Source organism: Muricoccus vinaceus, assembly GCF_042433125.1.
GTDB classification, from domain to species: Bacteria; Pseudomonadota; Alphaproteobacteria; order Acetobacterales; family Acetobacteraceae; genus Roseomonas; species Roseomonas vinacea.
Genome location: NZ_JBHLVZ010000085.1, coordinates 1 through 53,658, shown reverse-complemented (window position 1 = coordinate 53,658; position 53,658 = coordinate 1). Strand labels below are relative to the sequence as shown.

Here is a 53,658-nt window from a genome sequence, read left to right as displayed (position 1 = left end):
TGTCGACGATCAGGTACTCGAAGTCAGGATCGTCCGACATCCTCTCGAAGATGCGGTGCCACATGCCCTTCTCGTGAAGCGGCGGAACACGCTGTTCCACTCGCCGCAGACCTCCGGCAGGTCGCGCCAGGGCGCGCCCGTGCGCACGATCCACAGCACGCCTTCCACGAAGAGGCGGTTGTCACGCCCGGTCGAGCCCTTCTGGTCAGGCCGACCGATGATCAGCGGCACCATCCGCTCCCACGCTGCATCGCTCAGCACCAGCCCGTCCAACACGCCCCAGGCCGCCTCCACAAAGGCAGCCTTGAATCATGCGACGGTCAGGTCCGGAACCCCCAAGAGTCCACAGAACCTAGAACACCAGCCTTCGTCCATCCCAGGTCAGTATCACCGAAACTTCCAGTCCTCGTCATCGGGCCGCTCCGTGACGGCCTCCACCACGACCATAGTCAGCAGTTGATCCGACGTGGTGCCGAGTTCGACGGCCCTCTGCTCCAGGGCTTCCGCCACATTAGGTGGCAGCTCGATCCGCATTTCGGTCATCGTTTCGCATGCCTCCACCCGCGGCGCTCAGGCCGCATATTCCGACAACAAAAACGTTCATCATGAACGTTGCCAGCTGCCCGAAGATGCGCTCGCCCTTGCCGCTCAATATAGCCTTCCGCTGGGCCGCCCCGTCGTTCGACAGCGCCTCCGCCAACGCCTGCCACTTGCTCGAACGCGACCGCTTTTCGCGCTTCGGCGGATGATCGCTCGCTGCACACAGCACTGCCGGGCCCTGGCGGCCAGTTTCCGTGCCCTCCGGGGAAGCCCGCAGGATAGCAGTTCAGGACAATGGCCTGACGACGGTAGCTCTGTCGTGGGACCAGATGGACGTTTGACCGGAGCCTCAGCGCGCAGGCGGGGCGGAGGGTGCGGCCCGGGCGCTCCGGAGTTGGGAAACAAAGCGCCGCATCTCGTCGAACAGCGGGTGCCGCGTGGCCCAGAGCACGACGCACCAGGCCATGATCCCCGTGCCCACTCCTGCCAGCACCAGGGGAAAAGGAATATGGGCGGACCAGCCATGGGCTGTCATGACCGCAGCGGCGGGCAGAACGGCCGCCGTGGTTAGTAAGGCGCTTTGTCCATAGATCGGAAGGTAGTCGGCCCAGCGCGTGTCGGTCATCCGCTCCAGGTGCGGCCGGTACATCAGCACCATGATGATGGCTTCCACGACCTTCATGGCGGCCGCCGCCGGGAGGCTGATCCAACAACCCATTGCAAAAAGCGCGAGCGAGACCGGTGCGCGGATCAGTTCCAGTCGGGTCCGCAGCCCCGTCTGGTTGCAGATCACGAACACGTCATGCGACACCATGATCAGCACGAAAAGGGCGGCCGAGACCGCGAGGATGCTCAGCGGCAGGATGGCCTCGGCCCATGGATCGCCGAGAAGCTGGATGACGATCGGCCCGGACAGCACGGCCATGCCGATGAAGGCGGGCCAGAGGAAGCCGGTGAGCATCCGCGTGAGGCGAAGATAGCTGTGCCGGAGCGACCGCCCCTGCCGCCGCTGCTCCGCGAAATCCACGAAGAGGACCCGGAGCACGACGATATGGAGGTTATCCCAAAGCACGCCGGTCAGGCTCGTGGCACGAGAAAAGACGCCCAGCGCCGCAAGGCCCAGGAAACGCGCCAGCAGGAGGTCCGCCAACCGCCCCTGCAGCCCGCTGATGGCCGAGAGGGTCAGCATCTGCGTGCCGAAGCGCGTGACCTCCCGCCACTGCTGCAGGCCGAGGCGGAGCGTGATCCATTGCCGGCCCAGAATGTTGTTCATCACCAGCGCCACGATCGCGCTGATGAGCTGTCCGTAGCCCAGGCTCATGTAGCTGAACCCCGCATAGGCCATGGCGAGGGTCGATATGTTGGCGGTGCTGTAACGAAGGATGTTCACGATCGCGACGGTCCTGAAATCCCCGCGCCGCTCGATCCCGGCCGCCGGCAGGAAGTCGAAGATGCCAATCAGGGGCAGGATCGCCATGAAAAGCAGCAGATGCCGGACGCCCGGCTCCTCCAGCACTGCCCCGCCCAGGACGCTGAAGCCCGCGATGGCCAAGGCGACGACCAGGGAGAGAAGGGCGTTGATGGTGAACACCGTCGCCCGGAGCGGCGCGGGGAGCTCCTTTGCCCGGATCACGTAGGCTCCGAGCCCGAAGGAGCGGAAGATCGAAAGCACCCCGACAATGGAAAGCGCGACCGCGAAGATCCCCATCTCGTACGGGCTGAGCACCCGGGCCACGAGGATCGAAACCACGAACTGGAGGACGAAGAGGCTTCCCTGGGCGGCCGCCATCCAGGCGAGACTGCGGCGAACCGAAACCAAGCGCGTTCTCCTGCTGGGCCTGCCGGTGAAAAGGCTTCGGTCAGGGCCAGGCGGCGTTATCGCCAACCGGTGGTGCGATGCAATGGCTTCGGTGCCGGCCGCTCCACGCGGCCGGTCCTCTGCCAGGAAAACACCCAATGCCTTTCGGGGGTCCCGGTTTCTTCCGCTACCGTAGCTTTTTGTAGAGCGTCATCCCCCGGCGCTCAATCCGCCCTGATGCCGGCCGCGGCAATCACCGGGCGCCAGCGGACCAGTTCGTCCCGCACGAGCGCGGTGTAGCCCTCCCGGCCCAGCTTGCCCGGGGTGACGCCGATGCGGGCGAAGCGCTCCTTCACGAAGTCCGTGGCCAGGGCTGCCCCGATCTCCGCCTCCCAGCGTCCGGCCACCTCCTCCGGGATGGCGGCGGCGGCGGAGAAGCCGAACCAGCTGGTGGTTGTAACCCCCGGAAAGCCCGCTTCGGCGAAGGTGGGCACCTCCGGGATCGTGGCGTCCCGCTCGGGACCCGTGACGGCCAGGGCACGGAGACGGCCAGACTGGAGGTGCGGCAGCGCGATCGGCAGGCTTTCCATCAGGCAGGGGATCTGGCCCCCCATGGTGTCCGTCAGCGCCGCGGCCGAGCCGCGATAGGGCACGTGCTCCAGCGCGATGCCCGCGTCCCGCGCCAGGAGCTGCCCGGCCAGGTGGTTCAGCGTGCCGTTGCCGCCCGAACCATAGGTCAGGGGCCGGGACTTCGCCAGGGCCACGAATTCCGCCACATCGCGGGCGGGCAGGTCGTTGTTGACCGCCAGCACGCAGGAGAAGGTGCCCACCAGGCGCAGGTGGGTGAAGTCCGTGAGCGCGTCATAGGGCACGCTGCGGTAAAGGACCGGCCCCGTGCCGTGCGAGGCGCCGCTCGACATCATGACCACATGGGCGTCGCCGCGCGCCTTGGCCACGATGTCCGCCCCCACCATGCCGCCGGCCCCCACCCGGTTCTCCAGCACGACGGGCTGGCCCAGGCGGTTGCCAATCTGCTCCGCCAGCACGCGGGAAAGGGTGTCGGCGGCACCTCCGGGCGGGAAGTTGATGATCCAGCGGATGGGGCGCTGCGGCCAGGGCGCCTGGCCGAGGGCCGGGCGGAGCACAAAGGCGGGCGCGGCGAGAAGGCCGGCTCCGGCCGAGAGGAGCAGGCGGCGGGCGGGATCGGGCATGGGGAGCATCCGTGGAGGGCGGCGGTTGCCAGCGGCGGGGTCGGCGGATATCGCGCTGATCCTGGCACGCCGCGTGCCAAGCACCGGCCCGCTTCTGGAGCGGACGGCTCCGATGGGGGATGCGCCATGGACTTCGACCTTCTGTTTCGCCAGGTCCGCCTCGTGGACACAGGCCCGGAGGGGGCTCCGGTCGACGTGGCCGTCTCAGGCGGCAAGATCGCGGCGATCGCCCCTTCCCTTTCCTGCGAGGCGGTGGAGGTGGTGGAGGGCACCGGCCGGCTGCTCGCCCCCGGCTTCGTCGAGACGCATATCCACCTGGACAAGAGCTGCATCATCGACCGCTGCGCCTGCGAGACCCGGCGCAACCCGCATCTCGCGATGGAGCGGGTCTCGGATGTCAAGCATGGCTTCACCGTGGAGGACGTGGCGGCCCGCGCCCGCCGCACGCTGGAGAAGTGCATCCTGCACGGCTGCACCATGATGCGCACGCATGTGGAGGTCGATCCCAAGGTCGGGCTGCGCGGCTTCGAGGGCGTCAGGGCGCTGATCGCCGAGTATGCCTGGGCGATCGACATCGAGATTTGCGTGATGCCGCAGGAGGGCCTGCTCAACAATCCCGGCACGGACGAGCTGATGGTCGCGGCGCTGCGCAACGGCGCGCGGGTGGTGGGCGCCGCCCCCAACTACGACACCGACCGCGCCGGGCAGATCCGCCGCGTGTTCGAGATGGCGCGCGAGTTCGACGTGGACATCGACATGCACCTGGACAGCGGCGCCTCGGCGGCCGAGCTGGACACGCTGCTGGTTTGCGACCTCGCGGAGCAGTTCGGATGGGGCGGGCGGGTGGCGGTGGGCCATGTCACCAAGCTCTCCGTGATGCCGCCCGAGGGCGTGGACCAGGTCGCGCGCCGCATGGCCGATGCCGGAGTGGCGCTGACCGTGCTGCCCTCGACGGATCTCTATCTCGGCGGGCGCGACCAGACGGAGAACGTGCGCCGCAACGTGGTGGACGCGAACCGCCTGGCCAAGGCCGGCGTCACCTGCTCGCTTTCCTCCAACAACATCCTGAACCCCTTCACCCCCATGGGCGACGGGCAGCTGATCCGGCAGGCCAATCTTTACGCCAACATCGTCCAGCGCGGCATGCGCGACGACCTGCGCGAAACCTGGGACATGATCACGGCGGGCTCGGCGAAGCTGATGCGGCGGGCGGGCTATGGCGTCGCCCCGGGCAATCCGGCCGACCTCGTGCTGGTGGACGCCCCCTCCCCGGCCGATGCGCTGCGCGAGATCAGCCCGGTGCTGGCGGCCTTCAAGGGCGGACGGCGGACCGTGAGCCGGGCCGTGCCGGTGCTGCACCGCCCGGGCTGAGGCGCAGCCCCTTCACGAATTGCTGGACAGGTTACAGGCCCTTCACCACACTTCGAGGGAAGGGCCGGAAGAACCGGCCGGTGGAGGCGTCATGGCGAAGCTGAACGTCAACGGGCAGGTGATCGACGTCGAGGTGGACGGCGAGACACCCCTGCTCTGGGCCATCCGCGAGCAGATCGGCCTGACCGGCACGAAATATGGCTGCGGCATCGCCCAGTGCGGCGCCTGCACCGTGCATGTCGACGGCGTCGCCACGCGGTCCTGCTCCACCCCCGTCTCCAGCTACGGGCCGGAGCAGAAGATCGTCACCATCGAAGGGCTGGCCCAGCCCGGGGCGCCGCACCCCGTTCAGGCGGCCTGGGTGGCTCTGGACGTGCCGCAATGCGGCTTCTGCCAGTCCGGCATGATCATGGCCGCCGCCGCGCTGCTGGCCGCCAACCCCAAGCCGTCGGACGCGGACATCCGCTCGGAGATCACGAACATCTGCCGCTGCGGCACCTACAACCGCGTCCAGGCGGCGATCCGCCGCGCGGCGGACGGCAGCGTGAACAACGGCTGAGAGGGAGCGAACCGATGTCCGTCACCGCACGCGCCTCCCGCCGCGGCGTCCTCGGGGGCGCCGCCGCCCTCGGCGCCTTCACCTTCGGCTTCCACATTCCCGGCGCGGGCCGCGCCGCCGCCCAGACCGCAGCGGCCCCGGCCAAGCCCGAGGTCAACGCCTGGGTGGTGATCAGGCCGGACGAGACCGTCGTGGTCCGCATCGCCCGGTCCGAGATGGGCCAGGGCACCCTGACCGGGCTCGCGCAGCTCGTGGCGGAGGAACTGGAATGCGACTGGGCGCGGGTGACCACCGAATACCCGACCCCCGGCGAGAACCTGGCCCGCAACCGCGCCTGGGGGAACATGTCCACCGGCGGCAGCCGCGGCATCCGGGAATCCCATGAATACGTCCGGAAGGGCGGTGCGAGCGCCCGGATGATGCTGGTGCAGGCCGCGGCCAACGGCTGGAACGTGCCCCCGGGCGAGTGCCGGGTGTCCAAGGGTGTGATCACCCATGCCCCGACCGGCCGTACCACCACCTATGGCGCCGTGGCCGAGGCCGCCGCCCGCCTGCCGCCGCCGGCGGACGTGCCGCTGAAGGACCCTGCCAGCTGGACCATCGCGGGCAAGCCCCTTCCCCGGCTGGACACGGTGGACAAGACCAACGGCAAGCAGGTCTACGGCATGGACCTGCGCCTGCCGGGGATGCTGAACGCGGCTATCCTGGATTGCCCGGTGTTCGGCGGCACGCTGCGCAGCTTCGATGCCGCGGCCGTGTCCGCCATGCCCGGCGTGAAGCGCGTGGTGCCGGTCGGCGACACGGCCGTCGCCGTGGTGGCGGATACCTGGTGGCAGGCCAAGACCGCGCTGGAGAAGCTGCCGGTGGTCTGGGACGAAGGCCCAAACGCCGGCCTGTCCAGCGCCGCCATCGCCGAAACGCTGAAGGCCGGGCTGGACGCGCCGGAGGGCGCGGTGGGGAACCGCGCGGGCGATGCGCGGGCGGCCATCGCGGGGGCGGCGCGGAAGGTGGAGGCGGTCTACTCCTACCCCTTCCAGCACCACGCGACGATGGAACCCATGAACGCCACGGCGCTCTGGACCCCGGAGCGCTGCGAGGTCTGGACGCCCACGCAGAACGGCGAGGCCGCCCTCGCCGCCACCGCCGAGGCCTCGGGCCTGCCGGCATCCCGCTGCGACGTCCACAAGATCCATCTCGGCGGCGGCTTCGGCCGGCGCGGCGCCGTGCATGACTGGGTGCGCCAGGCGGTCGCCATCGCCAAGGCCATGCCCGGCACGCCCGTGAAGCTGCTCTGGTCGCGCGAGGAGGACATGGCGCATGGGCGCTACCACCCGGTCACGCAGTGCAAGCTGGTGGGCGGGCTGGACGCGGAGGGCAACCTGACGGGGTTGCACATGCGCATCTCCGGCCAGTCCATCGTGGCCGGGATCTTCCCGCAGAACATCCGGGACGGCGTGGACCAGGCGGTGTTCCAGGGGTTGTACCCCGGGGGCGCGGAAGGGCCGATCGGCTACGGCATCCCGCACCTCCTGATCGACCACGCCATGCGCAACCCGCCCGTGCCCCCCGGCTTCTGGCGGGGCGTGAACCTGAACCAGAACGCCGTCTACCTGGAATGCTTCATGGACGAGCTGGCCCACGCGGCCGGCAAGGACCCGCTGCAGTTCCGCCGCGCCCTGATGCGGAACCATCCCAAGCACCTGGCCGTGCTGAACGCGGTGGCCGAGCGCGCGGGCTGGGGCACGCCGGCGGCGCCCGGGGTGCACCGGGGCCTCGCGCAGATCATGGGCTTCGGCAGCTATGTCGCGGCCTGCGCGGAGGTTTCGGTCCGCGACGGGCAGCTCACGGTTCACCGCATCGTGGCCGCCACCGATCCCGGCCATGCCGTGAACCCGCAGCAGATCGCGGCGCAGGTGGAAGGCTCCTTCGTCTATGGCCTGACGGCGGCGCTGCACGGGGAATGCACGGTGGCCAACGGGCGCATGCAGGAGCTGAACTTCGACACCTATCCCATGATGCGCATGGACGAGATGCCGAAGGTGGAGACCATCATCCTGCCCTCCGGCGGCTTCTGGGGCGGGGTCGGGGAACCGACCATCGCGGTGGCGGCGCCGGCCGTGCTGAACGCGGTCTTCGCGGCGACCGGCAAGCGCGTGCGCCAGCTGCCGCTCCGCCACGCGGATCTCCGGAGCGCGTGACGGCACGGCGCGGCCTGTCCAGGGCCGCGATGGGGCTGGTCATTCTCCCCTTCGCGGTTCCGGCGGCCGAGGCGCCGCCGGGCGCGAGCTCCTGCGCCGGCTGCCACGGCAGAACCTCCGCCCTGATCCCGCCCCTGCGGGGACAGTCACCGGAAGCCATCGCGGAGGCCATGCGGGAATACCGTGGCGGCACGCGCCCGGCGACGCTGATGGACCGGATCGCGAAGGGCTTCACGGAAGAGGAGACGCGGGCCATCGCCGCCTGGGTCTCCGTGGCGCCGTGAGGCGGCGCGGGCTGCTCTCCGCGGCGCTCGCGGCACCTTCCGCGCTGGCGCAGCCCTTGGCCGGCGCGGCCCGCGCGCGGGTGGTGGTGGTCGGCGGCGGTTTCGGCGGCGCCACCTGCGCGCGTGCCCTCCACCGCGCCGGGTTCGGGGTCATGCTGGTGGAGGCCTCCCCCACCTACACGGCCTGCCCCTTCAGCAACGCCGTCATCGCGGGGCTGCGGGAGATGGAGGGGCAACGCTTCGGCTACCAGGCCATCCGGCGCGAGGGCGTGGCGGTGCTCCATGCGCGGGCGACAGGCGTGGATGGAACCGCGAGGCGCCTGTTCACCGAGGACGGCACCGCCCTTCCCTATGACCGCCTGGTGCTCGCACCCGGCATCGCGCCGCGCCTGGACGCTATCCCCGGCTATGACGCGGCCGCGGCGGAGGGTCTTCCCCATGCCTGGCAGGCCGGCGCGCAGACCCTTCTGCTCCGCCGCCAGCTCGAGGCGATGGAGGACGGCGGCACCGTCATTCTTACCGTGCCACCCAACCCCTATCGCTGCCCACCCGGCCCCTATGAGCGGGCAAGCTTGGTGGCCTACTACCTCAAGACCCGCAAGCCCCGCTCCAAGCTGATCGTGCTGGATGCGAAGGACAGCTTCTCCAAGCAGCGGCTGTTCGAGGCCGCCTGGGCCGCGCTCTACCCGGGGCTGCTGGAATACGTGCCGCTTTCCGCCGGTGGCGGCGTGACCTCGGTGGATGCGGGCGAAAGGACGGTGTCCACCGATTTCGGCGACCACCGGGGCGAGGTCATCAACGTCATTCCGCCGCAGCGCGCCGCGCCGGTCGCGGCCGTGGCGGGAGCGGCAGACCGTTCGGGCTGGTGCCCGATCGATCCCGTGACCTTCGAGTCACGTCTCGTGCCGGGCATCCATGTGATCGGCGACGCCGCCATCGGCGGGGCCGTGCCGAAATCGGCCTTCGCGGCCAATGCCCAGGGGCGCGTCTGCGCCGCCGCCGTGGCGGCCCTGCTGCGGGGCGAGGAGCCGGCCGAGCCTCGGCTGGTCAACACCTGCTACAGCCTGGTCGCGCCGGACTACGGCATCTCCGTGGCGGGCGTGTACCGGCCGCGCAACGGGCTGCTCGCGGACATCGAGGGCGCGGGCGGCACCAGTGCGCTGGACGCGCCCGCCGAGACCCGTGCGCTGGAGGCGGCCTATGCCGCGGATTGGTTCCGCACGGTGACGGAGGACGTCTTTGCCTGACGCGCGGCTCGCGCTGGCGTTGGCGATCCTCGCCGGCCCCGCCGTGGCGGCGGGCGAGGTGGCGCCCTATGCGGTGGAGGGGGACGCGATCCCGCGGCCCCTCACCGCAACGCCGGGCGACCCCGTGCGGGGCCGCGCCATCGTGGCCGACCGCCAGCGCGGCCTCTGCCTGCTGTGCCATGCCGGCCCTTTCCCGGACCAGCCGTTCCAGGGAAACCTCGCCCCCGACCTGGCGGGGGCGGGAAACCGCTGGACGGCGGCGCAGCTTCGGATGCGGCTCGTGGACGGCAAGCGGTTGAACCCGGACAGCATCATGCCCTCCTATCACCGCACGGAAGGGTTGAGCCGCGTCGCGCCCGCGCTGCGCGGCAGGCCGCTGCTGCGGGCGCAGGAGATCGAGGACGTGGTGGCCTTCCTGGCCACCTTGCGGGAAGAAGGGGCAGGGCCATGAGCGAGCGGGGCGCACCGGGGCGCTGGATGGCCGGGCGGCGCGGGCTGGGTGGGCTTCTGGCCGTGACCCTGGTTCGCCCCGTGGCCGCCGAGCGGCTCCCCCTGTCCGAAGCCCTCCGCAGCCATGCCGGCGGCGCCGCGATCCGGGAGGGCCGCGTCACGCTGGAGATCCCGCCCCTGGTGGAGAACGGCAACACCGTGCCGCTCCTGGTTTCGGTGGAAAGCCCGATGACGGAAGCTGACTTCGTGCGGAGCATCGCGGTGTTCAACGAGCGCAACCCGCAGCCCAACGTGATCACCGCCCAGATCGGTCCCCGCGCCGGCCGCGCGCGGCTGTCCACGCGCATCCGGCTCGCCACGTCCCAGCGGATCGTGGCGGTGGCGGAGATGTCGGATGGCAGCCTGTGGTCCGGCAGCGCGGAGGTGATCGTGACGCTTGCCGCCTGCGTGGAGGGCTGAGCCGTGGCGCGGGTGCTGCTCAACGTGCCACGCAGCGCGGCGCGCGGCGAGGTCATCGAGATCCGCGCGCTGATCCAGCACGAGATGGAGACCGGCTACCGCCCCGGGGCCAACGGAGAGGTGCTGCCGCGCGACATCATCCGCCGCTTCGTATGCCGCTACGGCAACGAGGTGGTGTTCCAGGCCGAGCTGTTCCCGGCCATCTCGGCCAACCCCTTCATCAGCTTCACCACGGTGGCGACGGAGAGCGCGACTCTCACCTTTCACTGGAGCGGCGACAACGGCTTCGCCCAGACCGAGACAAGGGTGCTGGCGGTGACATGACCCGCCGCCGGGCAGCGCGTGCGGCGCTGGCGCTGGCGGTGGCCATGCCGCTGGCCGCGCAGGCGCCGCGCTCCGGTTTCGAGGAGATGGGGCCGGCGATCCAGGCCATGCAGCAGGATGACATGGCGAACCCCGGCATGCTCAGCGTGCAGGAGGGCGAAGCGCTCTGGGCGCAGCCTGCGGGCCCCGCGGGGCGGTCCTGCGCGGGGTGTCACGGGGAGGCGGCGGCCTCCATGCGCGGCGTCGCGGCGCGGCACCCAGCCTTCGATGCGGCAAGCGGGGCACCCATCGACCTCGCCGGCCGCATTCAGCGCTGCCGCACGGAGCAGCAGGGCGCGCCGCCCCTTGCCCGCGAGAGCCCGGACCTGCTCGCGCTGTCCGCCTTCGTGGCCCATCAGTCGCGCGGCATGCCCGTTTCCCCCGACCCGGACCCAGGCCTCGCCCCGTTCCGGGCGCGGGGGGAGGCGGAGTTCCGGGCGCGGCGGGGGCAACTCGACCTCTCCTGCGCGCAGTGCCACGAGGATCGCGCGGGCGGGCGCCTGGGTGGCAGCCTGATCCCGCAGGGGCACCCCAACGGCTACCCCCTGTATCGCCTCGAATGGCAGCGCATCGGTTCCCTTCAGCGGCGGCTGCGGAACTGCATGGTGGGCGTGCGGGCGGAGCCCTTCGCCTTCGGTGCGCCCGAATACGTGGAGATCGAGCTGTTCCTGATGTCCCGTGCCGCGGGGCTCGCGATCGAAACGCCAGCCGTCCGCCCCTGAGCGGCCAGGCGCGAAGCCGCCGTTGACCTTTCCGGGCGGCCATGCGGCAATCCCGCCCTGCGTGCCCGGGAACAAGGGCACCCGACAGGGCTAGGCGCATTCACTGCGGCTGAGATCATCGAACCAACACGGAGACACTCATGGCCCCCATGAACGTCAGAGATGCCGCGCGCCTGCCGCGCCGCGCCTGCTTCGCCCTGCCCGCGCTGGCATTGCTGCCGCGGGGCGGAGCCCAGGCGCAGACAGCGTCGCAGAACCTGACGCTGGCCGTCGCGGCGCCCCCCACGACGCTGGACCCGCACTACCACACGCTCTCGCCCAACAACATGATCGCGGAGCACTTCTTCGACCAGCTGGTCGGCCGGGACGCCGCGGCGCAGCTCCGCCCGGGCCTCGCCGAGAGCTGGAAGCTGATCGACGACACCACCTGGGAGTTCAAGCTGCGCCGCGGCGTGAAGTTCAGCAACGGCGACGAGTTCACCGCCGAGGACGTGCTGTTCACGCTCAAGCGCATCCCGAACGTGCTGAACAGCCCCGGCTCCTTCGCCATCTACACCAAGGGCATCGCGTCCTCCGAGGTGGTGGACCCCCACACCATCCGCTTCAAGACCAACGGCATCTACCCGCTGCTGCCGCAGGATCTGAGCCAGGTCTACATCATCTGCAAGGCGGTGGGCGACAACGTGTCCACGGGCGACTTCAACAACGGCCGCGCGGTGATCGGCACCGGGCCCTTCCGCCTCGCCTCCTTCTCGCCGGACGACCGCGTGGTGATGACGCGCAACGACGGCTACTGGGGCGAGAAGCCGCAATGGGCGCAGGTCAGCTACCGCTTCGTGGCGAATGACGGCGTGCGGGTCGCGGCCCTGCTCTCGGGCGACGTGCAGATGATCGACGTGGTGCCGCCCGCCGACATGCCGCGCCTGCGGACCACGCCGGGCATCGTGTTCTCCGAGATCCCGAGCCTGCGCTCGATCTACATCAAGCTCGACACGGCGCACGACGTCTCGCCCTATATCAGCGGGCCGGACGGGCAGAAGCTGGAGCAGAACCCGCTGCGCGACCTCCGCGTGCGGCAGGCGCTCTCCATCGCCATCAACCGGCAGGCGATCGCGGATCGGGTGATGCAGGGCGCGGCCGTGCCCAGCGGGCAGATGATGCCGGCCGGCGCCAACGGCTACGTTCCCGACCTGCCGCCGCCCACCTTCAACACGGATCGCGCGAAGGAGCTTCTGGCCGCGGCCGGCTACCCCAACGGCTTCCAGATCACGCTGATCGGCCCCAACAACCGCTACGTGAACGACGCGCAGATCATCCAGGCGGTTGGGCAGATGTGGCAGCGCATCGGCGTGCGGACGCGGGTGGAGGCGATGCCATTCTCGGTGCTGGCGCAGCGGCAGGCGCGCAACGACATGTCGGCCATGCTGATCGGCTGGGCGACGGCGGGCGAGCCCTCGACGGCGCTGCGCGGCAACCTGACCACGCGCATCCCCGAGAAGGGCTTCGGCACGGTCAACTTCAGCGGCTATTCCAACGCGCGCGTGGACGCGCTGGTGGACGAGGGGCTGCGCACGCCGGACGACGAGAAGCGCGAGGATATCTTCCGTCAGGCCATGCGGGTCGCGATGGAGGACGTGTCGCTGATCACGCTGCACATGCAGAAGAACATCTGGGCGCTGCGCGGCGGCCTGTCCTACGAGGCGCGCGCGGACGAGTACACGGTCGCCATGGGCGTCAAGCGCGCCGGCTGAGAAAGGGGCCGGGCCGCGCTTTGCGCGCGGCCCGGCTTCCCGCATCATTCCCGGCAGAAACGCGAAATGGGGGGAAAGTGATCCAGATGCGCACGGGCATTCCAACGCGGCTGCGCCTGCTCGGCGCCGCGCCGCTCGCCCTCCTGCTGGCGCTTCCGGCGGCGCCGGCCCGGTCCGAGGTGACGCGTTTCGAGGTCCTCTCCCGCGAGGCGGGCGCGCTGGGCGGGCGGGAGTTCGGCGCGCGCGGGGCGGCGGAGAAGATCACGGCCCGCGCGACCATCGCGCTGGACCCCGCCGATCCACGCAACGCCCTGATCGCCGACCTCGCCCTCGCGCCGCGCAACGCCGAGGGCCGCGTGGAAGCGGTGACGGATGTCACGATCCTCCGTCCAGCCCGCCCCTCCGGCACGCTGCTCTTCGAGGTGCTGAACCGCGGCCGCAAGCTGGTCACCGGCTGGGCGCAGGACGCGGACGGCGCGGGCGCCATCCGGCTGGAGCGGCCGGAGGATGCGGGCAACGGCTTCCTGCTGGAGCAGGGCCACACCCTGGTCTGGGCCGCCTGGCAGATCGACTCCCCCGCCGGGCCCAACCTGCCGCAGTTGCAGGTGCCCACCCTTCCCGGCATCACCGGCCCGGTGCGGGACGAGGTCACCTTCGAGGATGCGGCCAGCCCGCGCCGCGTGTCCCTTTCCTACCCCGCAGCCGACCGGGCCTCGGCGCGCATCACCGTGCGCGACCGCGCGGATCAGGAACGCGCGACGCCCGAGGGCCTCGGGCTGCGCTTCATCGACGACCGCACGGTGGAGATCGACCGCCCCGCGGGCGCTGCGCCCGGCGCCCTCTATGAAATCACCTTCACCGCGCGCGACCCCAAGGTTTCCGGCATGGGCCTCGCTGCGATCCGCGACGTGACCGCCTTTCTCCGCCGGGAGGGCGGCGCGTCCAACCCACTTGCAACGGATGGCCGCCCGGGCATCGACCGTGCCATCGGGCTCGGCATCTCCCAGTCCGGCCGCGTGCTCCGGGATTTCCTTTATTACGGGATGAACCAGGACGAGGCCGGGCGGCTGGTCTTCGAGGGCATGATGCCCATCATCCCCGGCGCGCGGCGCTCCTTCACCAATGCCCGCTTCGCCCAGCCCGGCCGCAACCCCGGCCCGCAATACGACCGGCAGTTCCCGGTGCTGCAATTCCCCTTCACCTATCCGGTGAGCGACGACCACCTGAGCGGCAGGCGCGACGGCATCCTGCTGCGCTGCCGCCTGACGAACACCTGCCCGCGCATCATCCACATGGATTCCGAATTCGAGTTCTGGGGATCGCAAGCCAGCCTGCTGGTGACGGACACGCGCGGCAACCACCTGGACATGCCGGCGGACGTGCGGCTGTTCCTGCTGTCCGGCGCGCCGCACGGCAATCCCTGGAACGCCGTGGCCCGGCCCAGCGCGGCCTGCGCGATGCCGCTGAACCCGGTGAACGGCGGCCCGGCGCTGCGCGCGCTGCTTGCCGCGATGGAGGCCTGGGTCCGCGACGGCACGGAGCCACCCTCAAGCCGCTTCCCCATGCGGTCCCAGGGCACGCTGGTGACGGCCGCGCTGGTCTATCCCGCCATACCCGCCCTTCCCTACCGCGGGCAGTACGCCAGGGCGGAATGGATCGAGCAGGGCAGCCCCTTGCCCCGTTCCCGCGGCGAATACCCAGTCCTGCTGCCCCGCGCCGGGCTAGACGGGAACGCGGTGGCCGGGCTGCGCCTGCCGCTTCTGGAAGCGCCCCGTGCGACCTATGTCGGCTGGAACCCGCAGAACGGCGCGGAGGGCCAGCAGGAGCTCTGCACCCAGGTGGGTGGCGTGCTGCCCTTCGCTGCCACGCGGGCCGAGCGCGAGGCGGCGCGCGACCCCCGCCCCTCGCTGGAGGAACTCTACCCCGCGCCCGAAGCCTATGAGGCCGCCGTGCGCGGCGCGGCCGCGCGGCTGGTGGCCGAACGGATGCTTCTGCCGCGGGACGCGGAGGCGGCGATCGCCCAGGCTCGCGAAGGCAGGCTGGCCCGCCTCTCTCCCTGAGGCGGGGCATATCGGCAAGGCCGGAAACCGCCGGCCGTGCCTCGTCGTTGCAACCATGTCGCGCGCGGGTGGGCCCGGAGGAGGGCCCGGCAATCCGGTCCCCTCGGGGTCGCTCCCCTTACGACCGTGCCCGCCGCCACCCCAAGCGCCGCAGCGGGCGGCCCCTCACGCCACGCCCATTCGCAGCAGGTCATGGATGTGGATCACGCCAACCGGGCGTGCGTCCTCCACCACGAAGAGGGTCGTGATGCTGGCGGCGTTCATCTCGGCCAGCACCTGCGAGGCCAGGCTCTCCTCATCCACCGTGCGCGGGCGGCGGGTCATCACCTCGGCCACGGGCCGGTCCACGAAGACCTGGGCGAAGGCACGCCGCAGGTCGCCGTCCGTGATGATGCCGGCCAGCCGCCCGGCCTCGTCCACCACGCCGGTGATGCCGAAGCGCTTGGAGGTCATCTCGAAGATCGCCTGGGACAGCATGACATCCTGCTTCACCAGCGGGATCTCATCGCCGGTGTGCATGAGGTCCCGCGTTTTGCGCAGCTTGGAGCCCAGCTTGCCGCCCGGGTGGAACTGCCGGAAGTCCTGCGCCGTGAAGCCCTTGCGCGACAGCAGGGCGACGGCCAGCGCGTCCCCCATCGCGAGCTGCATGGTGGTTGAGGTCGTGGGGGCGAGCCCGTTGGGGCAGGCCTCGGGCATGTCGGGCAGCACCAGCGGGATGTCGGCGGCCAGGCCCAGCGCGCTCCGCGCGCGGGCGGTGATGGCGATCAGCGGCACCGAGAAGCGCTTGCAGTAGGCGACGATGTCCGCGAGTTCCGGCGCCTCCCCGGACCAGGAAAGCGCGAGCACAGCGTCCTCGCCGCGCACCATGCCGAGGTCGCCATGGCTGGCCTCGCCCGGGTGGACGAAATAGGCGGGGGTGCCGGTGGAGGCCATGGTGGCGGCGATCTTGCGCCCGACATGGCCGGACTTGCCCATGCCGGTCACAATCAGGCGGCCATGCGCGCCCTCGGTGGCCTGGATGGTGTTCACCGCGCGCTCGATGAAGGCGCCGAGCCCGTTGCCGGCGGCCTGGCGCAGCGCCATGAGCCCCTCGATCTCCAGGTCCAGCGTGCGCCACACCGCCTCCAGGCCGGAGGGGGCTTCGAGCGGTGCCTTGTCCGGGCTTTCCAGCCGCGCCATGCGATCGGTGCGGCCTTCCTGCGTGCCGTCGCGGGTGGCGCTCATGCCGCCGCCTCCGCCCCGGCCAGCTGCGCCTTGCTCAGCCGGTCCAGCGCGAGCAGGTCGCGCAGCAGCGGCTCGAACTGGCGCAGCGGCACCATGTTCGGGCCGTCCGAAGGGGCGTGGTCCGGGTCCTCGTGCGTCTCGATGAACAGCCCTGCCACGCCGACGGCGACCGCCGCGCGCGCCAGCACCGGCACGAACTCCCGCTGCCCGCCGGAGCTGCCGCCCAGCCCGCCGGGCTGCTGCACCGAATGCGTGGCATCGAAGATCACGGGGGCGCCCGTGCGGCCCATGATGGGCAGGCCGCGGAAATCGGAAACCAGCGTGTTGTAGCCGAAGCTGGTGCCGCGATCGGTCAGCAGGACGTTCGGGTTGCCCGCGCCCGCGATCTTCTCGACCACGTTCGCCATGTCCCAGGGCGCGAGGAACTGGCCCTTCTTGACGTTCACCGCGCGGCCCGTGGCGGCGGCGGCCAGCAGCAGGTCGGTCTGGCGGCACAGGAAGGCTGGGATCTGGAGCACGTCCACCGCCTCGGCCACGGGGGCGCATTGCGCGGCGTCGTGCACGTCGGTCAGCACGGGCAGGCCCAGGCTCTCGCGGATCTCGGCCAGGATGGGAAGGGACTTCGCCATGCCCAGGCCACGCTGGGCGGTGGCGCTGGTGCGGTTCGCCTTGTCGAAGCTGGTCTTGTAGATAAGGCCGATGCCGAGGCGCGCGGCGATCTCGCGCAGCGCGCCGGCCATCTCCAATGCGTGCGAGCGGCTTTCCAGCTGGCAGGGGCCGGCGATCAGCGCGAAGGGCAGGTCGTTCCCGAAGGCGACCGGACCGACCTGCACGAGCTTGTTCACGACCATCGCAGCATCCCCACCATTCGCCGGTCCAGGCCGGCTCCATCTCACGTCACCAAATCGCGAGCAAGTTCCCAGTCCGGCCCCGCCACGCAGGGCAGCCCGTCGGGGGACGCGGTGGCTGCCGAATGGTCGCGGCACGCGGGAAAGAGCGGGCGATGCAGCCGCCGGGGCCAGCTTGCCGGAACAGGCGGGGCAAGACACCCGCGGCGCGCCGTCGCGCCCGGCGCGCCCTCTTACCCCATTGTTGGGAAGGTGCTGCGCGGAACTCGAAGGTGCCTGCCGTTCCCTGCGCTCATGGCGGATCGTCCTCGCACCAGCGCGGGTTCACCATCGGGCTGGGCACCGCCATCCTCCGCCTCGCCTCGCCGTACTCGTGCCGAAGTCCCGCCACCAGCTCGGCGACCGGGCGCACCGCGCGGAGCGTGCCGATGCCCTGGCCCGAGCCCCAGATGTCCTTCCAGCGCTTCGCGCGCTCCCCCCCGAAATCCATCGCCGCCGGATCGTGCGCGCCCAGCTTGTCCGGATCCAGCCCGGCCTGGACAAGGGAGGGACGCAGGTAGTTGCCGTGAACCCCGGTGATCAGGTTGGTGTAGACGATGTCCTCCGCGCCATGGTCCACGATCATGCGCTTGTGGCCGTCCTCCGCGCGCGCCTCGGTGGTGGCGATGAAGGCGCTGCCGACATAGGCGAAGTCCGCGCCCATGGCTTCGGCGGCCAGGATCGACCGCCCATGCGCGATGGCGCCGGACAGGGCGATGGGGCCGTCGAACCAGGCGCGCGTTTCCGCCACCAGCGCGAAGGGCGAGAGCGAACCGGCGTGGCCGCCGGCGCCAGCCGCCACCAGCACCAGCCCGTCCGCGCCCTTCTCCACGGCCTTGCGCGCGAAGGTCTGGTTGATGACGTCGTGCAGCACATGGCCGCCATAGGCATGAACCGCCTGGTTCACCTCCGGCCGCGCGCCGAGGGAGGTGATGACGATGGGCACGCGGTGGCGCACCGCGACGGCGAGGTCCTGCTCCAGGCGGGTGTTGGAGCGATGGACGATCAGGTTCAGCGCGAAGGGGGCCGCCGGGCGCGCGGGATGGGCGCGGTCATGCGCGGCCAGGCGCTCCTCGATCTCGCAGAGCCAATCGTCGAGCTGTTCCGCCGGCCGGGCGTTGAGCGAGGGCATGGAGCCGACGATGCCGGCGGTGCATTGCGCGACCACGAGATCGGGCACCGAGATGATGAAAAGAGGCGAGGCGATCACCGGGATCGACAACCGGCCCCGCAGGCGGTCGCGCAGGGTCATCGCGGGGGCCTTCGTGCCGGGTGCACCAGCCAGGGTTTCCATGCGGCATGCTCCTCGCCCACCCGCCTCCCGGGGCGGTTCCGCGCATCATAGGCTGCCGGCACGCGGCCGTCGCGCCCCTCCCGGCTCCTGTCGCACCGAGCCCCATTCCGGCTAGGCTTGCCGTATCATGGAGGATTCGCCCATGCCGGTGTCCGGCACACTCGTCGTCTTCGCCGTCATCCTCGTGCTCGCCCTCGTCACCGCGGCCAGGGGCATCCGCACGGTGCCCCAGGGGGAGGTCTGGACCGTGGAGCGCTTCGGGCGGTTCACCCACCTGCTCCAGCCCGGGTTGAACTTCCTGATCCCCTATGTGGATGCCATCGGGCGGCGCATGAACGTGCAGGAGGTGGTGCTCGACATCCCCGAGCAGGTGGTGATCACGCGCGACAACGCCTCCGTCGCGGTAGACGGCATTGTTTATTACCGGGTCATGGACCCGGCCAAGGCGGCCTACCAGGTGCAGGACCTCCAGCAGGCACTGACGGCCATCTCCATGACCAACATCCGTGCCGTGATCGGCGAGATGGACCTGGACCAAACCCTGTCCTCGCGCGAGCGGATCAACTCCACCCTGCTGGTCACCCTCGACGGCGCGACGGAGCCCTGGGGGGTCAAGGTGAACCGGGTGGAGATCCGCAAGATCGAGCCGCCCGAGAACCTGATCCGCGCGATGAACCTGCAGATGACCGCCGAGCGCGAGCGCCGCGCGACGGTGGTCCGGGCCGAGGGCGCCAAGTCCGCCCTGGTGCTGGAGGCCGAGGGGCGCCGCGAGGCCGCCTTCCGCGACGCCGAGGCCCGCGAGCGCTCCGCCCAGGCGGAGGCCGCAGCCACCCGCATGGTGGCCGAGGCCGCAACGGGTGCGGGCGGGGACGCGCTGCGCTACTTCGTGGCGGAGAAGTACGTGGCTGCCTTCCAGGCCATTGCGGCCAGTCCGTCTTCCCGCCTCGTGATCGTTCCGATGGAGGCGGCGGGGCTGGCCGGAGGCGTGAGCGCCGCGCTGGAACTGCTGCGCGACGGGCCCGGGGGCGGCATGTCCCCCGGCCATGCGCCGGGTCAGGCACCGGTCCCGACATCGCGGCAGACATCGGCCCGGTCGCCGCTTCCCGGGCCGATCGGCTTCGCGGCGCCCGCGCCGGGCCAGCCCGGCACTCCGCCCACGGGCGCGGCGGAGGTGCGCTCGGTGCCTCGCACGGGGGCCGGTCCTTGGACACCTGGCTGATCTGGATCCTGGCAGGGTTGCTGCTGCTCGGCGCGGAGCTGGCGGTTCCCGGCGTTTTCCTGCTCTGGGCCGGGCTCGCCGCGATCGGGACGGGGCTGGCGTGGCGGCTCGCCGAACCCGGCTTTCCCGGCGCCGTCGCGATCTTCGTGGCACTGATGGCCGCGGGCGTGGCCCTGGCGCTGCTGCGCCGCCGGGCGCTGGGCCCGCCATCCCTCAACACGCCGGAGTCTGGCCTGGTGGGGCGCGAAGGCCGGGTGCTGGATGCCGATGGCAGCGGCCTGCGCGTTCGCCTCGGCGATAGCGACTGGGCGGCCCGTGCGGCGCGGGGCACCGCCACGCCAGCCGGCGCCATCGTCCGGGTGGAGGCGGTGGAGGGCACCGTGCTGGTGGTCCGACCCATCGGCTGAGCGCCCGCTTGGGGACGACCTGGCAAAGCGTGGCGGTTCCCTCGAGGAACCGGCTATCGCGCGATGCTTCCGCCGAGGCTGAGCTCGCCCGTGAGACGAAGCGTGCCGCCGGCGGGATCATCAGGCAGTCAACGAGCGCCCGACGTTTCTTCGGAAGCAGGTTTCGCAGTCTGTGCGAGATATTCGAGCACGCCATCCGGCTCCACCTCGCTGAGCGCCGGTGCCGCGACACGCAGCGGTTGCGGTGGGGGATGTTGCGAACTTCGCCTCGCTCGGCCTCCTCAGGCCTGGGCCGCCCACGCGCTCTTCGAAGAGGTGCGATCCGCTTCGCACATCGTCTTGATCCAGCCGGGCTGGGCGGGCCGCACAGGATGTGCATTGCGCCGGGGAAGCGGGTGCCGCGCGGATCATCGCACCCATCCGCAAAGGCTGGCCTGCCCCAGGCACCTTGCCGCTGGCAACCGCATGACCATGGCGGGAAGGCAAGCCCGGCGGGCACCGCGTTGGCCTTCGGGGTGTGCTCCGCGCCTTCGGGATGCCACCCCTCCCGCCTGCGAATCAACGTGGGAAACGACGATGCTGGGCCTGGGCGAACCGCGCGGCCGGAGGTGATGGCCTTCGGTATCACCGGAACGCCACTTTCGCTGAAGCCCTGCGAAACAGCCTCGTGGAACCCGGCCTGCCGCCCGCCGGCCGGATGCCTTCACCCCGCTTGCGATGGGAATGCCCGGCCTTCCCGCCATGCGGGCGCCCGGGTTGAGGGAGGCGCCCGAAGCGATCGCCGCGTCGTGGCAGCGCAGCGCGCCGCGGCGCAGGCTCGCTGCCGACCCGTCCGCAACCGGGAGCGGCCCTGGCGGTTCGACACGGAAGCCCAGGCCGGCGTGCAAATGATGAGGTCCGGTCCGGCGCGAAGCCGGAAGCGCCCGGTGACCTCGTCACCCGACATGGCCGTCGGCTGCGCCCAGGCCGGGGCGGCGGCGGCCGGCCCACCCCCGCCCCAGGAGAGCGACCATGTCCGACGACCCCCACACCCTGCCCGCCGACGAGCCCCTGGGGCGGCTCGAGGCCGTCGCGCATTTCAGCGGCCCGATGCCCACCGGCGTCACCGTTTCGCGCGAGGGGCGGATCTTCGTGAACTTTCCCAAGTGGGGGGATGCGGTGGAGTTCACGGTGGCCGAGCTGAGGGACGGCAAGCCCGTTCCGTATCCCAGCCTGGCGCTGAACGAGACGACGCCGGAGGATCCTTCCGCCGGGCTGGTCTCGGTGCAGAGCGTGGTGGTGGACCCGGCCGACCGGCTCTGGATCCTCGACACGGGCAGCCCGATGTTCGCCCCGACCCGGCCGGGCGGGCCCAAGCTGGTCTGCGTGGACCTCTCGACCGACCGGGTGGTGAAGACGATCCTTTTTCCCGCCGATGTCGCCCTGCCCACCACCTACCTGAACGACGTCCGCTTCGACCTGCGCCGTGGACCGGAGGGCATGGCCTTCATCACCGACAGCGCGGACAAGGGGCCGAACGGCATCATCGTGGTGGACCTTGCCACCGGCAACAGCTGGCGGCGCCTGCACGACCATCCCAGCACCAAGGCCGAGCCCGCCGGGCGCTTCATGCCGGTGGTGGAGGGCCGCCCGCTGATGGAGCGTCAGCCGGACGGCACGACGAAGCCCGTGTCCATGGGCGCGGACGGCATCGCCATCTCGGCGGATGGGGCGCGGCTGTTCTTCTGCCCCCTCGCCTCCCGCCGCCTCTACAGCGTGGCGACCGATGCCCTGGCGGACGCGCATCTGGGGGAGGATGCCGTGGCGGCGACGCTTCGCGACGAGGGCGACAAGGGCGGCGGCGCGGATGGGCTGGAATCGGATGCCCAGGGCCGCATCTACGCCACCAGCTACGAGCACAACGCCATCCTGCGGCGCACCGCGGCGGGCGACTGGGAAACGGTGGCGCACGATCCCCGGCTTCTCTGGCCCGACACCATGTCGCTGGCGGCGGACGGGCACCTCTATGTCACGGCCAACCAGCTGCATCGCCAGGCGAAATACCAGGGCGGCGAGGACAAGCGCCGCAAGCCCTACTCGTTGTTCCGCATCCGCCTGGACGCCAGCCCGGTGCTGCTGCGCTGAGCGCACCCGGCGCGAACTCCGGAACGGCCCGCGCGTTCCAGAAGGCCCGCCCCCCGCGGCGCGGCCCAAGGAGATGACCAACGCCATGACCAGCCGGCCGCCCGAAGGACCCAAGGCCGATTTCGACGCGGAGAGCGCGTCGGAAAGCCGGGTTCCCCCCCCGCCCTCCGCGGCCGAGGTGAACAAGCTCAGCGAGGCGCAGGGCATGATCACCGACGAGTGGACGGGGGAGCCATCGGCGGCCGAAGCCGCCGGCAAGCCCCCGCGCAAGCCCTGAGCACCGGACCGGGGCGGGCTTGAAGCCGCCCTGCCGCCGTTTCATATCGCCGCCCAGGTTCCTTCCCAATCCTGGAGATCGCTTGTGAGTGAAACGGTGGAGCGCCACGAATTCGGCGCGGAGGTCGGGCGCCTGCTGGACCTGGTGGTCCATGCCCTCTACTCGGACCGCGAGATCTTCCTTCGCGAACTGGTGGCCAACGCCGCCGACGCGGTGGACCGGCGCCGCTTCGAGGCGCTCACCAGCAGCATCCCCGCCGTGCCCGAAGGGGCGGCGGTGCGGGTGGTTCCGGACAAGGAGGCGCGGACCCTCACCATCTCCGACCCCGGGATCGGCATGGCCAAGGCCGAGCTCGCCACCAACCTCGGGACCATCGCGCGGTCGGGCACGCGGGCCTTCACCCAGTCCCTCGCCGAGGCCGCGCCGGGCGACCGGCCCAGCCTGATCGGGCAGTTCGGGGTGGGCTTCTACTCGGCCTTCATGGTGGCGGACCGCGTGGAGGTCACCTCCCGCAAGGCCGGGTCGGACGAGGCCTGGACCTGGGCCTCGGAGGGGCATGGCGACTACACCCTGGCGCCGGCCTCGCGGGAGGAGCCGGGCACCGAGATCGTCCTGCACGTGAAGGAGGACGCCTCGGATTTCCTGGAGCCCTTCCGGCTGCGCTCGGTCATCCGCAAGTGGGCGGACCACATCACCATCCCCATCACCGTCTTCCGCGACGGCAAGGACGAGCCCGCCAACGAGGGCACGGCGCTCTGGCGCAAGCCGAAGTCCGAGATCAGCGAGGAAAGCTACACCGAGTTCTACCGCCACCTCGGCCATGTGTTCGACGAGCCCTGGTCCACGCTGCACTGGCGGGCGGAAGGCGCGCTGGAGTTCACGGCCCTTCTCTTCATCCCCGGCATGAAGCCCTTCCAGGCCGTGGAGAACGAGCGCGAGAGCCGTGTGCGGCTGCATGTCCGCCGCATGTTCATCACGGACGAGGCGGAGCTGCTGCCGGCCTGGCTGCGCTTCGTGCACGGCGTGGTGGACACCGAGGATCTTCCGCTGAACGTCTCGCGCGAGATGCTGCAGGCGACGCCGGCGCTGGCCCGCATCCGCCGCGCCGTCACGAACCGTGTGCTGTCCGAACTGAAGTCGCGCGCCAGGGAGGCCGAGGACTACGCGAAGTTCTGGGAGAACTTCGGCACGGTGCTCAAGGAAGGCCTGTTCGAGCCGGGCGAGCACGGCAAGGACATTGCCTCCCTCCTGCGCTTCCGTTCCTCCGCCGTGGAGGGCTGGACCTCGCTGGCGGATTACGTGTCGCGCATGAAGGAGGGCCAGGAGGCCATCTACGTGCTGGCCGGCGACGCGCCCGAGGCGCTCGCGAAGTCGCCGCAGCTCGAGGGCTTCCGCGCGCGGGGCGTGGAGGTGCTGCTGCTGTCCGACCAGATCGACGCCTTCTGGCCGGAGCGCCTGGACCGGTTCGAGGACAAGCCCATCCGGAGCGTGACGCAGGGCGCGGTGGACCTCTCGAAGATCGCACCGCCCGAGGGCGCGCAGGAGGAGGCGGCCGACCTGTCCCGCCTGCTGCCGCTGCTCCAGGACGCGCTGAAGGAGGACGTGTCGGAGGTGCGCGCCACCGACCGGCTGGTGGGCAGCGCCGTGGTGCTGGCCGCGAGCGAGGGCGGGCCGGACCTGCAGATGCAGCGCCTGCTGAACCGCGCCGGCCGGGGCCTGGGCGCCGGGCTGCCCGTGCTGGAGGTGAACCCGCGCCATCCGCTCATCCGCGCTCTCGCCGAGAAGGCCGCGGGCGATGCCGGGATCGGCGAGGCGGCGGGGATGCTGCTGGACCTGGCGCGCGTGCAGGACGGCGACAGCCCGCGCGACCCCTCGGGCTTCGCGCGCCACGTCGCGGACGCCTTCGCCGCCAGCCTGCGCTGAGCGGTGGGAAGCGGGGCGCGCGGCATGGAGGATGATGACGCGCCCCCGCCGCCGGGCCTGCCCCGCGGCCGCTTCTACATGACGCCCGCAGGCGAGGCCGCGCTGCGCGCCGAATACGAGGCCTTTAAGGCGGAACGCCACCGCGTGGTCGAGATCGTCTCCTGGGCCGCCGGCAACGGCGACCGCAGCGAGAACGCGGACTACAAGGAGGGCAAGCGGCGGCTGCGGGAGATCGACCGGCGCCTGCGCTACCTCGGCCACCGGCTGCAATCGGCGGAGGTGGTGGACCCCGCCGCCCAGCCCCGGCGCGACCGCGTCTTCTTCGGCGCCACCGTCACCTACCTCAACGAGCGCGACGAGGAGGCGAGCGTCACCATCGTGGGCGAGGACGAGGCCAACATGGCGGCGGGCAAGATCAGCATCGCCTCCCCAATGGCACTCGCCCTTCTGCGCGCGGGCGTGGGGGACGAGGTGACGGTGCGCACGCCCGCAGGGCCGGCGAGCGTGGAGATCACCGCGATCCGCTATCCCTCAGCCGGCTGAGGCCGCTTCCGCCTCCCAGCCGATCGCCCGGCGCAGGAAGGCGGCGCCCAGCGCCGCGAACCCCGCCACCTCCGCATTGTCCTTGCCATATCCGTGCCCGCCAGCGGCGGGCTCGTGGAACAATGCGGGGTAGCCCATGGCCTGCAGCTTGGCGGCCATCTTGCGGGCGTGGCCGGGGTGCACGCGGTCGTCGCGCCGCGTGGTCGCGAGAAGTATGGGGGGATAGGGGCGCCCCGGCTCGGCCAGGTGATAGGCCGAGACGTGCTGAAGGAACGCCCAGTCCTCCGGCACCGAAGGATCGCCGTATTCCGCGATCCAGCTCGCCCCCGCGAGCAGCCGGGAATAGCGGCGCATGTCGATCAGCGGAATCGTGCAGAACAGCGCGCCGAAGCGTTCGGGGTAGCGCGTCAGCATGTTGGCGATCAGCAGCCCGCCGTTGGACCCGCCTTCCGCCGCGATGCGTCCCGGCCGCGTCACGCCGCGCCGCACGAGGTCCGCCGCGACGGCGGCGAAGTCGTCATGCGAGAGCCGCTTGCGCTCGCGCCGCCCCGCCTCGTGCCAGCGCGTGCCGAACTCGCCCCCGCCGCGGATGTTCGCCACCACCGTGGTGCCGCCCCGCTCCAGCCAGAGCTTGCCCTGCATGCCCTGGTAGGTCGGAAGGCGCGAGACGCGGAAGCCGCCATAGCCGGAGAGGTGGACCGGTGCTTCCCCGGTTTCTCCGGCCGAGCCGGTCTGAACATAGGGAATGCGCTCTCCGTCCGTGGAGACCGCCTCGTGCCGGGTCACCACCAGACCGGCGGAGTTGTAGGTCGGCGAGGAGCGGCGCAGCGGCACGGGCGTGGAAAGCCCGGTGTTCGTCAGCATCAGGGCCGGCGGGGTGACGGGGTCCTCCACCTGGGCGAGCAGCGTGCCGTCGGATTCTTCCGGCTCCGCGTCCAACGGCCAGAGGCTGGCGACTCCCGTGCGCGGCAGGCCCGCCAGCTCGGCCGCGCCCCATTCGCCTTCGCCGGGGGTGAGCACGGTGAACACCGGCCGGAGCTCGTCCACCACCGAGAGCACGAGCCGCCCCGCGCACCAGAAGAAGCCCTGTAGCGCGCGCCGATCAGCGGGGGTGAACAGCACGCGGAAGTCGCGCCCGCCCGCCAGGAAGGCGTCCAGCCGGATGCCCAGCAGCGTGTCCGCCGCGTGGGTGGTGCCGCCGGTCGTCCACGGGCTGCGCGGGCGCACCGCGAGCCAGCCGTGCTGCCACTGGCCGCTCGCATCCTCCGGCAGGTCGATGCGCCGTTCGGCCCCTTCGCGCCCGCCCAGGTGCACCGTGGATTCGAAGAACCCGATCTGGTCGGTGAAGACCAAGCGGTCTGGCGTCTCGCGGTCCACCCCGCCCCAGGCGCCCAGATGCGCCTCGTCGCAGGAGAAGATCACGGGCGCTTCCAGCGGGTCCGTGCCGCGGGCCCAGAGCCGGACCGTGCGCGCGTAGCCCGAGCGCGTGGCCATCCCCTCCCCCAGCGCGGAGGAAAGCAGCAGCGTGTCGCGGTCGAGCCAGTCGGTGCTGCCCTTGCTTTCGGGCAGGGCGAAGCCGCCCTGCACGAAGCACCGGTCGGTGAGGCTGAACTCGCGCAGCACCACCGCGTCCCCGCCGCCGCGGGAGAGCCTGAGCATGGCGATGTTATGCGACCCGGGCAGCGTGTCCGCACCCTGCCAGACCCAGTCCTCCCCTTCCGCGCGGGACAGGGCATCGAGGTCCAGCAGCACCTCCCAATCCGGTGCCGCCGAGCGGTAGGACTCGAGCGTGGTGCGCCGCCACAGCCCGCGGGGCTGGGCCGCATCCTGCCAGAAGTTGAACAGCCAGGCGCCGCGGCGGGTGACGAAGGGCAGCTTGTCCGGGCGGTCCAGCACCGCGCGCACGGCCTCGCGCTCGGCCTCGAACCGCGCATCGGCCAGGCGTGCGAAGGTCGCGGCGTTCTGGGCCGCCACCCAGGCCAGCGCCCGCTCACCCTCAACCTCCTCCAGCCAGAGCCAGGGGTCGTCGTCGGGCGCGGCAAGGGTTGGGCGGAGATCGGGCTCGGGCATGCGGTGTTCCTGGCGGTGCGGGGCGGCGTGCCTCCCGGAGGAGCGCGGAATGGCCGGGCGCCCCGGTTCAGTCGAGCGTGACACCGACGGCGCGCACGACCTCGGCCCAGCGTCGCGTCTCCTCCGCCACATAGGCGGCGGCGGCCTCGAGGTTGCCGCCCATCGCGTCGAAGCCCACCGACTCCAGCCGCCGGCGCGTGGCGGGGTCCTCCAGCGCCAGGGTGGCGTCGGCATTGGCTTTCGCCAGGATCGCGGGGGGCGTCGCCGCCGGGAAGAACATCGCGGTCCAGGTCACGTCGTCCACGCCGGGGAAGCCCTGCTCGGTCAGTGTCGGCACGTCGGGCAGGGCGGCGGAGCGGCGCGCGCCGGTCACGGCAAGGCCGCGCACGGCACCCTGGCGCACCATCTCCATGGCCGCCGGAAGGGCGACGCTCGCCAGTTCGATCTGCCCGCCCAGCACCGCCGTCAGCGCGGGCCCGGCGCCGGTGAAAGGAATGTGCTGGGCATCCACCCGCGCGAGCAGGCGGAACAGGCGCTCGGCCGAGAGATGCGGCGTGGTGCCGACGCCGGCCGTGCCGAAGTTGAGCGGCTGGCGGCGTGCCATCTCGATCAGCCCTGCGATGTCCTTCGCCGGGCTGTCCGGGCGCACCGCCAGGAGGTTCGGGGTGGAGGCCAGCAGCGCCGCGGGCGCAAGCTCCTCGGGCCGGTAGCCGGCGTTGCGCGTCAGGCTCGGGTTCACCGCGAAGGCACTGGTGGTGACGAGCGCCACCGTGCCGTCCGGCCGGGCGCGGGCAACAAGCTGCGCGCCCACGTTGCCGCCGGCGCCCGCGCGATTCTCGATCACCGCCGCCTGGCCCCAGATCTGCGAGAGCCGCTCGCCCACGATGCGCGCCACGATATCCGCCGGCCCTGCGGGGGCGAAGGACACGACCAGGCGGACGGGGCGGTCCGGCCATGGCTGCTGCGCCCGCGCCAGGCCCGGAAGCATCGCCGCCCCGGCCGCGCCCAGGATGGCGCGGCGGCCTGTTCGGGGCTCAGTCCGCCGCATGGGGGGTCGCCGTCAGGCTGTCGCGGCTGGCCAGCAGGTGCTCCGCCGCTTCGAGCCGCGTGCCGGTCCAGACATCGGGCGCGGCCTTCACCAGCCGCATGATCTCGTCGAACACCCAGGCGCCGGAGGGGCGGCCGTAGACATGGGTGTGGATGGTCACGTCCAGCATCACCGGGCGCGTCTCGCGCTCGCGCATGGCGGCGAAGGCGTCCTGGAACTGCTCCAGCATGGCGCGCGCGTTGTTGCCGTAGCGGATCGCGCTCGGCAGGTCGTTCACGTCCATGATCAGAGGGATCGCCACGATTTCCGCCCCGGCTTCCCGCGCCAGGTAGGGCAGGTCGTCGTCGTTGCAGTCGCCGTGGTGGAGGTAGCCGGCCTCGGCCAGCAGGCGCGCATGGATGGGGCTGCCCGTGCCGCGCGGGCTGATCCAGCCGCGCGGCGCCTCCCCGGTCACCTCGGCGATCAGGCCGGTGGTGCGGCGGATGTTCTCGCGCTGCCCGGCCTCGTGCAGGTAAACCGGGATCACGTCCATGCCATAGGAATGCGCCACGACCTCGTGCCCGCCGCGGTGGATGGCGCGCACCGTGTCAGGCCACTTCTCCGCCAGCACGCCGTTGGTCATCACGCTCGTCCGCACGCCGTTGCGCGCCGCCACTTCCAGCGCGCGCCAGATGCCGCGGGTGGCGCCGTAGAGGCCCCAGCTCGCGGCGTTGCTGTCGAAGACGCCGGGCCTGAGCGGGTTGCCCATGGGGCCGATGCCCGGCACCTGCCCCTCGGACCAACCCTCGTAGGCAATGTTGAACACGATCCCCGCCCGCGCACCGCCGGGCCAACGGAAGCCGTGCCCGGCACGGAGGACGGAAGAGATCTCTTGGTTCAAGCCTTGGTTTCCTTGGACGGATCGTGGCAAGCGCGCGGCGCCACCGGAGCACGATCGGGATGCCCGGTTCCGGTTGGCGCAATGTTGCCCGGAAGCTAGCCCTGCCCCGGGGGTGAGGCAATCGGCGGCCGGCGCCTCCCTCCGCCGTCACAATCCAGCGGGGTGGCTTTCCGGCGTCTCGCGCGTTGGGGGGCACGCGGCTACCTGCACCGCGGCACCCTCGCCCCCCGGGCCAGGGTCAAGACGGCACCTCGGAGGCTTGAACACATGGCAACCACCCAGCCCGGCGGCGCGCCCCCGGGCGCGAAGGCAGGCACGGCCCCACCCGGCCTGTTCGGGATCTCCTGGCCTATCCTCGCGATTTCCGGCGCGGCGCTGCTGCTGCTGATCATCGGCTGGTCCATCGCGATCTCCCGCGGGAACCAGCTGGAGAAGCTCGAGGCCGCGCGCCGGGGGCAGGCGACACGCCTCGCGGAGCTGGACGGGACGCTGACGCGCGAGCGGCAGGCCAACGGCGACCTTGCCGCGCTGACCCAGCGCGCCGAGGCCACGCGCGCCGCGCTCACGACCGCCGAGGCCCGGAACGCGGAGCTGGCGACCGGGGCGGAGCAGGCGCAGGCGCGGCTGGCACAGATCGCCCCGCAGCTGACCGCCGCCGAGGCCCGCCTGAACGAGCTGACCTCCGCCTCCAACGCCACGCAGGGCCAGATCGCCCAGCTCCGCCAGGGCGCCGAGACGGCCGCGGCGGCGCTGGCGCAGGCGCGCAACGAGGTGACGGCCGCCGAAACCGCGCTCGCGCAGCGCCGGGCGGAGGTGGCCGCCATCGCCACCCAGCAAGAGGCTGCGCAGGCCGCCCTGCGCCAGGCCGAGGCACGCACGGCCGAGCTGAACGCCACCGCCGAGGCCGCCCAGGGGCGCGTCGCGGCCCTGGTCGCGGAAGCCGGCCGCACCCAGGAGGCGGTGACCACGCGCCAGGCGGCGATCGCCGGGGCCGAGGGCCGCGCCCGCCAGTTGGCCGAGGCCATCACCGCCGCCGAGGCCGCGCTGGCCGCGCGCCAGGGCGAGCTGGCGGGTGCCGAGGCGCGCCTGGCGGAACTGACCCGCAACACCGAGGCCGCGACCGCCGCCCTGGCCGCCGCCCAGGCACGGGTGAGCGAGCAGACCGCCGCCGCCACCGCCGCCGAGGGGCGGCTGGGCGAGCTGCGGGCCGCCGCCGAGGCGATCGGCCCCGCCGAGGCACGGCTGGCCGAGGCGAACCAGCGGCTCGCCGCCGCTCAGCAGGCCGCGACCGCGGCCCAGCAGCAGGCGGCCACGCTTGAGGAGCGCGCAACGGCGCTGCGCACGCAGGTCAGCGAGGCCGAGGCCGCGCTGGCCGGGCGCCAGCAGGCCCTGGGCGATGCCGACCGCCGCCTCGCCGCCCTGCGCGAGGCCGCGGCCACCGCGGAGAACGAGCTGGCCGTGAAGCGGAAGGAGGTGGAGGAGGCGACCGCCCGCAGCGCCGAGCTGACGCGCGGCATCGAGGAGGCCACCGCCCGCGTCCGCGCGCTGGAAGGCCGCTCCACCGCGCTGGAGGCGGACCTCGCCACCTCCGGCAACGGGCTGGAGCGCCTTCGCGCCGAGGCCGCGGGGCTCGAAGGCCAGGTGGCCCAGCGCCGGCAGGAGCTTTCCGCTCTGGAGGCGGGCGTGGCCCGGCTGAGCGCCACGCCGGCCGCGCCGGAGCAGCCGCAGGCGCAGCCGCCGTCACAACCGGCCGGCGGCACCGAGGCACCCGCGCCCGCCGCCCCGCAATGACCGGCGCGGATAGGCCGGGGGAAGCCCCGGCCTATCCGAGCACGGCGGACAGGAAGTCCCGCGTGCGGGCCTGGGCGGGGTTGGACAGCAACTTCCCGGCCGGCCCGCTTTCAACCACGCGGCCCGCATCCATGAAGACGATGCGGTTCGCGACCTCCCGCGCGAAGCCCAGCTCGTGGGTCACGACCAGCATGGTCATGCCGCTGCCGGCAAGGTCCCGCATCACCGCCAGCACCTCGCCCACCAGTTCGGGATCGAGGGCCGAGGTGGGCTCGTCGAACAGCATCAGCTCCGGCCGCATCGCCAGGGCGCGCGCGATCGCCACGCGCTGCTGCTGCCCGCCCGAGAGCGCCGCCGGATAGCTGTCCTGCCGGTGCAGCAGGCCGACGCGGTCCAGCAGGCCGCGCGCGTCGGCCACCGCCTCCTCACGCGGGCGGCGGAGGGCCAGAACGGGACCCTCGATGACGTTCTCCAGCGCGGTCATGTGGGGGAACAGGTTGAAGCGCTGGAACACCATGCCCGTCGCCCGGCGCTGCCGCGCGACCTCGCGTTCCGGCAGGGGATGCAGGCGCCCGGCGGCCTCGCGGTAGCCGAGCAGCTCCCCGTTGATCCACAGCCCGCCGGCGTCGAAGCGCTCGAGCTGGTTCACGCAGCGCAGGAAGGTGGTCTTGCCGGAACCGGAGGGGCCGATCAGGCACACCACCTCCCCGCGCGCCACGTCCAGCGTCACGTCCTCCAGCGCGCGCTGCGCGCCGAACGACTTTCCGACCTTGCGCGCGCGCAGCAGCGGCGCCGCGCTCAACGTGCCCTCGCCAGCCGCAGCACGCCGCGCGAGACCCGACGCTCCAGCGCCGCCTGCCCGGCCGAGAGCAGGCTGACGAGCACGAGGTACCAGAAGGCCGCGACGAGCAGCAGCTCCATCACCTTGGTGTTGGCGTAGTAGATGTTTTCCGCGTTGTGCAGCAGCTCCGCGTACTGGATCACGCTGGCGAGCGAGGTGGTCTTGATCATGCCGATGAACTCGTTGCCCAGCGGCGGCACGATCACGCGCATGGCCTGGGGCAGGATGATGCGTCGGAGCGACTGCCCATAGGTCAGCCCGATGGACTTCGCCGCCTCGTACTGACCGGCATCGACCGAGATCATGCCAGCGCGCACGATCTCGGAGGTATAGGCGCCCTGGTTCAGACCGAGGCCGAGCAGCGCAGCGAGGAAGGGCGTCATCACGGCGACCGTGCGCTCGCTCCAGATCCCGGGAATGCCGATCACGGGGAAGATCAGCGCCAAGTTGAACCAGAGCAGAAGCTGCAGGATCACCGGCGTGCCGCGGAACAGCCAGGCGTAGAAGATGGCGGCGGCGCGCAGCACCGGGTTCGGCGAAGCGCGCGCCACGGCCGCGAGCACGCCCAGCACCAAGCCGAGCGCCATGGCGGCCAGCGCCATCAGGACCGTGTTGCGCAACCCTTCGAGGATGGTGCCCCAGGTCAGGTACTGCGCCACCACGGTCCAGGCGATCTGTCCCTGCGCGAAGGCCCGCGCCAGCAGCGTAAGCAATGCCAGGAGCACGGCGGCGGAGGCAATGCGGCCCCAGTGGCGCGGCCGCACATGGGGCAGCAGCGCGATGTCCAGCGCGTGCCGGTCCTCGGCTTCGTCCCCGGGCCGGGCAGGCATCATGCGCGGGGGCTCAGGGCAGCCGCTCGCCGTTGATCAGAGGCTCGGGCGCGGCGGAGGCCTGGAGCTGCCACTTCTCGATCAGCGCCGTGTAGGTGCCGTTGCTGAACAGGGTGCGAAGCGCGCCCGCGAAGGCATCGCGCAGCTCCGTTTCCGTCTTGAGGAACATGATGCCCTGCCGCACAGTGGTGAAGGGCTCCGTCACGATGCGGTAGGCGTTGGGGTTGGCGGCCATCAGCGTGGGGATGGTTTCGCTGCCCTGCACGCTGGCATCGATCCGTCCCTGCTGCAGTTCGAGGTGCACCAGCGGCATGCGGTCCACGCCCACATACTGGATGGCGGGGCGGCCGGCGGCGGTGCAGTTCTCGTTGCTCCAGCTCTCGATGTTCGCGGGGAAGGAGGTGCTGCGCACCGTGCCCACGCGCTTGCCGCAGAGGTCGAGCGGCGTGCGGATGGCGGTGTTGGAAGCCAGCGTCAGGAACTGCGCGCCCGACTTCAGGTAGTCGATGAAGTCGAAGGTCTCGCGCCGCGCGGGAAGGTCGCTGATGCCGCTCAGCACCATGTCCGCGCGGCCCGTCTGAAGGCTGGGCATGAGCTGGGCGAAGGCACCGTCCTGCCATTCGAGCCGCACGCCAAGAACCTTGGCCAGGGCCTCGCCGAGGTCGATGTCGATGTCGAAGCCGACGAGCTGGTTCGTCGCGGGGTCGCGGCTTTCCATGGGCGGGTAGGTGCCGTTCACCGCCACCCGCACCACCTTGCTGGAGGCGATCCGTGCCGGAAGCGCCTGCGCGGCGGCGATGGCGGTTGTCGCGGCCAGGATCGGCAGCACGACAAGCAGGCGGGCAAGTCGGGAGCGCATCGGTTCACCCTTTCGGCCGGGACGTTGCGCATCATGGCAGCGGCTCTCTAAGCTTGTCACCTGACGAGGTGCTGGGGATCGGATGACCTTTTCCATTGCGGCGGTCTGCCTGCGCACGGGCGCGATCGGCCAGGCGCTGACCACATCGAGCATGGCCGCGACCTATCGCGCGATGTTCCTGGCGCCGGGCTTCGGCGCGGTCTTCGCCCAGGCGCGTTCCGACCCAAGGCTCGGTGCCTTGGGGATGGAGCGGCTTTCCGCGGGCGACGACGCAGCCGCCACGCTCTCGGCCATGCTGGAGGCGGCGGGCGGGGACCGCGTGTGGCGCCAGCTTGCCGTTCTGGACGCCAGGGGCGGCGCCGCGCACGAGACGGGGGCGCGGTGCATCGCCTCCAAGGGCGGGCTGGTGGGCCGGGGCGCGGTGGTGGTCGGGAACGGGCTGGCGAACGATGCCGTCATTCCCGCGATCCTCGAGGGATTCGAAACGGCCGACGCCGCCCTGCCCCTGGTGGACCGCCTGCTGGCCGCGCTGGAGGCCGGCGAGGCAGCGGGAGGCGAGCCCTGGCCACTCCGCTCCGCCGGCGTGCGTGTTGCGCGCCCGCGCGTGCCCTTTCCGGTGATCGACCTGCGCGTGGACCTGGACGACGCGCCGCTCGTGAGGCTGCGCCACCTCTGCACGATGTACCGCCCGCTGGAGGACGGTTATCTCCGGCGCACGCTGGACCCCGCCAACGCGCCGCCGGCGGCGGAGATCGAGCAGCACATCCACTGAGCCCGGCAATGAGCGCGGGCGGAACCCGGCATCGGGAGCAGGCGTGATGCAGGATCTCTTGCCGCAGGCCTTCCGGCTCGGCGCTTCCCTGAAAGCACGGGGGGAGACGATCGCGGTAGCCGAGTCCTCCGCCGGAGGCCTGGCCTCGGCGGCCCTGCTCGCCGCGCCCGGCGCAAGCGCGTACTTCCTCGGCGGCGGGGTGATCTACACGGCCGCAGCGCGCGAGGCGCTTCTGGGCATCACGCCGGTCCACATGGCCGGACTGCGCCCTTCCTCGCCGCCCTATGCGGCCCTTCTGGCACGGCGCGCGCGCGAGCGGCTTGGCGCCACATGGGCGATCGCGGAAACCGGTGCGGCGGGGCCAACCGGCAACCGCTACGGCGATCCCGCCGGCCATGCGTGTCTGGCCGTTGCGGGGCCGGTGGAACTGGCCCGCACGATCGCCACCGGCAGGGCCGGGCGGGAGAGAAACATGCGCGCCTTTGCCGCCGCGCTGTTCGACCTGCTGGAGGAAGCCGTCGCACGCGCCAATGGCTGACGCGGGCGACGGGGCGACGGGCTAGAGCGGGCCACTCCGGGTGGACGAGCCGCTGCCCGAACTGGGCGGGGCCGAGGGGAAGGCGGTGGGTGCCGGCACGGAGGCTGACGCCGGCGGCACCGGCGCGGAGGCAGGCCGCGCCTCCTGGTGCGGCGCACCGCCCTCGCCCGCTTCCTCGCCACCGAGGCCCTTGCGGGCCTCGTCCGTGACGTCCCGCACCGCGTCCTTCGCCGCTTCCGCCAACCGTCCGGCGGCGGTGCCCAGGGCATCCCCGACGGATTGCGCGGAAACGCCCTCGTTCAGCTTTTCCTTGGACATGGAGTAGCTGTCCGCCACGGCGGCCTGCACCTGGCCGAACTGCTGGCCGGCCACCTCCGCCGCGCGTTCCATCCCCTGGTGGGCCATGCTGCCGGCGCGCTCGGTCACCGCGTCGCTCGCCTCGCCCATCAGCTCGTCCTCGGTGCGGGTGCGCGGCAGGATCGCGCCCAGCGCGGCGCCGAGCGCGAGGCCCAGGGCGCCCATGAGCAAGGGCTGCTCCTCCGCCATCCGGCTCCAGCCGCGCGAGGCTGAGGCGGCGAGCGCGCCGGCCCGTTCCGTGCCCGCGCCCGCCGCGCGCGAGGCACCGGTGGCCGTCTGGTCGTAGAGTCGCGCCGCGCCACCGGCTGCGTCGGATGCCGCATCCGAGGCCCCGCCCACCATGCGCGAGGCCGCGTCGGCGACGCCGGAGGCGGTGTCCGAGACGGCCTCCGCCGCGTCGGACGCCGCGCCCGTGATCGCGTCCACCGCGCGCGAAGCCGCCCCACGCGCCCGGGCGGCGGTATCGCCGATCGCCTCCGCTCCGGCCCTGAGATGATCCCGCGCGCCCTCGGCCATGCCCGAAACCCGGACACGGGCCGTGCTCATGCTGCCCGCGCCTTCCGTACCGGCGGAAACGAAGCCGGGGGCAGCGCTTGTCCTGGTCGGCGGAAGCGCCGGCGGCGGCAGGGCCAGCATGGCCTCGCGACCACCGGCATTCTTCTTGTCGCCGGACAGCATCAGCCAGGCGATGCCCGCCCCGATCAGAGCCACGGGCAGCGGGTTGTCCCGAACGGAGCTGCCGAGGTTGCGCGCGAAATCCGCGCCGCCCGAGTCCCGCGCATAGTCCACGAACTGGTCCACGATCTGGCCGGGCGACATGCGGTCGCGCAGGGCGTCGAGGGTTTCGGTCACCCGGGCGCGGGTCGCCTCGACCTCGCCCTCGATCTCGCTCGCCGATTTACCCTGGGGGTCGGTCGTGCCGCTCATCGAACCGTCTCCTTCGCCGCAGCCGCATCGCGTGAGAGTTGGTTAACCGTCCGCTCGGGAGTCAGGTTGCTGGCCTTCAGCGCCTTCAAGCCGCTCTGGAGCATGATGTAGCCGATCAGGGCGACCACCACGGCCACGATCAGCCCCGCCACCGGTGCCGAGAGGCCGAGGGTCACGAGGAAATCGACCAGCGCTTCGAGCAGGATGACCAGGGCGGCCAGCAGCAGCACGCCGCCGACGGCGATGCCCCCGGCCGCCGCGCCGGCCTTGGTCACCTTCTCGCCCATCTCGGCGCGGGCAAGCTGCACCTCCTTGCGCACAAGGGTGGTGGTTTGCTGGACGAGGTCGCCCAGCAGGTCGGGCACGGACCGGTTGAGGTCGGACATCAGGAGGTCCTCCCCATGTCGCCGGAAGGACTGGGCCCGCGCGAAAGGCCGGGTGTGGTCGCCTCGCCCGGGATGGGCGGAATGACGGCCACGTCCCGATCGGTCGGCATGGAGCCCGGCGCGGCGTCACCGGCCCGATGCGCCACGGCGCCGCCCAGGCTGGCGGCCGCCATGGTCGCCGGATGGGACTGCGCGGCACCGGCCGCATCGGGAACCCATCCGGGCGCGCCCGTTGCGGTGGTGTGCGCCGGGGTGGTGCTCTCCATGCTGCCCGTCCGGCCGCCCGGCCCGCCGCTCATGCCAAGTCCCGTGGGCCGCTGCGCCGCGTGGCCTGTTCCGTGCGGCGCCGAGCTTTTGGCGAAGCGGGAAATGGCGAAGCCCGCGACCAGCGCCGTGCCGAAGAAGGCCGTGGGCTGGCGCCGGGCGAAATTGCCGACCTCCGAGAGAAGATCCCCCACGCTGCGCTCCCGCAGCGCCGCGGCCACGCCCTCGACCGAGTCCGCCGCCGCGCGGACGTGGCGGGCGATTTCCGGGGAGCTTGCCTCCAGGTCGTCGGCCGCGTGCCGCACGGCCTGGGCCAGGCCCTGCGCGCGTTCCGCACCGGCCGCCTTGCCTTGCTCGGCCAGGCTCTCGACGCGCTCCTGCGCGGCGTCCGCGACCTCGGAACCCTTAGCCTTGGCCTCGTCCAGCACCGAAGCCGCCTGCTCGCCGATCCGGTCCTTGGTTTCGGTCGCCTGAGCGCCGATGGCCGAAGCCGTGGCGTGCAGGTCGTCACGGGCCTCCCGCAAGGGAGGAGGCGTGGGCTCGCGGCGGTCCGCACCGGCGGCCTCCATGTCGCGCTGTCTCGGCAAGTCGCTCATGCCCAAGCTCTCCCATGATCCGTCCGACAACGTGCGGTGCCGCGCGCAGCCTGCCCTTGCCGGGCGATGGTCCGCGCGACGTTGGCAGCAGCGTCCTGAGAACCGTGAGGAGGCGGATTGGTTCCATCGAGCGCAACAACGGACCGGCATCGCCGCCAGGATGGAAGAAGGCAGGATGGTTCCCGCCGCCGAACCTCAGCCGACGGCAGGACCGCGCAACGCGCGCCAGAGGCGGCGCGTGCCCGCCACCTGCTGGCGCCACCAGCCCCCGCGCACCAACTCGGCCGGGGCTTCCGGATCCCCGGTGCGGGGAAACACATCGCGCCGGAAATCGCCGGTGCGGAAGATCATGTCCCAGACGGGAAAGAGCACGGCGAAGTTGCGCCCCTCCTCCCCGGCCGAGAGCACGCCGTGGTGCAGGCGGTGGAAGCGGGGCGACACCAGCAGCCGCTCCCCCACCTGGCCGAAGGAAAGCCGGACATTGGCGTGGGACAGGCTTTCCGCCACGCGCAGAACCAGCACGATCAGCGGGAACTGGCCGGGCGGCACGCCGATGAGCAGGGCCAGGCCCCCGAACCAGAGCGCCGCGATCATGTCGTCGATCACGTGGTTCCGGTCGTCGGTCCAGAAAGTCATCTTCTCCTGGGCGTGGTGGATGGAATGCAGCGCCCACCACCAGGGCAGCGAATGCTGCAGGCGGTGCCGCCAGTATTCGCCGAAATCCAGGATCAGGATGTAAAACAGGAAGGCCAGGAAGGGCCGGCCTTCCAGCCCGGGCACCAGGGTTTCCAGGTTGGGCGCGACCCAGCCGAGATCGGCGATCCAGCCCGCCACCTGCGCCTGCACGCCGGCGAGGATCACGAAGGCCATCAGCGGCAGCACGCCCAGCCGGGCGAGTAGCGTATAGGCCACGTCGGTGCCCACCACCCGCCGGTCGTCCCAGTGCTCCACCGGGCGCCAGGCCTCCAGCGGGCGGCAGATGGCATACACCACCAGCACCTGCACGAAGCCGAAAACGAAGAAGTCCATCCAGGAGAAGGCGTCCTCCGCCCACTCCATCATGCCCAGCGCGTAGAGGGCGGGCTGCACGGCGGACTGGAACAGCCAGCTCGTGAAGGAATCGTAGAGGCGCACGGCGGCGTCGAACATCAGCGGCGGCCCTCGGCGGGCAGGGTCGCGAAGCAGAAGCCGCGCTCCTGCAGCCCGGCGATCAGCGGCTCCAGGATGCCGGCGAAGGGCTCCCGCCGGCTGCGGACGCCCCAGTGCATGATTAGCACCTCGCCGTCGCGGACCTTAAACAGGTTGCGCGACAGCAGCGCGCGGTTGGGATGGGCAGCCGCGTCCAGCTCGTCGCCGAGGAATCCGTTCGCCGTCCAGCCCTGATGCGTCAGGCCGCAGTTCCGCGCCATCGCCAGCACCCCCGGCGTGGTGCGCCCGCCCGGAGCTCGCCACAGGGGCAGCACCGGCGCATCGGGGACCATGGCGCGCAGCGCCTGGATCGGGCGTTCAAGTTCCGCGCAGAGTGCGGCCTGGTCCAGCACCTCCGAGCCCTCCCCGCCGCGCGAGGCATACCGGGTGCGGCCGGGGCCCTGATCGCCGGAGAAGTACCAGTGCCGCCAGGTGTGGCTGGCGAAGACATGGCCCTCCGCCGCGCGGGCACGCCAGAAGGATGCCCAGGCCGGGGACAGGGTGCGGTCGCCGCGCGCGGTGGGTTCGTCCGCGACGAAAAGCGTGGCGCGCACGTTGCGGCGGCGCAGGATCGCCGCGATCTCCTCCGCCTCGCGCGACCAGCCGGTGTCGATGGTCAGGTAGAGGGTGCCGCGGCAGGTGTCGCTTCCCTGGGCGGCCGCGGGAAGGGCGAGCAGCGCGGCCAGCCCGGCAAGGGCCAGCCGCCGCAGGCTAGCGCGCGGCCGTCGCATCGGCGCGTGGGCGCAGGTCGCGGGACTGGAACAGGATGCCGTGCGGCGACCGCCCGACCGGCGAGGCCGAGACCTCCCCCGTCTCGGGGTCCAGCAACGCGACCTGCCGGGTCCAGCGAAGGGTGGTCCAGAGCCGCCCGCGCTGGTCGAAGGAAATGCAGTCGGGCCCGCCCGGAACCTCGTAGACGCGCATCACGTCCAGCGTTGCGGGATCGAGCGCGGTGATGCGGCTGTCGAGCCGGCTGGTCACGTAGATCGGCCCTCCGCCCGGCGAGGGGAACAGCGCGTGCGCGCCGCGGCCGATCCGGATGGTGCGGTCCACCCGCCGCGCCTCGGGGTCCACCACGGCCACGTGGTCCGAGCCCATGATGCCCACCAGCAGCTTGCCGTTGTGCCAGATGATGCCGGCGGGCTCCCGCCCGACCTGGAGCGTCCAGGCGATCTGGCGGGTCTCGAGGTCGATGGCGGCGATGGAGCGGCTGCCCTGCACCGTGACATAGGCCTGCTTGCTGTCGGGGCGGTAGGCGATGTGGCTGGGCATGTCGCCCGGCTTCACCCGGCCCAGCAGGCTGAGGCTCGCGGTGCCCGCCTCCCAGGCATAGATGTCCACCTGGTCCCTTCGAAGGCCGGTCACCACCAGCATCTTCCCGTCGGGGCTGAATTCCAGGTTGTAGGGATTGGCGATGCGCTCGCGCTTGAGCAGCTCGCCGGTGCCCGGATCCAGGAACAGGATTTCGTTGCCGCCCGAGTCGCCCACCAGCAGCACGTCGCGCGCGGGAGAAAGAGCGAGGTGGTGAGGCTCCCGCAGAACCGGGATCTGGCGAATCTCGGCCCTTGTGGCGACGTCCACCACCTGGATGCCCGGGTCCATGGAGTTCACCACGAACAGGACCTCGGCCTCCGCGGGGCCGGGAAGAAGGCTCCAACCGCAGAGAAGGGGCAGCGCGAGGAGAAAGCTGCGCATGGACAGGTCGGCTCCGGGCCAGGGGCGGGATGCGGCGTGCGTGCGGGATAGGAGCCCGCGCCGCGCCGCGCCACCCTGTTTAGCACGGGGCAGCGCTTCTTCCATGGCATTGGCGGACGGCGAAAGCGGGACGGGCGGCCGGCAGCCCGCCCCGCCTCCTCACTCCACCGCCGGGCCGTCCTCGTCCCTGGAGTGGAAGTCGAGGGAGACCCCGTTCATGCAGTAGCGCTCACCCGTCGGGCGGGGCCCGTCGGGGAAGACGTGGCCGAGGTGCCCGCCGCAGGTGGCGCAGTGAACCTCGGTGCGCGTCATGAAGAAGGCGCGGTCGGTCCTGGTCCGGATCGCCCCCTCGATCGGCTTCCAGAAGGAGGGCCAGCCCGTGCCGCTCTCGTACTTCGTGTCGCTCGTGAAGAGCGGGGACTGGCAGCCCGCGCAGTGGAACACGCCATCCCGCTTCTCGGCATTCAGCGGGCTGGTGCCGGCGCGCTCGGTGCCGTGCTTGCGCAGGACCTTGAAGGCCTCGGGCGAAAGGCTCGCCCGCCACTCGGCCTCGCTGCGCTGGACCTGGTATTCCTCGTCGCTCATGCCGCGCGCTCCTTCAGGCGATGGGCGAAGCCCTTGCGGAACTTGGCCACCTTGGGTGCCACCACGGCGCGGCAGTAGCCGGACCAGGGGTTGCGGTTGAAATAGTCCTGGTGCTCGGCCTCGGCCGGCCAGAAGCGCGGGGCCGGGGCCAGTTCGGTGACGATCTTCCCGGAATAAAGGCCCTCGCGCTCGACCTCGGCCATCACCTCGCGCGCGGTGGCCTCCTGCGCGGGGCTCTCGAAGAAGATGGCGCTGCGGTATTGCGGGCCCACATCGGCGCCCTGGCGGTCCTTGGTGGTGGGGTCGTGGATGGTGAAGAAGACGCGGAGGATGTCGGCGAAGGACACCACCTCCGGGTCGAAGGCCACGCGCACCACCTCGGCATGGCCGGTGTTCTTGCCGCAGACCTGCTCGTAGGAGGGATTGTCCACGTGGCCGCCGGCATAGCCGGACACCACCTCGGACACGCCGGTGAGGTTGCGGTAGACGGCGTCGAGGCACCAGAAGCAGCCGCCGCCGAGAAGCGCGATCTCGGTGCCGGCAGGGGGGGCGGAGGGGGTCTGGGTCATGACGCCAATGTGGTGATTCGCCCCGCCGCCACCAAGGGAGGCCCGGCGCCCGCGCGCCCCTTTGCCCTCGCGCCCGCATGGGTTCAGTTTGCGCCCCGATGACCTTTCCCGCACCCCACCCCGCCCCCTTCCCCGAGGCCGCGCCCGAAGCGCTCGGCTTCGATCCCGCGACGCTGAGCGAGGCCGTCGCCTTCGCCGCCTCCCGCGAAACGCCATTTCCGCGCGACCTCCTCGCCCATCTGGAGGGCGGCCACTTCGAGGCCGCGCCCGACAACGAGGTGCTGGGCCCCGTGCAGGCGCGCGGCGCGCCCAACGGCCTCATCCTGCGCGACGGCGTGCTGGCCGCCCGCTGGGGGAACACGCGGCAGCCCGACATGACCTTCTCGGTGGCCAAGTCCTGCCTCTCGGTGCTGGCCGGCATCGCGCACGGCGACGGGCTCATCCCCGACCTCGACGCACCGGTTTCGGCCAGCGTGGACGACCCGGCCTTCGACGGCCCGCGCGACGGCGCCATCACCTGGCGGATGCTGCTGCAGCAGACCAGCGAGTGGGAAGGGACGCTGTTCGGCAAGGAGGACCGGATCGACCGCGGGCGGGACCTCGCCAGCGAGGGCAAGAAGCCGAAGGGCTGGCCGCGTCCCCTCGCCGCCCCCGGCGCGCACTGGGAATACAACGATGTCCGCGTGAACGTCCTTTCCCTCGCCCTGCTGCGCCGCTTCGGCCGCGCCCTGCCGGACATCTGGCAGGAGCGGGTGATGGAGCCCATCGGCGCTTCCCCCGACTGGCGCTGGGAGGGCTACCGCACCTCCGTGGTGGATATCGGCGGGGAGCCGGTCGTGTCCGTGCCCGGGGGCGGGCACTGGGGCGGCGGCATCGTCACCCATGCCGAGGACCAGGCGCGGCTCGGCCTGCTGATGCTGAACGACGGCACCTGGGACGGCCGGCGCATCCTGCCGGAGGGATGGGTGGCGGCCTCGGGCGAGCCGGTGGCGCTGCACCCGGATTACGGCCTGCTCTGGTGGCTGAACCGCAGCGGCCGCTTCCCGGCGGCCGACCGCAACAGCCTTGTCGCGGTGGGCGCAGGTGGAAACACCATCTGGATCGAGCCCGCCAGCCGCATCGTCGCCGTGTTCCGCTGGCTGCACCCGGATGCGCTGGCAGAGACCGTCTCCCGCATCGCCGAAGCCCGCACCGACACCGACCGTACCGCCTGAGGCCTGCCGCCATGACCCCGATCGACATGACCCCCGCTGACATGACGTCCGCTGGGATCGCCGCCGCCACCGACGCCGAGGCCGCCGGCCATGCGGAGATCCATGCCGGAACACTGACCCTCGACACCCACGTGGACATCCCCTGGCCCAACACGCCGGACCCGCGCGGCGAGACGCAGCGCAACGTGGACTTCGCCCGGATGAAGGCCGGCGGGCTGAAGGCGGTGGTGTTCATCGCCTATACCCCCCAGGGCCCCCGCACCCCCGAGGACCATGCGGAGGCCGGCGCCCGCGCGGAGGCGATGCTGCGCGCGATCCGCGACACCGCCCATGGCGCTGGCCGGCGCATCGTGACGCGCGTGGCGGAGCTGGAGGCCGCCCATGCGGCCGGTGCCACCGCCGTTCTGCTGGCGGTGGAGAACGGCAACGCCATGGGTCACGACCTGTCCCGCCTCGCGCTCTGGCGCGGGCTGGGGGCGATCTACCTCACCCTGACGCATGACGGGCACAACGACCTGGCCGACGCCGCCCGCCCGCGCCACGGCCGGCCGGAGCCCGCGGTTCTGCACGGCGGCCTCTCGGCGCTGGGGCGGCAGGCGGTGGAGGAGATGAACCGCCTGGGCATGCTGGTGGACGTCTCCCACGCCTCCAAGGCCTCGATGATGCAGGCGGTGGAGTGTTCGCGCGCCCCGATCGTCGCGACCCATGCCTGCTGCGCCGCGCTGCGCGCCCACCCGCGGAACCTGGATGACGCGCAGCTCGACGCGCTGAGGGATTCCGGCGGGCTGGTGCAGATCACCGCCGTTCCCGCCTTTCTGCGCGATCCCGGACCGGACGGGCGCTTCGTCGCGAGCGTGGAGGACATCGCCGACCATGTGGACCACGCGGTGCGCCGGATCGGGCTCGACCATGTCGGCCTTTCGTCGGATTTCGATGGCGGCGGCGGCGTCCGCGGCTGGATGCACGCGGGCGAGACCGGCGGGCTGACGGAGGCGCTGCACCGCCGTGGCTACGACCGCCAGGCGATCGGGGCGCTCTGGGCGGGCAACTTCCTTCGCGTCTGGCGGCGCGCGGAGGAGGTCGCGGCGGAGGGCTTCTGACGCCCTCCCCTCCAGCCGCGGCCTCGACTCAGCCCAGGGCCGGCACGCGTGGCGCGACGGGTGCGAAGCGCGCGAGCTCGGTCTGCAGCGCCTCCAGCGTCACGGGCTTGGGCAGGTAGCCGTCCATCCCCGCCTCCAGGCAGGCGGCGTTGTCGGAGTCGAAGACGCCTGCGGTCAGCGCCACCACCGGCACCGTTCCGCCTTCGGCGGGTGAAAGGGCGCGCAGCCGGCGCGTGGCCTCCAGCCCGTCCATCCCAGGCATCGCAAGGTCCATGAGCACGAGGTCGAAGGGCTCCCCGGCGCGGGCGGCGCGCAGCACGGCCTCCACCCCCTCCCCGCCGCCGCACGCGGTTTCGGCCCGGTGCCCGGCCCGATCCAGCAGGGCGCAGGCGACGAGGCGGTTGGTCTGCACGTCGTCCACCACCAGCACGCGGAGCGCGCGCCCCTCCGGCGCTGCCGGCGGGCCGTCGGGAAGGCCGGGAACCTCCGCGGCGGTCAGCGGCAACTCCACCCAGAAACGGGCGCCGCTGCAGCCCCTGGCCAGGGCCTCGGGATTGTCGTCCACGCCGATCCGCCCATCCATCGCTTCCACGATGCCGCTGGAGATGGCGAGGCCCAGGCCGAAGCCCTCGGTGGGACGGGTGTTCGCGGACTGCTCCAGCCTGACGAAGTCCCGGAAAACGTTGTCGCGCTGCCCGGGGGGCACGCCGGGCCCGGTGTCCAGCACCTCCAGGCGCAGGCGGCCCTCGCCCGCGCGAAGGCTGCGCAGCCGCACGCTTCCGCCGTGCGGCGTGAACTTCACGGCGTTGGACAGCAGGTTGAGCACCAGCTGGCGCACCCGCATGGCGTCGAGCAGCGCGCCGCCCGGAAGGGACGGGTCATGATCGGTCGTGACCGTGACCCCGGCTTCGGCGGCGGCGGGTCGGATCAGCTCCGTGGAGGATTCCAGCAGAGGCACCAGCGCGACCGGGGCCTTGCGCAGGGGAATGCGCCCGGCCTCGACATGGGCCAGGTCCAGCACGTCGTTGGCGACCCCGAGCAGGTGCCGCCCCGCGGCCTCCAGCATGCCCGCCCGCTCGCGCTGGGCCGGGGGCAGCGCCGGGTCGGAGGCCAGGGCCTGGGCCATGCCGAGCACCCCGTTGAGCGGCGTGCGCAGCTCGTGGCTCATCCGCGCCAGGAAGCGGGACTTGGCCGCGTCCGCCGCCGCGGCGTCGTCGCGCGCCGCGGCCAGGTCGGCGGCGGCGCGCTTCTGCTGCGTGATGTCCGTGCGGATGCCCACCGAACCGCCGCCGGGAACCTTGCGCTCGGTCACCAGGATCCAGCGGCCGTCGGGCAGCAGGCGCTCCACCGGGGCGGTGTTCCAGCTGTGCCGGTAATGCGCCATGGCATCGGCCACGAAGGTGGCCTTGTCCGGGCCGGCCTGCGGGTACTGCCCGTGCTCGGCGCCGTAGCGCATGATCTCGGCCAGCGTGGCGCCAGGACGGATGGCCGGGGCGCTTTCGCGGTAGAAGTCCCGGTAGCGCCGGTTGCAGACGATCAGCCGGTCCTGCTCGTCCCACATGACGAAGCCGTCGGACATGGCCTCGATGGAGGCCTCGAGCACCCGCCTCCCCTGCGCACGCTCGGCTTCCGCGCGGTTGCGCTGGCGCAGCACGATCAGAAGCAGGGCGGCGATGGCGACGGTCACCAGTCCCAGCCCGCCGGTCGCGAACAGGATGCGCCGCTCGTTCTCCTGCCAGCCCGCCAGGGCGGGGCGCATGTCCTGCACCGCGATCACCTGCATGGCCGGGTAGAGCGTGCGCCGGAGCCCGCTGAACCGCCCGCCCTCCACTCCTTCCACCAGGCGCCCGGGCAGGGGCCGTCCGATGCGGGCCTCGTCATGCGGCGCGCTGGCCAGCAGCACCCGGTCGTCGCCCCGCACCAGAAGGATGCGCAGGCCTTCCATGTCGCCCCAGGGCCCGCGGGCGGCCAAGCCGGCGGCCACCACGGGCACCGGCATCTCGGCCACCGCCAGCAGCGGCGGCAGGCCCGGCAGCGCGACGGGGCGGGACAGGAAGAGGGCCCATTCCCCCGTCGCGGGGTTGGGCGCCGGGCCGGCGACCGTGACCCCCGAGCGTCCGGCAGCCCCGGCCGGGCCGCTCGCCAGCAGAAAGGCATGAGGAACGGGAGGCGGCCTGCGCCGTGAGCCCGGCAGGGCCGCGGCCACCGGCGGGCCGCCTTCCGCCGGCAGCAGCACGATGTCGCGGAAGCCCACGGCGCTGTCGGTCAGCCCGATCAGCACCCGGGACAGCGCGGCCGATCGCGCCGCCGGGGAGGCTTCCGCGCCGATTCCAGGCAGGGCGGCGGAGAGCAGGTTCGGCAGGCCCGCCAGGGCGCTGTCCACCGAAAGGAACGAGCGGTTGATGGTCGCGGCCGCCCCTTCCGCCGCCGCCCTCACGGCGCCGTGCGCGTTGGCCTCCGCCGTGGCCCGCCCCTGCTGCACGATCTCCCATGCGGTGGTGAACTCCAGGCCCAGCAGCGCGGCCGTGCCCAGGAAGATGGCACCCGCCGCCGAGCGCGGCCGGAAGAACCGCAGGGCGCGGGGATCGGCCATGCCCTAGCGCTCCACCGGCGCCGGGATGCCAAGCGCATCGCCGATCCGCTCGTTCCAGCCTTCCGCGCATCCAGGGCCGCAGCGGTCCACCCAGCGGGGAAGCACGACCTCCCGCACCAGGCGACGGCGCAGCGCGTCATCCTCCGGGGTGACCGGCACCAGGGTCATGCGGCCGGGCGCGCGGCCCGCTTCCGCCAGCTCGGCCGGGCAGGACGCCTCCCCGGTGTTGCAGGACAGGCCCTGCCCCGTCTCGATCTCGGCGGCCTCCCACACGCGCACCTCGAGCGAGGCCAGCTCGTGCCGCAGCACCTCCTGAACGGCGGTGGGCAGCGCTTCCCAGGCCACGCGGTTGGCGCCGAACACCGAAATCCCCCAGCCCAGCGCCATGCCATGCACATGGCCGGTGACCTCGTTCAGGCCGATCTGCCACCCCGACAGGGTGCCGGTGATGGCGCAGTCCACGACTCCGGCGCGGACGGAGGCCACGATCTCCGCGAACGGCGCCACGACCGGCATGGCACCCAGGCCGGACACCCATTCCGAATGGGCGGCGGAGCCCGTCCGGATGCGGCGGCCACGCAGGTCCATCAGACCGGAGAAGGGCCGCGCGCAGAAGATCACCTGCGCCGGATAGACATAAACGGCGAGAAGCTCCGTCTCGTGCCGCGCCCGCAGGGTCGCCTCGAGCCAGGGTCGGTTGGCAGCGAGGATGCGCCTGAGGGCCGGCATGTCCGGCGCGATGCCCGGCAGCCCCAGGGAGGACAGCTCGGGCTCCTCCGCCGCGACGACGCCGAGCAGCGCCGTGCTGAAGGGCGTGACGCCCAGGCGCAGCAGGCGCAGCGCCTCCGGGCCGCGGATCCCGCTGCGGTCAAAGGGCGCCACATCCGCCGTGACCCGCCCGCCCGTGATCTCCGGCAGGCGGCGGGTCCAGAAAGGCTCCTCCAGGCGCGTGAACTGGCTGACGCCCGCCAGGCCACCGACGACCTGCAGCCGGAGCGGCGGGCCACCCGCTGGAACCGGCTGGGGATCTGGGATGACGTGGTCCATGGCCGCAGCCTGCGGCAGAGCTTCCGCGGGCGTGCCGCGGGCAGGGCTGGCCGGCAGCGCTCGGCCGGGCCCGGGCTCCAGGACCAGGAAGCCCAGGAGAAGCAGCAGGGCGGGAAGACGCGGCGCGCGGCCACGCCGGCGGAGAAGCCGGGTGCGGTCAGGGTGCCGCAGCAAGCGCATCAGGGCCGCTCCCTCGCAGGGCCGTGCCGGGCGGATGCTCACCCGGCGCTCACCCGGCAAGACTGCCGCCAGACCGCCTTACGGACAACCCGCTGGTGCATGGAAGAGCGCGGTGGCGCTCGGGCCGGCCCTTGCCGGAGGTCAGCGCCGCGCGGCGGCGGACGCCTCGCAGGCCGGCCTGCCCCTGTTATTCCAGCCGCACGCCCGCCGCCTGCACCAGAACGCCCAGCCGCTCGGCATCGCGGCGCACCAGGGCGGCTGCCTCGGCGGCCGTTCCTCCGCCGGGGATATATCCGCTTTCCACCAGCTTCCGGTTGATGGAGGGATCGGCGATCGTGCGGCCCAGCGCCGCCTCCCAGCGCCGCACCACCTCGGCCGGCAGGCCGGCCGGGCCCAGAACCATGTACCAGACGGACATGTCGTAGCCCGCGAAGCCCTGTTCCTGCACCGTCCGCACCTCGGGCAGCGCCGTCGCGCGCTCCGGCAGGGTGGTGGCCAGCGCCCGCATCCGCCCAGCCCGGATATGCGGAAGGTAGGTGGCCAGCGTGTCGATGTTCACGTCCACGTCCCCGGCCATCAGCGCCGTGACGGACTGACCGGTGCCGCGATAGGGGATGTGGGTCATCCGCAGGCCGGCCTTCTGCGCGAGAAGCTCGCTTGCCAGGTGCTGCTGGCTCGCCACGCCGGAGGTGCCGTAGTTCAGCCCGTCCGGCTTGGCGCGGGCCAGGGCGGACAGGCCGGCGATGTCCTGCGCGGGGCTGTCCGCCCGCACCACCACCACCAGCGGCAGCGTGCCCACCAGCATGATCGGGGTGAAGTCCCGCAGCTGGTCGTAAGGCGGCGGGCGCATCAGGGGGGCCACGGTGCACTGGGTGCTGACCGTGCCGGTGACCAGCGTGTAGCCGTCCGGGCGGGACCGCGCGGCGGCGGCGGCGGCCAGGGTGCCGCTGGCCCCGGGGCGGTTCTCCACCGTGATGGGCTGGCCCAGCTCCTCCTGCAGGCGCGGCGACAGCATGCGCGCCACGATGTCGGTGCCCCCACCCGGGGCGAAGCCGATGAGCATGGTGATCGGCCGGGCCGGATAGGACTCCTGCGCCGTGGCCGCGAGCGGCAAGGCGGCCAGGCCGCCGATGAGGATGCGCCGATGGACCATGCCGTCCTCCCCTGGGCCATGGGCCCTCTCGTTGGGGGGAAGTTTGAACCCACCCTGGGGAAGCCGTCCAGCGGGGCCGTGGCGCGAGCCATCGCCCTTTACCCTCCCCGAGCGACGCGCCGCCCGGGGAAGGCGGGGCCGGCAGGCCCCACGCGGCCCTCGCCTCGAGGTTCAGGCGATGAGCACGTCGAACGAGGCGGTGCCGTGGGTCAGCAGCGCGGCCTGATCCCCGGACTGCGCCTGCCCGTTCACCAGGATGTCCTCGACGTAGAGGTTCCGGTCCGTGGTGGAAGTGCCGCCCCAGGCGTCGTTGAGGAAGTCCACGCTCAGCTTGTGGCGCCCCTCCGTCCAGTTGCCGGTCAGCACCACGTCCTGCGTTTCCCCGGCGGCGCGGGAGGCGGTGGCGGTGCGCACCCCCCCGACCAGGACGCCGTCCACCTTCACGGTGAAAAGGGCATCGCCGTGCCAGGCATCCTCGGAAACGCGCACCACGATCGTGTCGGTGCTGCCGGAGGAGGATCCCGGCGCCGGGGTGGGTGCCGGAGTGGGCGCAGGGGTGGGTGCGGCGCCGCCGCCGGCCGTCGGCTCGATGCGGATCCAGTCCATGCGCGCCGCCTCGCCCCAATGCGCGGTGCCGCCGACCGAGATCGTGTCGCCCGCATCGAGCGCCAGGGTGAGGGAGTGGGTGCGGACCTGGTTGGTATCGGCCGAGGCCGACCAGGACGACACGACCTTTCCGTTGACCGAGACCGACATCGGCGAGTTGCCGTCGTTCTCGTCCATGAACCCGACCGTCATCCTGTAGGTGCCGTCGGGGCCCTCGAAGCTGCCGGTGGCGCGGCCGGTGCCCGCGGTCTTGAGCCACTCGCCCGAGGAGGCGCGGCCGTGCGTTTCCAGCGTGAAGCCCGAGAGCGACAGCGTGTCCAGCTCCGTCAGGCCGAGACCGATGCCGTCGCCCGAGGGGACGGGAACCGGCGCCGGCGCGGGCGGCGTGACCGGCGCGGGCCGGACCGGGCCGGCCTCGGGGTCCGGCGCGGAGCCAGCGGCGGGTGCCTTGGCGCGGTCGAGCCGGGCGGCGAAGTCGGCCATGAAGGCGCCGCGGTCCTCGGCCACGGTGCGGGCGCCCTTGTAGCTGCCGAAGGCCAGCGAGCCGCTGGGGTTGTCGGTCCAGTAGAGGGGCGCGGTCTGCACGAAGTCGCCGCCCCAGCTGTCGGCGGCCGGGTTGTTGTTGTCCGCCTGGTCGAGCAGGTACAGGAGGGAGGGCGTGTCGCCCATCTTGATGCCGAGGTTGGAGGCGCTGGCGCCGGACTGCCAGTGAAGCCCCTTGCTGTGCTCGACGAAGTGCTTGCCCAGGGCGCCGTGCCCGCTTGCGTTCGGGCCCACCCAGCCGGCGAGCGGCTCGTTCATCCCGTTCTCGGGCGCGTACATGCCGCGGAAGCTGGTCTGGTTGTCGATCCACCAGACCTCGCCCTTCCAGTTCTCCATCATGTAGCGCCCGGCATTCGGGTCCTGCTGGTCGACGCCGATGGAGATGATGCGGATCTTGCTAGCGATGTCGGGCGCGTCGTGCAGGGCCTGGGCGACGTCGCCGATGGCGCCCCAGGTGAGCACATAGAGGGGATCCGCCTCGCTGCCCGCGCGCGCGTTGGCGATAATGGAATTTGAGGCTGCGGTGGCGTTCGAGAAGCCGGCGGCGGGCTGGTGGTCCACCGCGCCCTGATGGACCATGGCGCGCAGGGCCTCCGGCGTCGGGTAGTCACCCGAATGCGTGCGCAGCGTTCCGAAGTCCTTGGCGTAGGCGTCGATCACCTGGTGGATGTCGGAGGCGCGGCCAGGGCCGGGCGCGCTGGCGCCGAGCCCCTTGATGTCGAGCTTGTCGGCGTAGAGCAGCAGATGGACCATGGATTGGTCGTCGTCGTTGTCGTACCCGCCGATGTCGGTGGTGACGAAGACGCGCGGCTTGCTCATGGGGAATCTCCCGGATTGAAGTCAGCGTCATGGGTCCGGCGCGTGCGGAAGGCTGCGGCGTCTCCGCCGCGCGCCGCATGCCCGGGGGCAGCTTGAAAAGGACCGGGGGCACGCCGCCGGCCCTGCGGGGTTGCGGACGGCGGCCTCGCGCGAGGCCGCCGAGGCCCACCGGCCGGCGCGGTGGTCAGCGCCAGCCGGTGGATGTGCTCAGGCGATGATCACGTCGAAGCTGGCGGTGCCGTTGTGCATCAGGGCCGCCTGGTCGTTCGACTGCGCCGCGCCATTGGCCCAGATGTCCTCGACATAGAGGTTGCGGTCCGTGCTCGCGGTGCCGCCCCATCCGTCGTTGAGGAACTCCACGCTCAGCTTGTGGCGGCCGTCGCTCCAGTTTCCGCTCAGCACGATGTCCTGGGTCTGGCCCGCGGCATGGGAGGCGGTCGTGGTGTAAGTGCCCCCGACCTGCGCGCCGTCCACCTTCACGGTGAAGCGCGCATCCCCCTGCCACGCGTCCTCGGACACGCGCAGCACGATGGTGTCGGCCGCGCCGGCCTTGCCGCCGCCGTTCTGCGCGGTGATCACCTGGGACACGCTGCTGGCCAGGCGCCCGGCGATGACGCCGTATTCCGCGTTGCTGTAGTGCACGTTGTCGGCGTTGTGCCGGTTGAGGTCGGTGGTGCTGGCGCCGAGGAAGGTGTTGGGGTCCTTGGCCACGATCTGCGCCTGGGCCGCGCGGATCGCGTCGTACTGCGCGGTCGGCACGTCGTTGGGAAAGGTGCCGAGTTCCTGCAGGAAGATCGGCAGGTCGGGATCGCCGAGCTGGCCGCGGATATAAGCGAAGGTCTTCTCGGTGGACTCAGTGAGCCGGGCCACGGTGATGTCCTTCTGGCTGCCATAGGCCTGGCGCGCGTCATCCTCGCCCTGGGCCCAGACCAGGCCGTCGAGCTGCTTGCCGCCGGACTCGGCGCGCTGGATCTGGTTCACGGCGTTGACCAGCAGGCCCGAGGGCTTGTTGGCGTTGATGTCCCACCAGAACAGGTTGCCATCCGCGTACTGGTTGGAGCCGCTGCCGGACACGCCGACGCTGATCGCGTCCACCGGGCCGCCGAGGGCCTTGGAAACCGCGCTCTCGAACACGCTCTCGCCGAGCGGGCCTCCGCTCTTGTCGCCCTGCCGCACAAAGAAATGCCCGGTCGAGTTGGACTGGCCGGCGAAGGCGAACAGGTCGAAGGCGCTGTCGGGCACCGCCGTGCTGCCGCCCGTGGAAGGCGCGGAGACCACCGGCGGGGGGGCGGCCGGTGTTGGCGCCGGGGCCGGGGCCGGGGCGGCGGTGCCGGCGGCCTCGACCTTCAGCCAGTCCATGCGCGCGGCCTCACCCCAATGGGCCGTGCCGTTGACGCTGATGGTGTCGCCCGCGTTCAGCGAAAGGTTCACCGACTGGGTCTGGTTCTGGTCGTTGTTGGCCGAGGCCACCCAGGATTTCACGACGCGCCCGTTGACCGAGACCGACATCGGCGCGCTGCCGTCGTTCTCATCCATGTAGCCGACGGTCAGCTTGTAGGCGCCGCTGGTGCCCTCGAACTTGCCGGTCGCGCTGCCGTTTCCGGCGGTCTTGACCCACTCGCCCGAGGAAGCGCGGCCATGCGCCTCCACCGTGAAGCCCGAGAGCGAGAGCGTGTCCAGCTCCGTCACGCCGAGGCCGATCTTGCCGGCGGAGGAAACCGGCGCTGGCGCGGGCGTGGGCGCCGGCGCGGGCGGCGTCACCGGAGCGGCGCCGGCGGGGCTGATGTTGACCCAGTCCATGCGCGCGGCCTCGCCCCAGTTGGCGGAGCCGCCGACCGAGATCGTGTCGCCCTGGGCCAGCGCCACGGTCACGGACTGCACCTGGTTCTGGTCGTTGTTGGCCGAGGCCACCCAGGACTTCACGACGCGCCCGTTGACCGAAACCGACATCGGCGCGCTGCCGTCGTTCTCATCCATGTAGCCGACGGAAAGGGTGTAGGTTCCGGCCACGCCGTTGAAGCTGGCAGAGGCCTGACCGCTACCGGCGGTCTTGACCCACTCCCCCGCGGAGGCGCGGCCATGCGTCTCCAGCGTGAAGCCAGACAAGGAGAGGTCCTCGAGTTCCGTCTTTCCCGTTCCGATCTGCTGCATGCCTGGGGTGCTCTGTCCTCTGTTCGCCGCGGCCGGACGGGTCTTTTGCCCGGCGGCCATGGGCTACCAACCTGCCCTTGCTTCACCCAAGACCCGATTACGGCCTGACTTCGTTTGATCAGCAGATCATCAATGAAGAACTCGCGAAACCGTGAGGATAAGGATGAAATTCCCGTAATTCTCCCTTCACTCGAGCTTTGCAACACTGTTGCATTCCAGTTGCCACGCTTGTTTCAGAGCGGCTGGCCGGGACGGCGAAGCTGCTGAACGGGCTCGCCCGACGTGGCGCAGGGCCGCCAGACCCTACGGAGCACCGCTATCGGCCCTGCTCGCTAGACATCACAAGCAGCAAGGGCAGGTCAGCCCGGACCAGCCCGAGTTCCCGAAACTCGCGAATCCGCGTGCAGTGCAGGCGTTCCCCTCCGCGCCCCTGGCTCCGGGCGATGATGAAGGGCGAGGATCTCGTTGCGGCCCGGGGAAGCAGCTTTCCCCGAGGCGAAAGGAAGGTGGGGACGCCCGGCAGGGTCTGCGTCACGCGCCGGGCTGCGGGCTCAGCCGAGCCAGTGGCGGGAGGGACGCTGAACGTGCCCTCACGATACCGGCCCTGCCGGCTTTTTAGCCTTCTTAAGTGAGGCACTGCGCCGCTTCGTGCTCCCTGCAAGACAAGCGAGCGGAGCAGGCGCCATGCATCCCGACACGACGTCCTGCGCGGAGGCCCTTCTCAGAGCGCGCGCCCAGAAGGCACGGATCGCGCTTCAGCGGGAGGTTATCACAAACCTGACCGAGCTCGGCATGACCGAACTTCTGCCGCCGGCCCGGCGCCTCCTCGCGCGCATGCAGAGCACGGACAGGCTGATCGTGGAGCAGCTTCGCAACGTGATCCTGTCCCACCATGGGGGTGCGCAGCGCTGAGGAACGCGCCCGCCCCGGCGTCGGGGGCGCCGGGCGGCCGCTGCTCCGGCGCGCAACACAGGCGCCTTTGGCCTCGCCGTCCCGCAGCTCGCTGACACGGCACGCGGCTTCCCGGGCCATGGGCCCGGGCACAAGAAATCAGAACGCGGCACGAGCACCACATCCTTGTCATACCAAGCGCCTCAGGTTTTGACCTGTGCCCAGGAGCGGCGCGTGATGGAGGCGACCTGCTC

At 71.9% G+C, this 53,658-nt stretch carries 49 protein-coding genes and 1 pseudogene; 24 read left to right on the top strand and 26 right to left on the bottom strand.

What is annotated here, in order from left to right; translation table 11 throughout:
- Positions 1–234: pseudogene (locus tag ACFFIC_RS25855) on the bottom strand (transposase); the annotation flags it as partial.
- Between the two features lie 153 nt (positions 235–387).
- Positions 388–543 (bottom strand): hypothetical protein, encoded by a 156-nt coding sequence (locus ACFFIC_RS25850; protein ID WP_377055848.1) that lies wholly within the window; start codon positions 541–543, stop codon positions 388–390.
- Between the two features lie 62 nt (positions 544–605).
- Here ACFFIC_RS25850 and ACFFIC_RS25845 point away from each other — a divergent pair, with 62 nt between their 5' ends.
- Positions 606–749: a hypothetical protein gene (locus ACFFIC_RS25845; RefSeq protein WP_377055846.1), complete on the top strand. Its 144-nt coding sequence runs from the start codon at positions 606–608 to the stop codon at positions 747–749.
- A gap of 140 nt (positions 750–889) precedes the next feature.
- On the opposite strand, the gene ACFFIC_RS25840 is transcribed toward ACFFIC_RS25845, so the two are convergent.
- The gene (locus ACFFIC_RS25840) at positions 890–2,359 is read right to left on the bottom strand and encodes an oligosaccharide flippase family protein (protein ID WP_377055844.1); all 1,470 of its coding nucleotides are present in this window, start codon (positions 2,357–2,359) and stop codon (positions 890–892) included.
- A 203-nt stretch (positions 2,360–2,562) separates the two neighbouring features.
- Positions 2,563–3,549, bottom strand: a complete 987-nt coding sequence (locus tag ACFFIC_RS25835; protein ID WP_377055842.1) for a Bug family tripartite tricarboxylate transporter substrate binding protein — start codon at positions 3,547–3,549, stop codon at positions 2,563–2,565.
- A 126-nt stretch (positions 3,550–3,675) separates the two neighbouring features.
- Here ACFFIC_RS25835 and ACFFIC_RS25830 point away from each other — a divergent pair, with 126 nt between their 5' ends.
- The 11 genes from ACFFIC_RS25830 (at position 3,676) to ACFFIC_RS25780 (ending at position 15,013) form a co-directional block, all read left to right on the top strand.
- A complete protein-coding gene (locus ACFFIC_RS25830; RefSeq protein ID WP_377055840.1) occupies positions 3,676–4,920 on the top strand; it encodes an amidohydrolase family protein in 1,245 nt (414 codons plus the stop codon).
- A 91-nt stretch (positions 4,921–5,011) separates the two neighbouring features.
- The gene (locus ACFFIC_RS25825; RefSeq protein ID WP_377055838.1) at positions 5,012–5,479 is read left to right on the top strand and encodes a (2Fe-2S)-binding protein; all 468 of its coding nucleotides are present in this window, start codon (positions 5,012–5,014) and stop codon (positions 5,477–5,479) included.
- 14 nt (positions 5,480–5,493) lie between these two features.
- Complete coding sequence (locus ACFFIC_RS25820; RefSeq protein ID WP_377055836.1) at positions 5,494–7,677, top strand: xanthine dehydrogenase family protein molybdopterin-binding subunit; 2,184 nt, start codon at positions 5,494–5,496, stop codon at positions 7,675–7,677.
- The gene (locus ACFFIC_RS25815) at positions 7,674–7,961 is read left to right on the top strand and encodes a c-type cytochrome (RefSeq protein ID WP_377055834.1); all 288 of its coding nucleotides are present in this window, start codon (positions 7,674–7,676) and stop codon (positions 7,959–7,961) included. Before ACFFIC_RS25820 ends, ACFFIC_RS25815 begins: the two co-directional genes overlap by 4 nt.
- On the top strand, positions 7,958–9,208 hold the full coding sequence (locus tag ACFFIC_RS25810) for an FCSD flavin-binding domain-containing protein (RefSeq protein WP_377055832.1): 1,251 nt from the start codon (positions 7,958–7,960) through the stop codon (positions 9,206–9,208). The genes ACFFIC_RS25815 and ACFFIC_RS25810 overlap by 4 nt, the downstream gene beginning before the upstream one ends.
- Positions 9,201–9,659 carry a sulfur oxidation c-type cytochrome SoxX gene (gene soxX, locus ACFFIC_RS25805; RefSeq protein WP_377055830.1) on the top strand — a complete coding sequence of 153 codons (459 nt, stop codon included), beginning with the start codon at positions 9,201–9,203 and terminating at the stop codon, positions 9,657–9,659. The genes ACFFIC_RS25810 and soxX overlap by 8 nt, the downstream gene beginning before the upstream one ends.
- Positions 9,656–10,117, top strand: a complete 462-nt coding sequence (locus ACFFIC_RS25800) for a SoxY-related AACIE arm protein (protein ID WP_377055828.1) — start codon at positions 9,656–9,658, stop codon at positions 10,115–10,117. Before soxX ends, ACFFIC_RS25800 begins: the two co-directional genes overlap by 4 nt.
- A 3-nt stretch (positions 10,118–10,120) precedes the next feature.
- The gene (soxZ, locus tag ACFFIC_RS25795; RefSeq protein ID WP_377055826.1) at positions 10,121–10,441 is read left to right on the top strand and encodes a thiosulfate oxidation carrier complex protein SoxZ; all 321 of its coding nucleotides are present in this window, start codon (positions 10,121–10,123) and stop codon (positions 10,439–10,441) included.
- Complete coding sequence (gene soxA / locus ACFFIC_RS25790) at positions 10,438–11,202, top strand: sulfur oxidation c-type cytochrome SoxA (RefSeq protein ID WP_377055824.1); 765 nt, start codon at positions 10,438–10,440, stop codon at positions 11,200–11,202. Before soxZ ends, soxA begins: the two co-directional genes overlap by 4 nt.
- Before the next feature lie 140 nt (positions 11,203–11,342).
- Positions 11,343–12,953 carry an ABC transporter substrate-binding protein gene (locus ACFFIC_RS25785; protein ID WP_377055822.1) on the top strand — a complete coding sequence of 537 codons (1,611 nt, stop codon included), beginning with the start codon at positions 11,343–11,345 and terminating at the stop codon, positions 12,951–12,953.
- Between the two features lie 86 nt (positions 12,954–13,039).
- Complete coding sequence (locus ACFFIC_RS25780; protein WP_377055850.1) at positions 13,040–15,013, top strand: alpha/beta hydrolase domain-containing protein; 1,974 nt, start codon at positions 13,040–13,042, stop codon at positions 15,011–15,013.
- Between the two features lie 165 nt (positions 15,014–15,178).
- On the opposite strand, the gene ACFFIC_RS25775 is transcribed toward ACFFIC_RS25780, so the two are convergent.
- The 3 genes from ACFFIC_RS25775 to ACFFIC_RS25765 form a co-directional block, all read right to left on the bottom strand.
- Positions 15,179–16,237: a KpsF/GutQ family sugar-phosphate isomerase gene (locus ACFFIC_RS25775; RefSeq protein WP_377055820.1), complete on the bottom strand. Its 1,059-nt coding sequence runs from the start codon at positions 16,235–16,237 to the stop codon at positions 15,179–15,181.
- Positions 16,234–17,088: a 3-deoxy-8-phosphooctulonate synthase gene (gene kdsA / locus ACFFIC_RS25770; RefSeq protein WP_377055818.1), complete on the bottom strand. Its 855-nt coding sequence runs from the start codon at positions 17,086–17,088 to the stop codon at positions 16,234–16,236. The genes ACFFIC_RS25775 and kdsA overlap by 4 nt, the downstream gene beginning before the upstream one ends.
- Before the next feature lie 289 nt (positions 17,089–17,377).
- A complete protein-coding gene (locus ACFFIC_RS25765; RefSeq protein WP_377055816.1) occupies positions 17,378–18,418 on the bottom strand; it encodes an NAD(P)H-dependent flavin oxidoreductase in 1,041 nt (346 codons plus the stop codon).
- Positions 18,419–18,560: 142 nt separating this feature from the next.
- Here ACFFIC_RS25765 and ACFFIC_RS25760 point away from each other — a divergent pair, with 142 nt between their 5' ends.
- The 6 genes from ACFFIC_RS25760 to greB all read left to right on the top strand — a co-directional run bounded on the left by ACFFIC_RS25760 (position 18,561) and on the right by greB (position 24,911).
- Complete coding sequence (locus tag ACFFIC_RS25760) at positions 18,561–19,637, top strand: SPFH domain-containing protein (protein WP_377055814.1); 1,077 nt, start codon at positions 18,561–18,563, stop codon at positions 19,635–19,637.
- The gene (locus ACFFIC_RS25755; protein ID WP_377055812.1) at positions 19,622–20,044 is read left to right on the top strand and encodes an NfeD family protein; all 423 of its coding nucleotides are present in this window, start codon (positions 19,622–19,624) and stop codon (positions 20,042–20,044) included. Before ACFFIC_RS25760 ends, ACFFIC_RS25755 begins: the two co-directional genes overlap by 16 nt.
- A 1,011-nt stretch (positions 20,045–21,055) precedes the next feature.
- Positions 21,056–22,168, top strand: a complete 1,113-nt coding sequence (locus tag ACFFIC_RS25750; RefSeq protein WP_377055810.1) for an L-dopachrome tautomerase-related protein — start codon at positions 21,056–21,058, stop codon at positions 22,166–22,168.
- An 85-nt stretch (positions 22,169–22,253) separates the two neighbouring features.
- On the top strand, positions 22,254–22,445 hold the full coding sequence (locus tag ACFFIC_RS25745) for a hypothetical protein (protein WP_377055808.1): 192 nt from the start codon (positions 22,254–22,256) through the stop codon (positions 22,443–22,445).
- 84 nt (positions 22,446–22,529) lie between these two features.
- Positions 22,530–24,368: a molecular chaperone HtpG gene (htpG, locus tag ACFFIC_RS25740; RefSeq protein WP_377055806.1), complete on the top strand. Its 1,839-nt coding sequence runs from the start codon at positions 22,530–22,532 to the stop codon at positions 24,366–24,368.
- 24 nt (positions 24,369–24,392) lie between these two features.
- Positions 24,393–24,911, top strand: coding sequence for a transcription elongation factor GreB (gene greB / locus ACFFIC_RS25735; RefSeq protein WP_377055804.1), 519 nt, complete (start codon positions 24,393–24,395; stop codon positions 24,909–24,911).
- Here greB and ACFFIC_RS25730 read toward each other — a convergent pair.
- The 3 genes from ACFFIC_RS25730 to ACFFIC_RS25720 form a co-directional block, all read right to left on the bottom strand.
- On the bottom strand, positions 24,900–26,981 hold the full coding sequence (locus ACFFIC_RS25730) for a prolyl oligopeptidase family serine peptidase (RefSeq protein ID WP_377055802.1): 2,082 nt from the start codon (positions 26,979–26,981) through the stop codon (positions 24,900–24,902). The genes greB and ACFFIC_RS25730 overlap by 12 nt on opposite strands.
- 67 nt (positions 26,982–27,048) lie before the next feature.
- On the bottom strand, positions 27,049–28,029 hold the full coding sequence (locus ACFFIC_RS25725; protein WP_377055800.1) for a Bug family tripartite tricarboxylate transporter substrate binding protein: 981 nt from the start codon (positions 28,027–28,029) through the stop codon (positions 27,049–27,051).
- Entirely contained in the window at positions 28,016–28,909 is an 894-nt protein-coding gene (locus ACFFIC_RS25720; protein WP_377055798.1) for a polysaccharide deacetylase family protein, read from the bottom strand. Before ACFFIC_RS25720 ends, ACFFIC_RS25725 begins: the two co-directional genes overlap by 14 nt.
- Positions 28,910–29,176: 267 nt before the next feature.
- Between ACFFIC_RS25720 and ACFFIC_RS25715 the strand changes: the two genes are divergently transcribed.
- Positions 29,177–30,700, top strand: a complete 1,524-nt coding sequence (locus ACFFIC_RS25715) for a hypothetical protein (RefSeq protein WP_377055796.1) — start codon at positions 29,177–29,179, stop codon at positions 30,698–30,700.
- 31 nt (positions 30,701–30,731) lie between these two features.
- Here the strand turns inward: ACFFIC_RS25715 and ACFFIC_RS25710 are convergent, their stop codons facing one another.
- The 3 genes from ACFFIC_RS25710 to ACFFIC_RS25700 are packed head-to-tail and all read right to left on the bottom strand — an operon-like array spanning position 30,732 to position 33,230.
- On the bottom strand, positions 30,732–31,502 hold the full coding sequence (locus ACFFIC_RS25710; RefSeq protein ID WP_377055794.1) for an amino acid ABC transporter ATP-binding protein: 771 nt from the start codon (positions 31,500–31,502) through the stop codon (positions 30,732–30,734).
- Entirely contained in the window at positions 31,499–32,374 is an 876-nt protein-coding gene (locus ACFFIC_RS25705; RefSeq protein ID WP_377055792.1) for an amino acid ABC transporter permease, read from the bottom strand. The genes ACFFIC_RS25710 and ACFFIC_RS25705 overlap by 4 nt, the downstream gene beginning before the upstream one ends.
- A gap of 10 nt (positions 32,375–32,384) precedes the next feature.
- A complete protein-coding gene (locus ACFFIC_RS25700; RefSeq protein ID WP_377055790.1) occupies positions 32,385–33,230 on the bottom strand; it encodes an ABC transporter substrate-binding protein in 846 nt (281 codons plus the stop codon).
- Between the two features lie 82 nt (positions 33,231–33,312).
- On the opposite strand from ACFFIC_RS25700, the gene ACFFIC_RS25695 reads away from it, so the two are divergent.
- Positions 33,313–34,002 (top strand): DUF1028 domain-containing protein, encoded by a 690-nt coding sequence (locus ACFFIC_RS25695; RefSeq protein WP_377055788.1) that lies wholly within the window; start codon positions 33,313–33,315, stop codon positions 34,000–34,002.
- Positions 34,003–34,048: 46 nt separating this feature from the next.
- Entirely contained in the window at positions 34,049–34,540 is a 492-nt protein-coding gene (locus ACFFIC_RS25690; RefSeq protein WP_377055786.1) for a CinA family protein, read from the top strand.
- Between the two features lie 21 nt (positions 34,541–34,561).
- Here the strand turns inward: ACFFIC_RS25690 and ACFFIC_RS25685 are convergent, their stop codons facing one another.
- The 8 genes from ACFFIC_RS25685 to msrA form a co-directional block, all read right to left on the bottom strand.
- Entirely contained in the window at positions 34,562–35,824 is a 1,263-nt protein-coding gene (locus tag ACFFIC_RS25685; RefSeq protein ID WP_377055784.1) for a DUF3618 domain-containing protein, read from the bottom strand.
- The gene (locus ACFFIC_RS25680) at positions 35,821–36,210 is read right to left on the bottom strand and encodes a phage holin family protein (RefSeq protein ID WP_377055782.1); all 390 of its coding nucleotides are present in this window, start codon (positions 36,208–36,210) and stop codon (positions 35,821–35,823) included. The genes ACFFIC_RS25685 and ACFFIC_RS25680 overlap by 4 nt, the downstream gene beginning before the upstream one ends.
- Positions 36,210–37,070 carry a hypothetical protein gene (locus ACFFIC_RS25675; RefSeq protein WP_377055780.1) on the bottom strand — a complete coding sequence of 287 codons (861 nt, stop codon included), beginning with the start codon at positions 37,068–37,070 and terminating at the stop codon, positions 36,210–36,212. The genes ACFFIC_RS25680 and ACFFIC_RS25675 overlap by 1 nt, the downstream gene beginning before the upstream one ends.
- Positions 37,071–37,265: 195 nt before the next feature.
- Positions 37,266–38,219 carry a sterol desaturase family protein gene (locus ACFFIC_RS25670; protein ID WP_377055778.1) on the bottom strand — a complete coding sequence of 318 codons (954 nt, stop codon included), beginning with the start codon at positions 38,217–38,219 and terminating at the stop codon, positions 37,266–37,268.
- On the bottom strand, positions 38,219–38,989 hold the full coding sequence (locus ACFFIC_RS25665) for a polysaccharide deacetylase family protein (protein ID WP_377055776.1): 771 nt from the start codon (positions 38,987–38,989) through the stop codon (positions 38,219–38,221). Before ACFFIC_RS25665 ends, ACFFIC_RS25670 begins: the two co-directional genes overlap by 1 nt.
- On the bottom strand, positions 38,970–39,953 hold the full coding sequence (locus ACFFIC_RS25660; RefSeq protein WP_377055774.1) for a YncE family protein: 984 nt from the start codon (positions 39,951–39,953) through the stop codon (positions 38,970–38,972). Before ACFFIC_RS25660 ends, ACFFIC_RS25665 begins: the two co-directional genes overlap by 20 nt.
- A 159-nt stretch (positions 39,954–40,112) precedes the next feature.
- Positions 40,113–40,538 (bottom strand): peptide-methionine (R)-S-oxide reductase MsrB, encoded by a 426-nt coding sequence (gene msrB / locus ACFFIC_RS25655; protein WP_377055772.1) that lies wholly within the window; start codon positions 40,536–40,538, stop codon positions 40,113–40,115.
- The gene (gene msrA / locus ACFFIC_RS25650; RefSeq protein WP_377055770.1) at positions 40,535–41,107 is read right to left on the bottom strand and encodes a peptide-methionine (S)-S-oxide reductase MsrA; all 573 of its coding nucleotides are present in this window, start codon (positions 41,105–41,107) and stop codon (positions 40,535–40,537) included. Before msrA ends, msrB begins: the two co-directional genes overlap by 4 nt.
- Positions 41,108–41,205: 98 nt before the next feature.
- Here msrA and ACFFIC_RS25645 point away from each other — a divergent pair, with 98 nt between their 5' ends.
- Together ACFFIC_RS25645 and ACFFIC_RS25640 are read left to right on the top strand one after the other, a co-directional pair.
- Complete coding sequence (locus ACFFIC_RS25645) at positions 41,206–42,321, top strand: serine hydrolase domain-containing protein (protein WP_377055768.1); 1,116 nt, start codon at positions 41,206–41,208, stop codon at positions 42,319–42,321.
- A gap of 11 nt (positions 42,322–42,332) precedes the next feature.
- Positions 42,333–43,421: a dipeptidase gene (locus ACFFIC_RS25640; protein ID WP_377055766.1), complete on the top strand. Its 1,089-nt coding sequence runs from the start codon at positions 42,333–42,335 to the stop codon at positions 43,419–43,421.
- Between the two features lie 28 nt (positions 43,422–43,449).
- Here the strand turns inward: ACFFIC_RS25640 and ACFFIC_RS25635 are convergent, their stop codons facing one another.
- From ACFFIC_RS25635 to ACFFIC_RS25615, 5 genes are all read right to left on the bottom strand, one after another.
- Entirely contained in the window at positions 43,450–46,014 is a 2,565-nt protein-coding gene (locus ACFFIC_RS25635) for a hybrid sensor histidine kinase/response regulator (protein ID WP_377055764.1), read from the bottom strand.
- A gap of 3 nt (positions 46,015–46,017) precedes the next feature.
- The gene (locus tag ACFFIC_RS25630) at positions 46,018–47,241 is read right to left on the bottom strand and encodes a TRAP transporter substrate-binding protein (protein WP_377055762.1); all 1,224 of its coding nucleotides are present in this window, start codon (positions 47,239–47,241) and stop codon (positions 46,018–46,020) included.
- Positions 47,242–47,428: 187 nt separating this feature from the next.
- Positions 47,429–48,394 (bottom strand): Bug family tripartite tricarboxylate transporter substrate binding protein, encoded by a 966-nt coding sequence (locus ACFFIC_RS25625; protein ID WP_377055760.1) that lies wholly within the window; start codon positions 48,392–48,394, stop codon positions 47,429–47,431.
- Between the two features lie 171 nt (positions 48,395–48,565).
- The gene (locus ACFFIC_RS25620) at positions 48,566–50,362 is read right to left on the bottom strand and encodes a nucleoside hydrolase-like domain-containing protein (protein ID WP_377055758.1); all 1,797 of its coding nucleotides are present in this window, start codon (positions 50,360–50,362) and stop codon (positions 48,566–48,568) included.
- Positions 50,363–50,569: 207 nt separating this feature from the next.
- Positions 50,570–52,513 carry a carbohydrate-binding domain-containing protein gene (locus tag ACFFIC_RS25615; RefSeq protein ID WP_377055756.1) on the bottom strand — a complete coding sequence of 648 codons (1,944 nt, stop codon included), beginning with the start codon at positions 52,511–52,513 and terminating at the stop codon, positions 50,570–50,572.
- Between the two features lie 684 nt (positions 52,514–53,197).
- On the opposite strand from ACFFIC_RS25615, the gene ACFFIC_RS25610 reads away from it, so the two are divergent.
- Complete coding sequence (locus ACFFIC_RS25610; RefSeq protein WP_377055754.1) at positions 53,198–53,425, top strand: hypothetical protein; 228 nt, start codon at positions 53,198–53,200, stop codon at positions 53,423–53,425.
- Positions 53,426–53,658 lie beyond the last annotated feature (233 nt).

Excerpts from the sequence above, each read along its gene's own strand:
- ACFFIC_RS25775 (WP_377055820.1), bottom strand. The coding sequence starts at position 16,237 with ATGAGCGCCACCCGCGACGGCACGCAGGAAGGCCGCACCGATCGCATG.
- msrA (WP_377055770.1), bottom strand. The coding sequence starts at position 41,107 with ATGACCCAGACCCCCTCCGCCCCCCCTGCCGGCACCGAGATCGCGCTT.
- ACFFIC_RS25695 (WP_377055788.1), top strand. The coding sequence starts at position 33,313 with ATGACCTTTTCCATTGCGGCGGTCTGCCTGCGCACGGGCGCGATCGGC.
- ACFFIC_RS25765 (WP_377055816.1), bottom strand. The coding sequence starts at position 18,418 with ATGGAAACCCTGGCTGGTGCACCCGGCACGAAGGCCCCCGCGATGACC.
- ACFFIC_RS25715 (WP_377055796.1), top strand. The coding sequence starts at position 29,177 with ATGGCAACCACCCAGCCCGGCGGCGCGCCCCCGGGCGCGAAGGCAGGC.
- ACFFIC_RS25690 (WP_377055786.1), top strand. The coding sequence starts at position 34,049 with ATGCAGGATCTCTTGCCGCAGGCCTTCCGGCTCGGCGCTTCCCTGAAA.
- ACFFIC_RS25620 (WP_377055758.1), bottom strand. The coding sequence starts at position 50,362 with ATGAGCAAGCCGCGCGTCTTCGTCACCACCGACATCGGCGGGTACGAC.
- ACFFIC_RS25615 (WP_377055756.1), bottom strand. The coding sequence starts at position 52,513 with ATGCAGCAGATCGGAACGGGAAAGACGGAACTCGAGGACCTCTCCTTG.
- ACFFIC_RS25680 (WP_377055782.1), bottom strand. The coding sequence starts at position 36,210 with ATGTCCGACCTCAACCGGTCCGTGCCCGACCTGCTGGGCGACCTCGTC.
- ACFFIC_RS25760 (WP_377055814.1), top strand. The coding sequence starts at position 18,561 with ATGCCGGTGTCCGGCACACTCGTCGTCTTCGCCGTCATCCTCGTGCTC.
- ACFFIC_RS25700 (WP_377055790.1), bottom strand. The coding sequence starts at position 33,230 with ATGCGCTCCCGACTTGCCCGCCTGCTTGTCGTGCTGCCGATCCTGGCC.
- ACFFIC_RS25645 (WP_377055768.1), top strand. The coding sequence starts at position 41,206 with ATGACCTTTCCCGCACCCCACCCCGCCCCCTTCCCCGAGGCCGCGCCC.
- ACFFIC_RS25725 (WP_377055800.1), bottom strand. The coding sequence starts at position 28,029 with ATGCGGCGGACTGAGCCCCGAACAGGCCGCCGCGCCATCCTGGGCGCG.
- ACFFIC_RS25665 (WP_377055776.1), bottom strand. The coding sequence starts at position 38,989 with ATGCGACGGCCGCGCGCTAGCCTGCGGCGGCTGGCCCTTGCCGGGCTG.
- ACFFIC_RS25640 (WP_377055766.1), top strand. The coding sequence starts at position 42,333 with ATGACCCCGATCGACATGACCCCCGCTGACATGACGTCCGCTGGGATC.
- ACFFIC_RS25850 (WP_377055848.1), bottom strand. The coding sequence starts at position 543 with ATGACCGAAATGCGGATCGAGCTGCCACCTAATGTGGCGGAAGCCCTG.
- ACFFIC_RS25745 (WP_377055808.1), top strand. The coding sequence starts at position 22,254 with ATGACCAGCCGGCCGCCCGAAGGACCCAAGGCCGATTTCGACGCGGAG.
- ACFFIC_RS25635 (WP_377055764.1), bottom strand. The coding sequence starts at position 46,014 with ATGGCCGATCCCCGCGCCCTGCGGTTCTTCCGGCCGCGCTCGGCGGCG.
- ACFFIC_RS25750 (WP_377055810.1), top strand. The coding sequence starts at position 21,056 with ATGTCCGACGACCCCCACACCCTGCCCGCCGACGAGCCCCTGGGGCGG.
- ACFFIC_RS25820 (WP_377055836.1), top strand. The coding sequence starts at position 5,494 with ATGTCCGTCACCGCACGCGCCTCCCGCCGCGGCGTCCTCGGGGGCGCC.
- ACFFIC_RS25675 (WP_377055780.1), bottom strand. The coding sequence starts at position 37,070 with ATGAGCGACTTGCCGAGACAGCGCGACATGGAGGCCGCCGGTGCGGAC.
- ACFFIC_RS25630 (WP_377055762.1), bottom strand. The coding sequence starts at position 47,241 with ATGCGCTTGCTGCGGCACCCTGACCGCACCCGGCTTCTCCGCCGGCGT.
- ACFFIC_RS25780 (WP_377055850.1), top strand. The coding sequence starts at position 13,040 with ATGCGCACGGGCATTCCAACGCGGCTGCGCCTGCTCGGCGCCGCGCCG.
- msrB (WP_377055772.1), bottom strand. The coding sequence starts at position 40,538 with ATGAGCGACGAGGAATACCAGGTCCAGCGCAGCGAGGCCGAGTGGCGG.
- ACFFIC_RS25845 (WP_377055846.1), top strand. The coding sequence starts at position 606 with ATGAACGTTGCCAGCTGCCCGAAGATGCGCTCGCCCTTGCCGCTCAAT.
- soxA (WP_377055824.1), top strand. The coding sequence starts at position 10,438 with ATGACCCGCCGCCGGGCAGCGCGTGCGGCGCTGGCGCTGGCGGTGGCC.
- ACFFIC_RS25625 (WP_377055760.1), bottom strand. The coding sequence starts at position 48,394 with ATGGTCCATCGGCGCATCCTCATCGGCGGCCTGGCCGCCTTGCCGCTC.
- ACFFIC_RS25705 (WP_377055792.1), bottom strand. The coding sequence starts at position 32,374 with ATGATGCCTGCCCGGCCCGGGGACGAAGCCGAGGACCGGCACGCGCTG.
- ACFFIC_RS25830 (WP_377055840.1), top strand. The coding sequence starts at position 3,676 with ATGGACTTCGACCTTCTGTTTCGCCAGGTCCGCCTCGTGGACACAGGC.
- ACFFIC_RS25670 (WP_377055778.1), bottom strand. The coding sequence starts at position 38,219 with ATGTTCGACGCCGCCGTGCGCCTCTACGATTCCTTCACGAGCTGGCTG.
- ACFFIC_RS25835 (WP_377055842.1), bottom strand. The coding sequence starts at position 3,549 with ATGCCCGATCCCGCCCGCCGCCTGCTCCTCTCGGCCGGAGCCGGCCTT.
- ACFFIC_RS25610 (WP_377055754.1), top strand. The coding sequence starts at position 53,198 with ATGCATCCCGACACGACGTCCTGCGCGGAGGCCCTTCTCAGAGCGCGC.
- kdsA (WP_377055818.1), bottom strand. The coding sequence starts at position 17,088 with ATGGTCGTGAACAAGCTCGTGCAGGTCGGTCCGGTCGCCTTCGGGAAC.
- ACFFIC_RS25660 (WP_377055774.1), bottom strand. The coding sequence starts at position 39,953 with ATGCGCAGCTTTCTCCTCGCGCTGCCCCTTCTCTGCGGTTGGAGCCTT.
- ACFFIC_RS25800 (WP_377055828.1), top strand. The coding sequence starts at position 9,656 with ATGAGCGAGCGGGGCGCACCGGGGCGCTGGATGGCCGGGCGGCGCGGG.
- greB (WP_377055804.1), top strand. The coding sequence starts at position 24,393 with ATGGAGGATGATGACGCGCCCCCGCCGCCGGGCCTGCCCCGCGGCCGC.
- ACFFIC_RS25785 (WP_377055822.1), top strand. The coding sequence starts at position 11,343 with ATGGCCCCCATGAACGTCAGAGATGCCGCGCGCCTGCCGCGCCGCGCC.
- ACFFIC_RS25730 (WP_377055802.1), bottom strand. The coding sequence starts at position 26,981 with ATGCCCGAGCCCGATCTCCGCCCAACCCTTGCCGCGCCCGACGACGAC.
- ACFFIC_RS25685 (WP_377055784.1), bottom strand. The coding sequence starts at position 35,824 with ATGAGCGGCACGACCGACCCCCAGGGTAAATCGGCGAGCGAGATCGAG.
- ACFFIC_RS25825 (WP_377055838.1), top strand. The coding sequence starts at position 5,012 with ATGGCGAAGCTGAACGTCAACGGGCAGGTGATCGACGTCGAGGTGGAC.